General features: G+C 32.7%; 40 protein-coding genes (1 of these 40 running past the window's edge). 34 read left to right on the top strand and 6 right to left on the bottom strand.

Going from position 1 to position 44,905, the window contains the following annotated elements:
- A protein-coding gene (locus tag DES33_RS00980) for a heavy metal translocating P-type ATPase (protein ID WP_110057848.1) crosses the window boundary here: on the top strand, positions 1–141 show its end. The gene continues 1,935 nt to the left of window position 1, outside the view; only the last 141 of its 2,076 coding nucleotides appear in the window; its start codon lies beyond the left edge, outside the window; its stop codon occupies positions 139–141.
- A 164-nt stretch (positions 142–305) separates the two neighbouring features.
- Here the strand turns inward: DES33_RS00980 and tpx are convergent, their stop codons facing one another.
- Positions 306–812 (bottom strand): thiol peroxidase, encoded by a 507-nt coding sequence (gene tpx / locus DES33_RS00985; RefSeq protein ID WP_094206001.1) that lies wholly within the window; start codon positions 810–812, stop codon positions 306–308.
- An 85-nt stretch (positions 813–897) separates the two neighbouring features.
- On the opposite strand from tpx, the gene DES33_RS00990 reads away from it, so the two are divergent.
- The 21 genes from DES33_RS00990 (at position 898) to DES33_RS01090 (ending at position 23,057) form a co-directional block, all read left to right on the top strand.
- Positions 898–1,137 (top strand): pro-sigmaK processing inhibitor BofA family protein, encoded by a 240-nt coding sequence (locus DES33_RS00990; RefSeq protein ID WP_110057849.1) that lies wholly within the window; start codon positions 898–900, stop codon positions 1,135–1,137.
- Positions 1,138–1,232: 95 nt separating this feature from the next.
- Positions 1,233–1,871: a 50S ribosomal protein L25 gene (locus DES33_RS00995; RefSeq protein ID WP_110057850.1), complete on the top strand. Its 639-nt coding sequence runs from the start codon at positions 1,233–1,235 to the stop codon at positions 1,869–1,871.
- A 50-nt stretch (positions 1,872–1,921) separates the two neighbouring features.
- A complete protein-coding gene (gene tmk, locus DES33_RS01000) occupies positions 1,922–2,533 on the top strand; it encodes a dTMP kinase (protein WP_110057851.1) in 612 nt (203 codons plus the stop codon).
- Positions 2,530–2,856, top strand: coding sequence for a cyclic-di-AMP receptor (locus DES33_RS01005; protein ID WP_002837271.1), 327 nt, complete (start codon positions 2,530–2,532; stop codon positions 2,854–2,856). Before tmk ends, DES33_RS01005 begins: the two co-directional genes overlap by 4 nt.
- Positions 2,857–2,864: 8 nt before the next feature.
- Positions 2,865–3,137, top strand: coding sequence for a cyclic-di-AMP receptor (locus DES33_RS01010; protein WP_002835026.1), 273 nt, complete (start codon positions 2,865–2,867; stop codon positions 3,135–3,137).
- Entirely contained in the window at positions 3,137–3,955 is an 819-nt protein-coding gene (locus tag DES33_RS01015; RefSeq protein ID WP_110057852.1) for a DNA polymerase III subunit delta', read from the top strand. The genes DES33_RS01010 and DES33_RS01015 overlap by 1 nt, the downstream gene beginning before the upstream one ends.
- Positions 3,948–4,790 carry a PSP1 domain-containing protein gene (locus DES33_RS01020; RefSeq protein WP_094207379.1) on the top strand — a complete coding sequence of 281 codons (843 nt, stop codon included), beginning with the start codon at positions 3,948–3,950 and terminating at the stop codon, positions 4,788–4,790. Before DES33_RS01015 ends, DES33_RS01020 begins: the two co-directional genes overlap by 8 nt.
- An 88-nt stretch (positions 4,791–4,878) precedes the next feature.
- Entirely contained in the window at positions 4,879–5,049 is a 171-nt protein-coding gene (locus DES33_RS01025; protein ID WP_002835022.1) for a DUF362 domain-containing protein, read from the top strand.
- 50 nt (positions 5,050–5,099) lie between these two features.
- A complete protein-coding gene (locus tag DES33_RS01030) occupies positions 5,100–5,813 on the top strand; it encodes a tRNA1(Val) (adenine(37)-N6)-methyltransferase (RefSeq protein WP_094224938.1) in 714 nt (237 codons plus the stop codon).
- The gene (rsmI, locus tag DES33_RS01035) at positions 5,794–6,621 is read left to right on the top strand and encodes a 16S rRNA (cytidine(1402)-2'-O)-methyltransferase (RefSeq protein WP_110057853.1); all 828 of its coding nucleotides are present in this window, start codon (positions 5,794–5,796) and stop codon (positions 6,619–6,621) included. Before DES33_RS01030 ends, rsmI begins: the two co-directional genes overlap by 20 nt.
- On the top strand, positions 6,618–7,571 hold the full coding sequence (locus DES33_RS01040; protein ID WP_110057854.1) for a DNA double-strand break repair nuclease NurA: 954 nt from the start codon (positions 6,618–6,620) through the stop codon (positions 7,569–7,571). The genes rsmI and DES33_RS01040 overlap by 4 nt, the downstream gene beginning before the upstream one ends.
- Positions 7,571–9,391 carry an ATP-binding protein gene (locus DES33_RS01045; RefSeq protein WP_110057855.1) on the top strand — a complete coding sequence of 607 codons (1,821 nt, stop codon included), beginning with the start codon at positions 7,571–7,573 and terminating at the stop codon, positions 9,389–9,391. Before DES33_RS01040 ends, DES33_RS01045 begins: the two co-directional genes overlap by 1 nt.
- A gap of 1 nt (position 9,392) precedes the next feature.
- A complete protein-coding gene (locus DES33_RS01050; RefSeq protein ID WP_102163611.1) occupies positions 9,393–10,079 on the top strand; it encodes an acyl-[acyl-carrier-protein] thioesterase in 687 nt (228 codons plus the stop codon).
- Positions 10,080–10,275: 196 nt separating this feature from the next.
- On the top strand, positions 10,276–13,830 hold the full coding sequence (gene rpoB / locus DES33_RS01055) for a DNA-directed RNA polymerase subunit beta (RefSeq protein WP_110057856.1): 3,555 nt from the start codon (positions 10,276–10,278) through the stop codon (positions 13,828–13,830).
- Between the two features lie 16 nt (positions 13,831–13,846).
- The gene (gene rpoC, locus DES33_RS01060; protein WP_110057877.1) at positions 13,847–17,455 is read left to right on the top strand and encodes a DNA-directed RNA polymerase subunit beta'; all 3,609 of its coding nucleotides are present in this window, start codon (positions 13,847–13,849) and stop codon (positions 17,453–17,455) included.
- A 60-nt stretch (positions 17,456–17,515) separates the two neighbouring features.
- Entirely contained in the window at positions 17,516–18,352 is an 837-nt protein-coding gene (locus DES33_RS01065; protein WP_094224917.1) for an energy-coupling factor transporter ATPase, read from the top strand.
- 5 nt (positions 18,353–18,357) lie between these two features.
- Positions 18,358–19,209: an energy-coupling factor transporter ATPase gene (locus DES33_RS01070; protein WP_094224916.1), complete on the top strand. Its 852-nt coding sequence runs from the start codon at positions 18,358–18,360 to the stop codon at positions 19,207–19,209.
- Positions 19,206–20,003 (top strand): energy-coupling factor transporter transmembrane component T family protein, encoded by a 798-nt coding sequence (locus DES33_RS01075; protein ID WP_110057857.1) that lies wholly within the window; start codon positions 19,206–19,208, stop codon positions 20,001–20,003. Before DES33_RS01070 ends, DES33_RS01075 begins: the two co-directional genes overlap by 4 nt.
- Entirely contained in the window at positions 20,000–20,734 is a 735-nt protein-coding gene (gene truA / locus DES33_RS01080) for a tRNA pseudouridine(38-40) synthase TruA (RefSeq protein WP_094224914.1), read from the top strand. The genes DES33_RS01075 and truA overlap by 4 nt, the downstream gene beginning before the upstream one ends.
- A gap of 12 nt (positions 20,735–20,746) precedes the next feature.
- Complete coding sequence (locus DES33_RS01085) at positions 20,747–22,327, top strand: ABC transporter permease subunit (RefSeq protein WP_110057858.1); 1,581 nt, start codon at positions 20,747–20,749, stop codon at positions 22,325–22,327.
- Entirely contained in the window at positions 22,317–23,057 is a 741-nt protein-coding gene (locus tag DES33_RS01090; RefSeq protein ID WP_094224912.1) for an amino acid ABC transporter ATP-binding protein, read from the top strand. Before DES33_RS01085 ends, DES33_RS01090 begins: the two co-directional genes overlap by 11 nt.
- 40 nt (positions 23,058–23,097) lie before the next feature.
- Here the strand turns inward: DES33_RS01090 and DES33_RS01095 are convergent, their stop codons facing one another.
- On the bottom strand, positions 23,098–26,229 hold the full coding sequence (locus tag DES33_RS01095; RefSeq protein ID WP_110057859.1) for a lectin like domain-containing protein: 3,132 nt from the start codon (positions 26,227–26,229) through the stop codon (positions 23,098–23,100).
- A gap of 382 nt (positions 26,230–26,611) precedes the next feature.
- On the opposite strand from DES33_RS01095, the gene DES33_RS01100 reads away from it, so the two are divergent.
- Genes DES33_RS01100 through DES33_RS01110 form a run of 3 tightly spaced genes read left to right on the top strand, consistent with a single transcriptional unit; the run spans position 26,612 to position 31,740 of the window.
- Positions 26,612–28,978: a C1 family peptidase gene (locus DES33_RS01100; RefSeq protein WP_110057860.1), complete on the top strand. Its 2,367-nt coding sequence runs from the start codon at positions 26,612–26,614 to the stop codon at positions 28,976–28,978.
- 56 nt (positions 28,979–29,034) lie between these two features.
- Complete coding sequence (locus DES33_RS01105) at positions 29,035–30,750, top strand: CAMP factor family pore-forming toxin (RefSeq protein ID WP_110057861.1); 1,716 nt, start codon at positions 29,035–29,037, stop codon at positions 30,748–30,750.
- Between the two features lie 12 nt (positions 30,751–30,762).
- The gene (locus DES33_RS01110; protein WP_110057862.1) at positions 30,763–31,740 is read left to right on the top strand and encodes a CAMP factor family pore-forming toxin; all 978 of its coding nucleotides are present in this window, start codon (positions 30,763–30,765) and stop codon (positions 31,738–31,740) included.
- Positions 31,741–31,819: 79 nt separating this feature from the next.
- Here DES33_RS01110 and DES33_RS01115 read toward each other — a convergent pair whose 3' ends face one another.
- The gene (locus DES33_RS01115) at positions 31,820–33,367 is read right to left on the bottom strand and encodes a cell wall-binding repeat-containing protein (RefSeq protein WP_110057863.1); all 1,548 of its coding nucleotides are present in this window, start codon (positions 33,365–33,367) and stop codon (positions 31,820–31,822) included.
- Positions 33,368–33,376: 9 nt separating this feature from the next.
- Entirely contained in the window at positions 33,377–33,721 is a 345-nt protein-coding gene (locus DES33_RS01120) for a DUF5684 domain-containing protein (protein ID WP_094207361.1), read from the bottom strand.
- Positions 33,722–34,090: 369 nt separating this feature from the next.
- Between DES33_RS01120 and ileS the strand changes: the two genes are divergently transcribed.
- From ileS to DES33_RS01155, 7 genes are all read left to right on the top strand, one after another.
- Positions 34,091–37,198 (top strand): isoleucine--tRNA ligase, encoded by a 3,108-nt coding sequence (gene ileS, locus DES33_RS01125; RefSeq protein ID WP_110057864.1) that lies wholly within the window; start codon positions 34,091–34,093, stop codon positions 37,196–37,198.
- A 128-nt stretch (positions 37,199–37,326) separates the two neighbouring features.
- Positions 37,327–38,382, top strand: coding sequence for a lysylphosphatidylglycerol synthase transmembrane domain-containing protein (locus tag DES33_RS01130; protein WP_110057865.1), 1,056 nt, complete (start codon positions 37,327–37,329; stop codon positions 38,380–38,382).
- Between the two features lie 304 nt (positions 38,383–38,686).
- Positions 38,687–39,646 (top strand): RnfABCDGE type electron transport complex subunit D, encoded by a 960-nt coding sequence (locus DES33_RS01135; RefSeq protein ID WP_249033603.1) that lies wholly within the window; start codon positions 38,687–38,689, stop codon positions 39,644–39,646.
- Positions 39,639–40,244, top strand: coding sequence for an RnfABCDGE type electron transport complex subunit G (locus tag DES33_RS01140; RefSeq protein ID WP_094205974.1), 606 nt, complete (start codon positions 39,639–39,641; stop codon positions 40,242–40,244). The genes DES33_RS01135 and DES33_RS01140 overlap by 8 nt, the downstream gene beginning before the upstream one ends.
- Positions 40,244–40,858, top strand: a complete 615-nt coding sequence (nqrD, locus tag DES33_RS01145) for an NADH:ubiquinone reductase (Na(+)-transporting) subunit D (RefSeq protein ID WP_094205973.1) — start codon at positions 40,244–40,246, stop codon at positions 40,856–40,858. The genes DES33_RS01140 and nqrD overlap by 1 nt, the downstream gene beginning before the upstream one ends.
- The gene (locus tag DES33_RS01150) at positions 40,858–41,442 is read left to right on the top strand and encodes an NADH:ubiquinone reductase (Na(+)-transporting) subunit E (RefSeq protein WP_002837117.1); all 585 of its coding nucleotides are present in this window, start codon (positions 40,858–40,860) and stop codon (positions 41,440–41,442) included. The genes nqrD and DES33_RS01150 overlap by 1 nt, the downstream gene beginning before the upstream one ends.
- Positions 41,443–41,451: 9 nt before the next feature.
- A complete protein-coding gene (locus DES33_RS01155) occupies positions 41,452–42,567 on the top strand; it encodes an NADH:ubiquinone reductase (Na(+)-transporting) subunit F (RefSeq protein ID WP_094205972.1) in 1,116 nt (371 codons plus the stop codon).
- A 54-nt stretch (positions 42,568–42,621) separates the two neighbouring features.
- Here DES33_RS01155 and DES33_RS01160 read toward each other — a convergent pair whose 3' ends face one another.
- Positions 42,622–43,125, bottom strand: a complete 504-nt coding sequence (locus DES33_RS01160; protein ID WP_110057867.1) for a nitroreductase family protein — start codon at positions 43,123–43,125, stop codon at positions 42,622–42,624.
- A 44-nt stretch (positions 43,126–43,169) separates the two neighbouring features.
- On the opposite strand from DES33_RS01160, the gene DES33_RS01165 reads away from it, so the two are divergent.
- Complete coding sequence (locus DES33_RS01165; protein ID WP_094207354.1) at positions 43,170–43,964, top strand: threonine/serine exporter family protein; 795 nt, start codon at positions 43,170–43,172, stop codon at positions 43,962–43,964.
- On the top strand, positions 43,964–44,458 hold the full coding sequence (locus DES33_RS01170) for a threonine/serine exporter family protein (protein WP_110057868.1): 495 nt from the start codon (positions 43,964–43,966) through the stop codon (positions 44,456–44,458). The genes DES33_RS01165 and DES33_RS01170 overlap by 1 nt, the downstream gene beginning before the upstream one ends.
- A gap of 264 nt (positions 44,459–44,722) precedes the next feature.
- On the opposite strand, the gene DES33_RS09675 is transcribed toward DES33_RS01170, so the two are convergent.
- The coding region (locus tag DES33_RS09675; protein ID WP_211305668.1) for a hypothetical protein at positions 44,723–44,905 on the bottom strand (183 nt) is incomplete at its 5' end.

Below are 44,905 nucleotides of genomic sequence, written 5' to 3' on the forward strand. Positions count from 1 at the left end.
TATAGACAAATCGTAGGATTCAATTCAACTTTGATAATATTAGGAGTTTTGGGAATATTGACCAATACTTCATCGGCACTCCTTCACAATTTATCAACGGTTATGATTGCCGGTAGAAATATGAATAAATACAAAATATAATTTAAATAAAAAAATCTCGTAATCGACAAATGTAATGCCTCTTTAAATCCGGACACGGAAATAAGGGGGCAGTACAAAATCGGTTACGAGATTTTTGTTTATTAATCTTTAATATTTTGTATACTTTTCGAAAGTATTATCAATTTTTTGTATGATATAATTTATTAAAGTGATTTTAAGGCTTCTATAGCTTTATCGTAATCAGGGTGATTTGTATTTTCTTTTACGTATTCAACGTATTTAACTTCGTTGTTTTCATCTAAAATTACAATACCTCTGTTAAGAAGACGGAATTCTTCCATAACGAAACCATACTTCAAACCAAAATCTAAATCTTTGTGATCGCTTAGGACTAATAGGTTGTCGATTCCTTCAGCTGCACAGAATCTTGATTGTGCAAATGGCAAATCACAGCTAATTGTAAATATAATTGTGTTGTCAAATTCACTAGCTTTTTTGTTGAATTCTTTTGTTTGGAATTCGCAAACGCCAGTATCAATTGATGGTACTACAGAAATTAATTTTTTCTTTCCATCGTAATCAGATAATTTTACTGGTTTTAATTCTGCGTTTAAGCAAGTGAAATCTTGCGCTTTATCTCCTACGTTTACTTTAGTTCCTAATAATGTCACAGGGTTGTTTCCAAATGTTGTTTCTTGTCTTTTGTCCATGTTATAGACCTCCTTATAATTTCATTTTCATTCAAATGGTATATACCCAAAAAATTATTTAAATAAACAAGAGGAGTTGATTTTAATGAGCACAGCTACAATTATTATTGTATTAATTAGCGTTGCGATTTTGGCGTTATTCTTTAAAATTTCTTTTAAATTGGGGATGCATGCCCTTTCTGGTTTTGTAGGAATTTTTATTTTAAATATTTTCTTAAGTTTTTTTAATATGCATATTCCATATAATTTGATTGATATGTTGATTGTCGGTATTTTTGGAGTTCCGGGATTGATTGTTTTATTTTTATATTATTTTGTTATCTAACAAGAAATTATCAACTAAAATATTAAATTTGTTGCGAAGAAATCACTTATTTGGTATAATTAATAGAGATTTTAGATTACTTAGGAGGAAAATAAATGACTAACTATAAATTAGATATGCAAAAAAGAGACAAAGTTGGCTCTAATGCAGTTAGAAAATTAAGAGTAAAAGAAATGGTTCCAGGAGTTATTTACGGAAAAGACTTAGAACCAATTAATGTATGTGTTGATGAAAAAGAATTAAGAAAAGTTCACTTAATGGCAGGAACTTCAAGCTTAATCGATGTTAAAGTTGATGGTGAAGATCACACTGTAATCATAAGAGAAGTTCAAAAGCATCCATTTAAAAATCAATATGTTCACGTTGATTTCAAAGCAATCAAAATGGGAGAAGTTGCAAACTTTACTATTCCAGTTGTATTAGAAGGAAGAGATGAAATCAGAGTTCAACCATCTGTATTGATGCAATTCTTGGAAGAAATCGAAATCGAATGTTTACCAAAGAACTTACCAAACGAAGCTGTTGTATCAGTTGTAGATATGCAAATTGGTGATACTTTCGAAGTAAAAGACTTGGATGTATTCAAAAATGCTGATATAAAAGTTCTTGAAGATGAAACAGAAGCAGTATGTTCATTATCTGAACCAAAAGAAGAAGTAATCGAAGATAATGATGCTGAAGTATCTGCAGATGTTCCAACAGTTGGCGAAACTGAAGAAGAAGACGCAGAATAATAAATAGAAAAAACAAAGCGAGTTAACTCGCTTTTTTTATAGGATAAAATATGTTTATTACTTTCGAAGGTCCAGATGGCAGTGGGAAATCAACCATAATTAAAAAAGTTTACGATTATTTAATAGAAAATAATTACGATGTAATTAAAACTAGAGAACCTGGTGGAAGTCCCATTGCTGAAAAGATCAGAAATTTGATACTTGATACTGAAAACACCGAAATGGGTTATAGAACGGAAGCTTTGTTATATGCGGCTTCTAGGGCACAACATGTTGAAGAAACAATTCTACCTGCATTAAACGAAAATAAAATTGTTTTGTGTGATAGATTTCTTATATCTTCTCTCGCATACCAAGGTGTAGGAAGAGATTTAGGAATTGAAAATGTTAGGAAGATAAACGAATTTGCTATAAATGGAGTGTTTCCTGATTTCGTTTTGTTTTTCGATGTTGATCCTATTACTACTTTGAAGAGAAAATCTTCTTTGGATACGGCAGATAGACTTGAAAAAGAGGGTAATAATTTCCATGAAAGAGTATATAATGGATATAAAGAGATTCTAAATTCTGAAAAGAATATAGAAATTATTGATGCAACTCAATCTGTAGAAGACGTATTTAGTCAATGTATAAAAGTTTTAAAAAGGAGAAATGTTTTATGAAACTAGTTGTTGCAATTGTTCAAGATCAAGATGTATATAATTTAAATGCAGATCTTACTGAAGCTGGTTTTAGAATTACAAAGTTGGCTTCAACTGGCGGATTTTTGAAGACAGGAAACAGCACTTTGTTAATAGGTACTGAAGATGAAAATGTAGATAAATGTTTGGAAATCATTGAAAATGATTGCAAATCAAGAGAAACTACAACTTCAATGCTTTCTGTTAGTATGCCAGGAACTAACTACATATCATATCCTGTAGAGGTTATGGTAGGTGGAGCTACTGTATTTTTACTAGAAGTAGATAAGTATTTGAGATTTTAGGTGATTTTATGAAACTTATAGTTGTAATTATGGAAGATGACTTGAGTCATATTCTTTCAAAAGAATTGTTGGAGAATAAAATTTCTTCTACTAAATTATCATCAACAGGTGGTTTTTTGAAAAAAGGAAATACTACAATGTTGATAGGTACTGATGTGGAAAAAGAACAATCTATTTTAGATTTGATTAAAAAAGTATGTGACGAAAATGATATTGAGTCTGATAATGAATCAAAGGCTAATATTTTCGTTATGGATTTAGAGGATTTTAAAAAGTTTTAATGTTACCGAAAAACAAAACTTTGATAAATCAAGTCAAGAATAATAAAATTTCTAACCAATATTTACTATATGGTGAGAATTTAAGCGAAATAAATTATGATGCTGAGGCTTTGATATACAATTTACTTGTTAGTAATTCAAATTTGAAGTTGAAGTTTGACAGAGATAAGTTATCCGATCTGTTGGTTATAGAACCTGAGAAAAATTCTATAACCATAGACAAAATCAGAGATATTTCAAAATTTGTATCCACAAAGCCTTTTGAATCTAATAACAAGGTCGTGTTGATAAAACAGGCTGATTTGATGAGGACAGAGGCTTCTAACGCTCTTTTAAAAAATTTGGAAGAGCCAAAGCCTTTTGTGTATTTTATACTACTTACAGACAATAAGAATAAACTTCTAAAAACTATTATTTCAAGATGTCAAGTAATTAATTATCTAAGTGAAAGAGAAAATGAAGAATTTGATTATACCACAGCTTTGGACATTTTGGATAAATCTATGGGGCAAAATCTTCTTACAATGTTAGATTCTAAGGAATATTTGTCAGATTTTCAAAAAGACACAGATGTATTGTTTGATTTTTTGATGGAGTTTTATTCGTCGTTTTTGAAATTTGTGAAGACTAAGGACGAGTCTTCTTTGAATAAAGATTTTGTGAAATTGTACAAGAAATATCCAAAGGCTAATGAGAGAATTATCGTGGATACTTTGGACAAGATTGAGTCTGTAAGAGGATATTTTAAAGTTAATGCGAATTTTGAGCTTTCTATGGAAGAGCTTTTATTGTATATAATGGAGGAAAACTATGCTTGATGTAACTGGTGTTAGTTTTAGACAAGCTGGTAAAGTGTATTACTTCGACTCCAATAATCTTCAATATAAACTAGGAGATCACGTAATTGTAGAGACTGCTCGTGGTATTGAGTATGGAGTTGTTGTAAAAGAAAATTTTGAAATTAATGAAAAAGAATTATCGTCTGATCTTAAACCAATCATAAGATTGGCTGATAGTGCAGATGATTATATTTATATGGAAAATAAAAAGAAAGCTAAGGAATCTATCGAAGTCTGCAAAGAAAAAGTAAAAGAATTCGGTTTGGATATGAAATTAGTGGACTGTGAATATACATTTGATAACAATAAGGTTATTTTTTATTTTACTTCAGATGAAAGAGTTGATTTCAGGGAATTAGTAAAAGAATTAGCGAGAATTTTCAGAATCAGAATAGAATTGAGACAAATTGGAGTGAGGGATCAAGCGAAGATTGCAGGAGGAATTGGTCCTTGTGGTCAAAGATGCTGCTGCAACAGATATATGAGAAATTTCAATCCAGTTAGTATCAAAATGGCAAAAGACCAATCATTATCTCTCAATCCTTCAAAAATCAGTGGGCTTTGTGGAAGACTTATGTGTTGCTTGAATTATGAGCAAGAAGGTTATGAGTGCAAATTAAAGAAAATGCCACATGTTGGTCAAAAAGTTACTACTGAGATGGGAGAAGGAGTTGTGACTGAAACTAATACTCTTTTGGAATCTGTGAAAGTAAAAGTGATGACAGAGGATCAAACTGAAGAATTAGTTCAAGTGAATGTCGACGAATTAATTGATTTTAATAAATGCGGTGGATGTAATCATAAATGTCATTAAACACTTGCATTTATTCCAATAGTGTGTAATAATGATTGTAGAGCATAAATACATAATACGCTCTAAAATTACAAGGGGGTAAAGCAATATGGCTTATAAAATTTCTGACGATTGTATCGCTTGCGGACAATGTAAACCTGAATGTCCAGTAGATTGTATTTCTGAAGGGGACATTTATACAATTGATCAAGACGCATGTATCGATTGTGGTTCTTGTGCTGACGTATGTCCAGTAGATGCTCCACATCAAGACTGCTAATTTTAGGGGAGAATTAGACTACTCATTTTTGAGTGGTCTATTTTTTTAATATGAAAAGAGAACATTTTATACCAAAAACAGATTTAAAAATAATTGCTGATGATGAGAAATTTTCTTTTACGATTGATTCCATTTTACTCACAGATTTTGCAAAAATGAAAAAAGGCACCAATCTAATTGATATTGGCTGTGGGACAGGAATATTAATGTTGAGATGTAATGCAATGTATAATTTGTCAAAATGCATCGGAATTGAAATTCAAAAAGATGTTGCAGATATGTTGGCTGAAACAATCGCGATTAATAATTTGGAAAATGTCGATATTATCAATGATGATTTTAAAAATGTCTACATCAAAAATGATTCAATCGACAATATAATAGTTAACCCTCCTTATCAAAAAAATGGTCATGGTATTTCTAACAAAAATACTAATTTTCATACATCGAGATACGATAATGAGATGAAATTGGAAGATTTATTTGAATTTGCAAAGTTGAAGCTCAAATCTAATAGGTCTTTATTTATGATAAATAGATGTGAGAGATTGGTCGATTTATTAAGTATTGCAAGAAAATATAATATGGAAGCAAAGAGAATTAGGTTTGTGCAATCAAGAATTGATGATAAGCCCAATCTAGTTATGATACAATTTGTAAAAAATCAGAAACCTTTCTTGACTTTTGAGAAAAATCTAATTATTTACAATGGTGAAGACTACACGGAAGAAGTGATGAATATATATGGAATTACAAAAGTCTAAAATTTACGTCGTGCCAACGCCTATTGGGAACTTGGCTGATATGACTTTGAGGTCGTTAGATGTTTTGAAAAATGTGGATGTGATTTATTGTGAAGATACCAGAAACACATCGAAACTACTGAATTATTATGACATTAAAACTCCTCTTGTAAGTTATCATAAACACAACGAGCAAAGTAGATCAGAGGAAATTATCGATAAAATTTTATTGGAAAATATAAATTGTGCGGTAGTAAGTGATGCGGGGATGCCTTCTATCAGTGATCCGGGACAAATTTTACTGGAAAAAGCTATAGATCGTGATATCGATATTGAAGTGCTGCCAGGTGCGAGTGCTGCGATAACTGCTTTAGTGAGGAGCGGATTTGATAGTTTACAATTTGCGTTCTTGGGATTCGTACCTAGGAAAAATGCTGACAAAAACAAGTTTTACGAACAAATCAAAAACGCGACTATGACTACAATAATATACGAATCGGTTCACAGAGTTGAAGCGACAGTCGAAGAACTCAGTGAGTTTTTGGGAGATAGAAAAATTTGTGTTTTAAGAGAGCTTACTAAAATTCACGAGTCCGTTATGAAAGGGACTTGTGCTGAAGTTATCGAAATGTTGAAGAACGAAACTGTAAAAGGTGAATTCGTAATTGTAATCGACAAACTCATCGAAGAAAATGAAGAGATAGATGTAAAAGAAAAACTTACAGAACTTATAAACGATGGAATATCGAAGAAGCAAGCAGTGAAGATTGTTAGCGATATGTACGGATTGAAAAAGAACGATGTCTACAAAGAGAGCTTAGAATTATGATTTCAAAAGATTTGATGGATGAAGTATCCTATTTGAATAAAAGACTTAAAAATAGGAAAAATATCTCTAAATTAAGCAGAGAAAATATCAGAAATTTAATTACAGATGAGATTGGGGACATCAAAGTTTATGATAGATTTGATGTTAATAAGTTAAGAGAAATTAAAAAATCAGGTAGTATTTGCGTTGTAGACGGCTCAGTTAATAGAATCGGTGCAAATTATCCTAATTATGTGGAGTTTTTTCAGTCTATGGCCCTTCTAAGTTCTGACCAAGAGCCGTTGGTTAAGGCGGATATTTTGTGTCCATTGGTGGATGAGTTTTCAGAACATGACCAGTTTCAAATCTCCAAACAAACATTGTGTGCTACAGAACTTGAGGTAGCGATTGAAGCTGTAAAAAATCATGGTATAAAAATACTTATGATGGATGGAACTCTAATGAGATATGCACTTGAAGCGGAAGATTTATATGAAGATTTGGTCGATCTTTGTTATGAGGAACATGTTTTACTAGTTGGAGTTGTCGAAGAAATAAGTACGAAGATTATAATGAACACGTTTAACGAAAGTGATAATAATGTGGGGATGCTTTTCGACAGAGAAGCTTTGTTCAATGTATTAGATATGAATGAAGGGTTTGTCGTAAAAAACCATAAATCCAGAAAAGAAGAGTACAATATAGAACAAGCTTTCATCAGAACTTCCAAGGATCCTTGTGTAATAGCTGTCGACATTCCTTCACAAAATATGAATGATTTTGATGAAATAATTTCTTTTGTACTTACAATGTCCGATGAAAATACAAGAGGAGTGCCGTTTTTGTTGGATTTGGTCGACAAGAAAACAAGGATTGACAACAAACAAGCCGAAATATTGGCTAAGAAATACTTGGATACTGAAATGTACCAATCGATATTTAGATCTCAAAGGAGTAAAAGAGTTATATAATGAATGATTTAGATTTTAGAGTAGTCGGAATGACCGATCAAATCGAATGTTTTGTAGCTAGTAAATACGATAGACTTAGAATCAATGAGTATATGATTGTGGAAGATATCAAACAAGGGGATATTTTGTGTCAAGTCACAGAAACTCATAGTGTTAATGAATTTATGGAGTCAAACACCGCAGATTCTTATATAACCAAAGAACAAATTCTAAAACTTCAAGCAGTAGGATACAACATTTCTGAAGGAATCAAATACATTTACAAATTCAGAGTGATGGACGATCCGGCATTTGCGATTGAAGCAGGATCTACAGTTAGAAAACCAAAGTTCGATGAGATTAAACACTTGTTCTACTCTGGCTCAATTGACAAATCACTTGAAATAGGAATTATAAAAAACACAGAAGAGATTTATAAAACATGTCCTGTTGAATACAAAAATTTGCTTAAAATCATGGATTCTAACCAAAAAATCTACGACCAAGAAGAATTGGTGTATTTATTTAATTATTACAATATGATTGAATATCCGCATATTGGTATTTTTGGAGGATCGGGTTCTGGTAAATCCTATGGGTTAAGGGTAGTAATTGAAGAATTAATGAAAAAATCTGTTCCTACGATAGTGTTTGATCCACATAATCAAATGGTTTTTAAAGATAGAACTGTGGAAAATTACGGGATAGATTTTTCTGATAAATTTGAAGTTTTAAAGGTTGGAGAAGATTTGGGGATTAATTTTCCCGATTTGAACAGATATGAGCTTATCAGTTTGATAGAAACACAAGGAGAACTCACGGAATCCATGAAATCTGCATATGAAGCTATCCTTGACAAAGACTCAATAACACAATCGAGTGCAAATGCTTTTTTGGATTATTTGACAACCATATCCACAGCCTTGTCTGATAAGGAAGATGACACGACGGGATACTATGAAAGATTTTCACAACTTGTAAACGTGGATTCACTACAAGCTGTTATCAGAAGATTTAATAGATTACTGAACACAGATATATTTTTGAACACTTCACAAAAGCTTTTCGAAGCATTAAAAGATGGCAAAACAGTTATAATTCAGGGTACGCAAAAGATGCTAAATTTGTACGCATCGTACGCAGTGAATTCTTGTTACAGAAAAAGAAGAAGATATGTTGATGCTATGACAAACGAATATTTTCCGATTATATGCATGGTTTTTGATGAAGCTCACAACTTCTGCGGTAGTGACCAGATATCTGTAACACGAAGAATTATCAAGGAGATCGCCCAAGAAGGTAGAAAATACGGAGTTTTTCTCATACTAGCTTCCCAAAGAATGGCTGCAATCGAACAGACTACAATTGCACAGTTGTCTACAAAATTTATTTTTAGAATTTCAACTGAAAAGGACCTTGAAGTTATCAGAAAAGAAACTGATTTGTCATCTGAAGAAATACGAAGACTTCCATATCTATCTAACGGTGATGTATTCATTTCTCAAGCTCAAATTGGAAAAACATTGTTTGCAAGAATTAGACTTGCATACACTACACAACCGAAATTCAAAAATCCTTTTGATGAAATGTATCGAATGCTGGAAATAAATGTTCAAAAGGAAAATGAATCGGATATGGAATTATTTAAAATGTTGAAAGAAGATAACGTATTTCCAATAACTCTTGATTTATTTAGGATTTGTAAGATAGTCGAAGAAAGACACGATATAAAACTGAGTGTTAGTGAATTGGAAGACAAATTAAATAAGCTTAGCAATGATGGATATATTACCAAGAAAAAATCTATCATGGGAGAAAGTTACTATTTAAAAGAGGAGTAATATGAAAGTTAGTTTAAATACGAAAGTTATGAACGTTTTTTGTGGGACAAATTCAAAAATAAGATTGAACAAGTTATTCGATTATATGCTTGAATGTTCCATTAAACAGGAAGAAATTCTTAAAGAAGAGCTTAAAGATTTGAAGGGGAGTTGGATTATATATCAATGGGATGTTGATATAAATGACATGCCTGAAAGATTTGACGATTTGACAATTCAAACTTACCACACTTATACCAGAAAATTCTACGCTTTTCGTAACTACGATGTTTTTAGAAATGGCGAACTAATTGTAAGAGCTAAAACAAAATGGCTGCTTGTCAATCCGGAAAAGAAGCTTCCTATAAGAATAGGTGACGATCTTGGAATGATTTACGGAAGAGAAGATGGTTATGCAATAATAGAAAAAGATGTGGAGTTACTAGATGGCGACTATGAAAAGTGTGGTGAGTATACTGTAAGAAAAACAGATATAGATTACAATTATCACGCAAACAATGCTAGATATATAGAATGGATTGAAAATTATCTTGACTATGACACAATTAAAAAGGTGGAAGTTGTATATAAGAAAGAACTTAAACTAGATGAAACTGTTGAAATTTATAAATTGGTAGAAGATTCCATCGTTTATTTCAAATTAATTTCTGATGGAGTTTTGAAAACAATTATAAAAATTACGAAATAAATTTAGCTCACAAAATGAATTTTTTGTTTTGTGAGTTTTTTTATTTTGAATTTTAGGAAATAGCTAAAATTTCGCAAAAAAATAATTGACAAAATAAAACTGTTGTTATATAATTCTAAGATACAGTATAAAAATGGATAATTATGCTATAAAGTAGATTATTTAGGAGTTTAAGATAGTATAAGGGGTGAAGTATATGCATACTGAAAAGTATGGAGTAACGGACAGAGTTAGCTTTTCTAGGAACGAAAATGTTTTGGGACTTCCAAATCTTATTGGTATTCAAACTGATAGTTTTGATTGGTTTGTAAAAAAAGGAATTAAGGAAGTTTTTGAAGATATTAGTCCTATAAAAGATTATGCGGGTAGTCTTGTTTTGGAATTTGTGGATTATTATTTTGAGGAAAATCCAAAATATACAATCCAAGAGGCAAAAGACAGAGATACTAACTATTCTTGCCCGTTAAAAGTGAAAGTAAGATTAATTAACACCGACACAGAAGAAGTAAAAGAACAAGAAGTTTTTATGGGTGATTTCCCTTTGATGACAGACAGCGGTACATTTATCATCAATGGTGCTGAAAGGGTAATTGTAAGCCAACTTGTAAGAAGTCCTGGTGTTTACTTCGCCGAAGAAATTGATAAATCAGGTAACAGCAACTTCGCATCTACAGTTATTCCAAACAGAGGTGCTTGGCTTGAAATGGATACTGATGCAAGTGGTGTAGTGAATATTAGAATCGACAGAACTAGAAAATTACCTGTTACTACATTACTTAGAGCTTTATTATTTGACACTGATGATGAAATAATTGAAGCTATGGGAGATTCTGAAATTTTAAGAAAAACTCTCGAAAAAGAAATTTCAAAAGACAGAGAAAGTGCTTTAATTGAAATTTATAAGAAATTAAAACCAGGAGATCCTGCATCTTTAGAAAGTGCAGAACCTTTGATTAACAACATGTTCTTTGACAGTAGAAGATACGACTTAGCAAAGGTAGGACGTTACAAATTTAATAAAAAATTATCTTTGAGAGACAGAATTACTAATCAAAAAGCAAAAGAAGATGTTGTGGATACATCAACAGGAGAAATATTAGCTACTGCAGGAGATTTGATTACTGAAGAAATGGCAATCGAAATCGAAAACGCAGGTATAAATGTTGTTGATGTTATCGGACACGAAGGTCAAAGTGTTCGTGTTATTGGTAACCACTTTGTTGATTTGGATAGTTTTGGTTTGGATATGGATTTATCTGATTTGAATTTGTCAGAAAAAGTTTATTATCCTATTATGGAAAAAATCTTGGAAGAAAATGATGACGAAAAATCAATCAGAAGAGCAATTGAAGAAAATGTTCATCAATTATCTCCAATTCATATAATCCATTCAGATATTTTGGCATCCATTAACTACGAATTTAATTTATTCTTTGGAATTGGTTCAACTGATGATATCGACCATTTAGGTAACAGACGTGTAAGAACTATTGGTGAATTGTTACAAAATCAATTTAGAATTGGTCTATCAAGAATGGAAAGAGTTGTAAGAGAAAGAATGAGCACACAAGACCCAGACTTGGCAACTCCACAATCATTAATCAATGTTCGTCCAGTTACTGCAGCAATCAAAGAATTCTTTGGTTCAAGTCAGTTGTCACAATTCATGGAACAAACAAACCCATTGGCAGAACTTACTCACAAGAGAAGATTGTCAGCTTTAGGACCAGGTGGTTTGTCAAGAGACAGAGCAGGCGTTGAAGTTCGTGACGTTCACGACTCTCACTATGGTAGAATCTGTCCGATAGAAACACCAGAAGGACCAAATATCGGTCTTATAACTTCCATGACAACTTATTCTACAACTAATGAATATGGTTTCTTAGAAACTCCATACAGACGTGTTGACAAGGAAACTGGAGAAGTTACTGAAGATATTGTTTATTTGACTGCTGATGAAGAAGATAAATATATAATTGCACAAGCGAACGAACCATTGGATGAAAATTCTAGATTTATAAATGAAAGAGTTTCTGGTCGTGGTATCAACGGCGAAAATGATATTTATCCAAGAGAACTTATCGACTACATGGACGTTAGTCCGCAACAAATCGTATCTGTAGGTACAGCTATGATTCCTTTCTTGGAAAACGACGATGCTACTCGTGCGTTGATGGGCTCAAACATGCAAAGACAAGCAGTTCCATTGTTGGCAACTCAAGCACCAATTATCGGTACTGGAATTGAACACAAGGCTGCTAAGGACTCTGGTGTAGTAGTTAAAGCAAAACACAAAGGTACAGTTACTAAGGTATCTTCTGATTTGATTGAAATCACTCGTGATGAAGATAGAAAAGTTGACAAGTACACTATTCGTAAATTTAAAAAGGCAAACCAAGGTACAACTTTCAACCAAAGACCTATCGTGAATAAAGGGGACAAGGTTGATGTTGATGATATAATCGCAGACGGTCCAAGTACAAACATGGGAGAAATGGCTTTAGGTAAGAACATTCTTATTGCATTCATGACTTGGGAAGGATACAACTACGAAGATGCGATGTTATTAAACGAAAAATTAGTTGTTGATGATGTATTGACATCAGTTCATATAGAAGAACACGAATCAGAAGCTCGTGAAACAAAATTAGGCGCTGAAGAAATCACTAAAGATATTCCAAATGTCGGAGAAGATATGAGAAAGAATCTTGATGATGAAGGAATTATTAGAATTGGTGCTGAAGTTAAATCAGGAGATATTTTAGTTGGTAAAGTTACTCCAAAAGGAGAAACAGAATTATCTGCTGAAGAAAGATTATTGAGAGCTATATTTGGCGAAAAAGCTAGAGAAGTAAGAGATACTTCATTGAGAGTTCCTCATGGCGAATCTGGTGTTGTTGTTGATGTTAAAACTTATTCAAGAGCAAACGGCGATGAATTATCACCAGGTGTAAATAAGGTAGTTAGAGTATTCGTAGCTACTAAGAGAAAAATCATGGTTGGGGATAAAATGTGTGGTCGTCACGGTAACAAGGGTGTCGTTTCTAGAATTATGCCAGAAGAAGACATGCCATATTTACCAGACGGTACACCAGTACAAGTAGTTCTTAACCCATTAGGGGTACCAAGTCGTATGAACATCGGACAAGTACTTGAAGTTCACTTGGGACTTGCTGCTAGTAAATTGGGTTGGAAAGTTGCTACACCAGTATTTGATGGTGCAAGCGACCTTGAAATAGAAGATGCTTTGGAAGAAGCAGGATATCCAAAGACAGGAAAGATTTGGTTAAGAGATGGTAGAAGTGGAGAATACTTCGACAACCCAGTAACTGTAGGATACATGTATATGTTGAAACTACATCACATGGTTGCAGAAAAAATCCACGCTAGATCAACTGGACCATACTCTCTTGTAACTCAACAACCATTGGGTGGTAAAGCTCAATTTGGTGGTCAAAGATTTGGAGAAATGGAAGTTTGGGCATTAGAAGCATATGGTGCAGCTCATACTCTTCAAGAAATTTTAACAGTAAAATCAGATGATGTTGTAGGTCGTGTTAAAACTTACGAAGCTATTATTAAGGGCGAAAACATTCCTGAACCAGGAATTCCAGAATCATTCAAAGTTTTAATTAAAGAACTTCAATCATTATCTTTGGATGTTAAATTACTTGATGAAAATAATGAAGAAGTCGAATTGATAGAAGAAGACGATGATTCTAGCGAATTCGACAGCGATGATAGACTATAAGAAAGGAGAGGGCTCCTTGGTACAAAAAAATACTTTTGAAGCTATGAAAATTGGTTTGGCTTCACCAGACAAAATCAGACAATGGTCTAGGGGCGAAGTCAAAAAACCAGAAACTATAAATTATAGAACGCTAAAACCTGAAAAAGAAGGTTTATTCTGTGAGAAAATATTTGGACCTCAAAAAGATTACGAATGTAATTGTGGTAAATACAAAAGAATAAGATACAAGGGTATTGTATGCGAAAAATGTGGCGTAGAAGTTACTAAATCAAAAGTTAGACGTGAAAGAATGGGCCACATTGAACTTGCAACTCCTGTAAGTCATATATGGTATTTCAAAGGAATTCCATCACGTATGGGATTGTTATTGGATATGAGTCCTAGAGCACTTGAAAAAGTTCTTTATTTTGCATCATTTGTAGTAATAGATCCAGGTAAAACTGATTTATACGAAAAACAACTATTAACTGAACAAGAATACGAAGAATACTGTGACAAGTACGAAGAGGATGTTGATTTCAGAGCTAAAATGGGAGCTGAAGCAATCAAAGAACTTCTTCAAAAAATAGACTTACAAGAAGAATACAAAAATTTAACTGAAACATTCGAAGGGGCAACTGGACAAAAGAAAGTTAGAATTTTAAGAAGACTCGAAGTTGTAGAAGCATTCATTGAATCAAAAAATGATCCTTCATGGATGATTATGGATGTAATTCCAGTAATTCCACCAGATATCAGACCAATGGTACAACTTGAAGGTGGAAGATTTGCTACAAGTGATTTGAATGATTTGTATAGAAGAGTTATCAATAGAAACAATCGTCTACAAAGATTATTGGACATTGGATCTCCTGAAATCATTGTAAGAAACGAAAAGAGAATGCTTCAAGAAGCAGTAGATGCTCTTATCGACAATGGTAGACGTGGTAAACCTGTAACAGGACCTGGTAACAGACCATTAAAGAGTTTGTCAGATATGCTTAAAGGTAAATCTGGTCGTTTCAGACAAAACTTGTTAGGTAAGAGAGTTGACTATTCTGGTCGTTCAGTAATAGTTATCGGACCAAACTTGAAATTCTATCAATGCGGTCTTCCTAAGAAAATGGCTCTTGAATTATTCAAACCATTTGTAATTAGAGAATTAGTTAAAAGAGAAATTTCACATAACGTTAAAAATGCTAAGAAATTAGTTGAAAGAGAAAACGACAGAGTGTGGGATGTCTTAGAAGATATTATAGTCGATCATCCAGTATTATTAAACCGTGCACCTACATTGCACAGACTTGGTATTCAAGCATTTGAACCAATATTAGTTGAAGGAAAAGCTATCAAACTTCACCCATTAGTATGTACAGCATATAATGCGGACTTTGACGGTGACCAAATGGCAGTCCATTTACCACTTTCACCAGAAGCTCAAGCAGAAGCTAGACTTTTGATGCTAAGTACGAATAACATTCTTGCACCAAAAGATGGTAAGCCAATTACAACTCCTTCACAAGATATGGTATTGGGTTCATTCTACATGACTACTAAAAAAGAAGGTCAAAAAGGAGAAGGCTTAATCTTCAAAGATATAGATGAAATGATGCAAGCTTATGCAATGCATTATGTAACATTACAAACAATAGTAAATGTTAGACGAAACAGTGTGAATAACGATGGAACAAGCAAAATCGTAAAAAGCACTGTTGGTAGATTTATCTTCAACGAAGGAATCCCTCAAGACTTGGGTATGGTAAACAGAGAAGAAGATCCATATTCACTTGAAGTTGATTTGCAAGTTGACAAGAAAATGCTATCTAAAATCATCGATTTAACTTTCAGAAAATACGGAAACATCAGAACTGCTGAATTGTTAGACTACATCAAATCTATGGGATACAAGTATTCTACAATTGGTGCTTTGACAATATCAATGGGAGATATTACAATTCCTGATTCTAAAAAAGGTATCATCGAACAAGCTGAACAAAGAATTGATATGGTTCAAGATATCTACCTTCAGGGGGATATTACAAACGAAGAAAGATACAAGAAAGTTATCGAAATTTGGGAACAATGTATTAAAGATGTAACTAGAGCGTTGATGACAAACCTTCCTGCTGACAACAACTTGAATATCATGGCCGTTTCTGGAGCCCGTGGTAGTGAAAACCAAATCAGACAATTAGGTGGTATGCGTGGTCTTATGTCCGATACTGCTGGTAACACTATCGAAATTCCTATCACATCAAACTTCCGTGAAGGTCTTTCAGTACAAGAATTCTTTATTTCAACACACGGTTCAAGAAAAGGTCTATCAGATACCGCTCTTAGAACTGCAGACTCAGGATATTTGACAAGAAGGCTTGTAGATGTATCACAAGATGTAATAATAACTGAAGATGATTGTGGTACAGATGAATATATAGTTGCAAAAGAAATCAAAGACGGTAACAGACAAGTTGAAGATTTGAAATCTAGAATTATTGGTAGATACGCATTCGAAGATATTCTCGATTTGGATACTGGAGAAATCATAGTTCATAAAAATGATATGATCAATGAAGCTATTGCGGAAAGAATAGAATCAAAAGGTATCAAAGAAGTTAAGGTAAGAAGTGTTCTTGGATGTAAGATGAAGCACGGTGTTTGTGCTAAATGTTACGGTAGAAACTTAGCTACTGGTAAGCCTGTAAACATTGGTGAAGCAGTTGGTATAATTGCCGCACAATCAATAGGTGAACCGGGTACACAATTGACAATGAGAACTTTCCACTCAGGTGGTATCGCTGGAGTAGGAATCACATCAGGTCTTCCTAGAGTTGAAGAATTATTTGAAGCTCGTAAACCAAAAGGACTTGCTTACATTACTGAAATAGAAGGTACTGTAAAAATCCAAGAAAACAAAAAGAGAAATGATGTTATCGTAACTGCTGAAGACGGCGAAGAAAAAGTTTATCAAATTCCATACGGCGCTCACATTAGAGTTAACGACGGAGATCATGTTGAAAAGGGAGAACCATTAACAGAAGGTTCAATCAATCCACAAGATATTCTTAGAGTTAACGGGGCTGAAGGCGTTCGTGATTATATAATTAGAGAAGTTCAAAAAGTTTACAGATTACAAGGTGTAGACATTGACGATAAGCACATTGAAATAATAATCAGACAAATGATGAGCAAAATTAAAATCGAAGAAAGCGGAGATTCAGGGTTCTTATCAGGTAGTGTAGTAGATGCGAGAGATTTCAAGATGACTAATGAACAACTTGTCAAAGAAGGAAAAACTCCTGCAACAGGAACTCATTCATTAATGGGTATCACAAAAGCATCACTTGCAACTGAAAGTTTCTTATCTGCAGCATCATTCCAAGAAACTACAAGAGTATTAACAGAAACATCTATTAAAGGAAAAGTTGATCACTTAATAGGCTTAAAAGAAAATGTAATAATTGGTAAACTAATACCTGCCGGTACAGGAATAGCAAAATATGACAGAATTGAAGTAGATTATGACGGTAAAGCTGAAGAAGATATGATTGAAGCTGAAAAAGCACAAGAAATAAATGATTCTGAAGTAGAGGAAGAATCTACAGTAAAATCTGGAAATTACGAATCATTACAAGATGAAGATAAATAATATTTAAGAATTAAGGGATGTGTATTAGCATCCCTTTTTTTATAAAATTGAGGAGTTTTGATGAAAAAGGATACAAACATCATAGAAATAAAAAACTTAAGTTTTCAATATGAAGGTTCATCAAAAAAAGTATTAAAAAACTTAAACATAGATATTAAAGAGGGAGAATTCATCTGCGTATTAGGCCACAACGGATCTGGGAAGTCTACATTAGCAAAACTCATTAATGCTCAATATATTCCAACAGAAGGGGATATTTTAGTTGGGAATATGAATACAAAAGATGATGATAGCTTGTGGGATATTCGTGAAATGTGTGGGATGGTATTCCAAAATCCTGACAACCAATTGGTAGCGACAATCGTCGAAGAGGACGTGGCATTTGGGCCTGAAAATTTGGGAGTTCCAAGAGAAGAACTTCGCAAGAGAGTAGATGAATGTCTTGAACTTGTGGGAATGAGTGAGTACAAGCGACATTCACCAGCACTATTATCTGGAGGTCAAAAACAAAGAATTGCTATTGCAGGCATATTAGCAATGAATCCAAAGTGTTTGCTAATGGATGAGCCGACAGCAATGCTCGATCCACAAGGACGAAAAGACATCTTAAATACTGTTTTGAAACTAAGAGAAATGGGCAAAACTATAATCCACATTACCCATTACATGGAAGAATGTGTAAATGCCGACAGAATAATCGTGATTAATGAGGGTGATGTAGTGCTTGAAGGAACTCCAAGGGAAGTTTTCTCAAATGTCGAACAAATGAAAGAAATTGGTCTTGATGTTCCAGAGCCTACTGAAATCAGCTACCTTTTAAATAAATCAAATATAAATGTGAGAGCTGATGTCCTTACTGTAGACGAACTCGTTGAAGCTTTGGAGAGTGTTAGGTGATAGATATGAAAATAGAATGCAAAAATTTAGAACATATTTATAACAAATCAAATCCATTTGAAAAAGTAGCCCTCAAAGATATCAATTTAGAGATAAATCTTGGAGAATTTATTGGAATTATAGGACACACTGGAAGCGGCAAATCAACACTAGCACAACATTTGAATGGATTATTGGAACCAACAGGTGGCGATGTTTTGGTTGACGGGATATCAACAAAGACAAAAGTAAAAACAGATATAAGAAAAAATGTTGGATTAGTGTTTCAATATCCAGAGTATCAACTATTTGAAGAAACTTGCTACAAAGACATTGAATTTGGACCGAAGAATTTGGGACTTACAGATAAAGAAATCAAAGAACGTGTAGAGTGGGCTTGTGATGCTGTTGGTTTGGATGTAGAACACATGAAAGAAAAATCACCATTCGAATTATCCGGAGGACAAAAAAGAAGAGTTGCAATTGCAGGTGTTTTGGCGATGAAGCCAAAGTTTTTGGTATTAGATGAGCCAACTGCAGGTCTTGATCCATTGGGAAGAGATATGATTTTAAATCAAATAAAACAACTTTTTGAAAGAGAAGATATGACAGTCATTTTAGTCAGCCATAGCATGGAAGATATCGCAAAACTTTGTAACAGAGTAATTGTTATCGATAAAAGTCAGATTTTTATGGACGATAAACCAGAAGTTGTGTTTAGTAAAGAAAAAGAGCTACAAGAAATTGGACTTAGTATTCCACAATCTACACAAGTTGTGAGAAGATTGAAAGAAAGAGGAATAGATTTAAAAACGGATTGCTTAAATGTTGAGCAAGCTTATGAAAGCATCAAAAAAGCTATGGAGGCAAAATCATGATTAAAGACATAACAATTGGTCAATATTTTGCATCTGATAGTATAATTCACAAGCTTGATCCAAGGGTTAAAGTCACTTTTGTGTTTTTGTATATTATTGCCATATTTCTTATAAGTAAACTTTGGGTATATGCACCAGTACTGTTATTCTTAATAACTATAATACAAATTTCGAAAATAAAACCGAAATTTGTATTCAAAGGAGTTAAACCACTTCTCCCAATTATTTTATTGACATTTATACTTAACGTATTGATGACACCGGGAGAAGTTGTGTGGAAATGGAAAATATTTACTGTCACAAAATCAGGATTGAACTTGGGATTTTTTATGGCATTTAGATTGATATTCTTGGTTTTAGGTACGAGTTTATTGACCTTGACAACATCACCAATCGAATTGACAGATGCTATGGAAAAAATGCTTCATCCCTTTGCTAAAATAGGCTTTCCTGCTCATCAATTTGCAATGATGATGACAATAGCACTTAGGTTTATCCCCACACTATTTGAAGAAACAGATAAAATAATGAAAGCTCAAATGGCTAGAGGCGCAGATTTTGAATCGGGAAATATAATCAAGAGAGCTAAAAACCTCGTACCACTTCTAGTTCCACTGTTTATAAATGCTTTAAAAATAGCAGGAGAACTTGCAGTAGCCATGGAAGCTAGATGTTATCGTGGAGGAGAAGGAAGGACAAGGCTGAATGAATTATCCTATCAAAAGCGAGATTTCATAGCTTATGCTGTTATTATTTTATTATTCATTTTAATTATTGTGAGTAGAATAATATGAAAAATATAAAACTGACAGTTCAATATGATGGTTCAAAATTTTACGGATGGCAGAAGTTGAATGATTTGCCATCCGTACAATTAGAAATAGAAAAAGCAGTGACAAAAATGGTTAATCAACCAGTTAAAATAAATGGAGCTGGAAGAACTGACAAAGGAGTTCATGCAAAAGGTCAAGTATGTAACTTCATTGTTGACACAGATATTTCGGCAAACCAATTTCTAATGGGAGTCAACCACTTCACGAGTGATTCAATTGTCATAGTAAAATCAGAAGAAGTGGATTTGGATTTTCATGCGAGATTTAGTGCAAAATCAAAGACATATAAATACATTTTATGCAACAAATACTATATGGAGCCTTGGTTTAATGACTATAAGGGTCATAGAAAATACTACTTAGATTTTGATTTGTTGCTAAAATGCAGAGATATGCTCATTGGAAAACATGATTTTACATCATTCGTTAATGATTTGGAAGAAGATACCAATCCAATTAGAACTATTGATGAAATTACAATCGAAAGAATAGACGACGATATTGTATTTACATTTAAGGCGGAAAGTTTTCTTAGGAATATGGTTAGAATTTTGGTTGGAAGCATGGTTGATGTAGCCAGAGGAAGAAAAAGCATAGAATGGCTTAAAAATGCTTTGGAAAATAAAGACAGACAGTCTGCAGGAATTACGATTGAACCTTGTGGATTGTATTTAATGGATATCGAATATTAAAAGGGGGAGTAAATGAAAAACTTTACCAGAAAACTCATCAGCGTACTTATGATACTAATGATGATGTTTGTTTTCATTGACACCGAATCTTTTGCAGAAAAAGATACATTTGTAATAGGAATGGAGGCGAACTACGCACCGTTTAACTGGTCACAATCGACAGATGAAAATGGAGCCTATCCTATTGAAAACAGCAAAGGTGAATATGCAAACGGATACGACTTGCAAATAGCTAAAAAAATCGCCGACAGTTTGGGCAAGAAATTAGTTGTAGTAAAAATGGAATGGGACGGACTTGCACCGGCAGTTATGAGCGGAAAAGTTGATGCGATAATTGCAGGAATGAGTCCAACAGAAGAAAGAAAAGAACAAATTGATTTTTCAGATACTTATTACAGTTCTGATTTGGTAATTGTAACAAAAAAAGACGGTAAATATATCAAAGCAAAATCATTAAATGATTTAAAAGACTTTAAAATTACTGGCCAATTGAACACATTCCACTATACAGTAATTGATCAAATCAAAGATTGCGACAAACTACCAGCAATGGAAAGTTTTCCATCAATGCTGTCTGCAGTTTTGGCAGAGAAGATAGACGGATATGTCGCAGAAAAACCACAAGCATTAAGTGCAGAAGCATCTAATGCTGAGCTTTCATACATTGAATTTGAAAAAGGTTCGGGATTTGAAACATCAGCTGAAGATACATCAATTGCAATCGGTGTGAAGAAAAATTCTGATTTGACAGAAAAAATCAACGAAGCTTTGAAGAAAATAAGTCCAGAAGAAAGAGATAAGTTGATGCAGGAAATGGTAAGATTGAACGTAGAAAAAGACCAACCACAAGGATTCTTATCAAAAGTAAAAAGCATTTTTAATGAATACGGATCACTTTTCTTAAAGGGCGCATTGATGACATTGTTTATAGCCAGTGTATCGACAATTATTGGATTTCTAATCGGAATACTGGTTGCAGTTATTAGAAATATGAAACTAGATAAAGATAAAAATAAATTCACTTATTATCTTCACAAAGTTATCAATTTTATTCTAGCTTGCTATGTTGAAATATTCAGAGGAACACCAATGATGGTACAATCAATGCTGATTTATTTTGGAGCCAAATTATATCTTGGAATTGATATGGCACCAATTAGTGCAGCTTTGTTCATTGTTAGTGTTAACACTGGAGCTTATTTGTCTGAAGTTGTACGTGGTGGAATTAACTCTGTGGATGTCGGACAAATGGAGGCTTGTAAAGCTTTGGGAATGACACACGGACAATCCATGATTAATGTAATTTTGCCACAAGCAATCAAAAACATTTTGCCTTCTATAGGAAATGAGTTTGTAATCAACATTAAGGATACATCGGTATTGAACGTAATCAGTGTTACAGAATTATTCTTCGTATCAAAATCAATTGCAGGCTCAACTTATAATATCTTTGAAACTTATGCAGTTACTTGCATTATATATTTCGTGTTGACATTCTCTTTGACTAGACTTTTATTATTTATTGAAAAGAAATCAAATAACAGAGAATACGTAATGGAAGCTACTACTGGAGGAATGTTCAATGGAAAATAAAATAATAGAATTACAACATTTGAAAAAAAGTTACGATGGAGTAGAAGTTCTAAAAGATATCAACTTTACGATATCAAAAGGAGAAGTTCTATCTATAATCGGATCATCAGGTTCTGGTAAGTCTACTATGTTAAGATGCATCAATTTACTTGAAAAACCAACAGGTGGAGATATTTTATATCATGGAGAATCCATACTTTCTTCCAAATTTAATCAAAATAAATTCAGATCGAAAGTAGGTATGGTATTTCAACAATTTTATTTGTTTGAAAACATGAGTGTAATGGATAATTGCACTGTCGCTCAGATCAAAGTTTTGAATAGAGACAAGGAATCGGCTGTTAAAGAAGCTAAAAAATATTTGGAACTTGTAGGAATGATTGACCATGTACACAAAAAACCAAGCATGTTATCAGGTGGACAAAAACAAAGAGTTGCTATTGCAAGAGCACTGTGTATGAATCCAGAAGTTTTATTGTTCGACGAACCAACATCTGCACTAGATCCTGAAATGGTTAACGACGTATTGCAAGTAATGTCAAAACTTGCAGAATCTGGAATGACAATGGTTGTGGTAACACATGAAATGCAATTCGCAAGAGATGTGTCTACAAGAGTTTGTTTCATGAATGAAGGCTACATCATTGAAGATACAGATCCAAAGACAATGTTCACAAATCCAAAACATGAAAGAGTAAAAGAATTCTTGAAGAATTATTTGAATAACTAAAATAGACGCCCTTTATCACACAGGATAAAGGGCGTTAATTTTATCTAATATTTCTAATGTAATTGTGAATTACATAATTGTTGTTATATTTGCTATACAAATTATACGGACTGTAGATTGAATTGATTTGAAGTTTGTCTGAACTACCAAATGAAACCTTCAAATCAAACGAAGTGTTAGGATTTGATTCACACCAAGCTTTTACTGTGAAATCTGTTGGTGATGTTGCAGTTTGTTGTTTTATAAACATGGTTGCAACACCATTTGAATCAGTTGTTTTAGTAATTGTTTGGTCGAATCCTTTTTGATTTCTAATTCTAATATTTAATTTTAAATTTGCGATTTTCTTGTCGTTTTCATCTGTTGCAAATATTTTAATGTTCGCTGTATCAGTAAGATTATAAGATTTTTTATCTGTTTCGAACTTCAACTTTACAGTTTGTTTTGTTTCAGGTTTGTTTTCAGTATCTTTTACAATAAGTGTTGTGTTTGCTGAAGAATTTTTGTAGCCTGTTTTTGAAACTGAGGCTTCAATATAATATCTTCCTGGTTTTTCTGGTCTGAATGTGTAGTAACAATTACCGTAGCTATCAGTTCTAAATCTTTTTTCTTGTTTATTATCATTTTCATCAGTGATGCTTAATACTACATCTGCACCTGAAATTCTTCTTGTATTAGTCTTAGAAGTTACAGTTATCATAGAATTTTGGTTCAATTTGATTTCTGTATTGTCCAAATCAACTTTAGTTTCAAAAGTTATTCTGTTATCTTTTACTTCAAAACTTACATTATTTTCGTTAGTATTGCCTTTTGAATCTGTCGCTGTGATATTTACATCGTAAGTTCCAGCTTCATTTAATTCGTCGGCTTTTAAATATAGTATAGATTGTCCACGGTAGTTTGTAGTCAATTCTTTTTCTATTAATTTCTTGGATGGTTTAGTAATTGTGAATTTGACTTTTGCACCTTTTATATGTCGTTTGTTTGAATCTGTTACTACAGCGGAAATATTATTAGTATTACCAATAGAAATTGAATTTCTGTAGGCATTGGACTTAATATTTACTGCCATATTGCTTTCAGGGCTGTCACCCTCTACATAAATTACAGCAAAGTTTGAAACATTCGAACCATCTTTTGCTTTAGCAAATATTTTTACCTTACCTGGATTGTTGCATACAACCATAGCGTTATCTACTGATGCGATGTTTTCGTCCGAACTTTCCCAAGTTATATCGCGGTTTTTGGCATTTGCAGGTAATATTCTAGTATCAATTCTGAATTTGTCGCCTACTTTTGTTTTCTTATAGGAAGGATACATAATAATACTTTGGACTTTAACATCTTTGTCAACACTATCATCAATATTTGGCTTTTCATTTTCTAGTACGTTAACTCTGATGTATTGCAAAATTCTAGGATTGTCTGCAGACTTAACAGTTACATAGCATTGTCCGGGACTTATAGCTCTTATTAATCCAGAATTATCTACAGCACATACATTCGTATTAGAGGATGACCACATCAATTCCTTGTTTGTCGCATTTTCTGGATAAACTTTTGTATTGATTTGAGAATCTTCTCCTTCTCTTAAAGTAATATTGTCTTCTGACACTGTGATTTTATTTACTCTGATTTCTTGATCAGGTTCGGGAACATCTGGTTGGGGAGTAGGATCCACTGGATCAGGGTCTGGTGTTGGATCGACATTGTTTCCTGAATAAGGTTTTGTAAAAGCTTTCAAGCATACATTTGCGTTTGCTCTGTTTCTCGCCAAATCAGACCAATTATATCCATCGTTAGAAATAAATGATTGATTATATCCAGCTCTTGCTCTTGATGAATATCCGTAAATCATAGATTCAATAGGAATAGGGTAGCTGTAACCTGGGGTTGTTAGTTTTACAATTGGTGCAAAATAAGCTCCCGCATTTATTTTTTGTGGATTGAATTTGACAGTTGTATATCCTGCATTTTCAACAGTTCCACGTGCAACCAAAACTTTATCGTTGAAACCACTATTTCCGCCGATATTTGTATTTACATAAATTTCGTATTGCGCACCGTTTGATGGAACGAAGAAGCCTACCTCGTCGATTTGGCTTGTTCTACTTACAGGACCAAAAATATTTGAAAACCAACCAGTTTGATTGTAACCAATACTATCAGTCATTCCTAAATCATCATAATACCAGATAGATTTATTTCTATCTTTATTTTTCAAAACAAAAATGCAATTTCCTTTTGCAACGTGTGCATCATAATACGATACATGATAATATCCGCCTTGATTTCCCCAACGATCACCCCAACTATTTTTTACAAGCCACGCTCCATCACCAGGAGGAGTTATGCCAAAATTGTATCGTGAATAATCATCATCCCATCCAACTATAGTTACGGCGTGGTTTTGCCAACCGTAACCAGGATTATAGTGGCTCATAGAATAAAAATTGGTATAATTTGTGTCTCCATTTATAGTTGTGTAAGATGCACCATATCTCATAATCGCTCTTTTTAATCTGTCACGATCCTGATTATTGTTTACATCTGGAATGTACAAAGCTTCCTTCAATTCTTTTTGTGGAAGTAAATTATAAGGTGAGCTGAAATCATAAGCAGAATAAGGATCGTCTTTTTCCCAAACAGGGCCAGACCATCTTGCTAAGTAAGCTGCGGCCACTGCTCTTGTACCACCTTGATCAGGAGCCCAGTCAAAACCATGAGTGTTTCTCAAATGTTTTTCAGAAAAATCTGTGAATTGACCATTCGTGAGCATATTAGATTCTGCAGAACCATAAGTAGCAAACGCCCAACATGATCCGTTTGGTCCCTGAGCTTTTACGGGAGTAACTCTGTTATGTTGGCGTAAATCATAGTTTGCAGGAATACCATACGCTTTTTGTCTAGGTATGTCTTCTTTTTGATTAAACAAATCGTAGTTTGTATTAACCAAGAAAGGATCTTCGTTTGAACCGTAGTTTTTAGTAGTTTTAGGACTACTCTTTTGCCTGTTAAATGCTGGATTACGTGGTGCTTCAGAAAAATCGATTTCTTTTACAGTTAAATCATCGTTTAATTTAAATTTGTTTTGACTTTCTGCAAAACTTTTAGAAAACAGTGATTGCAACGTAAAAACCGCAATTAATAGCAATAAATTTCTTTTTTTCATATTCAACTCCTTGCAATGATTTTAAATATTAATTCATGATTAAAATAGTATACATAACACTATTAAGAATTAACAATTATATTATACTACTTTTGGAAGAATAAATATATATCTTGAACAAATTCATAAAAATGTAGAATATTGTGATTTTTAATCATTTAATGCTGTAGTATGTTAAAATCCATTTTAAAAAATGTAAATTTTTAAATAATTAATGTAAAATTTCCTTAATAATATAGATTTTTTGAAATTATGTGATATAATTAAGTCAACAAATACCAAATACTAAATTAATAAATATCTGGATTTAAAATAACTTTCAGAATTAGAGTATATTTATTAAGGCTATTAATTTAGTAGCATATTTCAATAGGAGGGCGTTATGAAAATTAAAAAATTTTTGAGTCTACTACTAGGAACAGTTCTAGTTTCATCGATGATGGTAACTGCTCCAACGTTTGCAGATGAAAACAAAAATTCCAAACTAGAATTAAGTCCTGTTGAAAATAGTTTTAAAGAAAATTCCAAGAATGACGAATTGTTAATCTCTCCATTGAAGACATCTTACGATTCAGTTCGTTCAGCTTCTAGAGCAGCATTGCCAGCAAAATATGATTTGAGAAAAACTAACAGAGTTTCCTCAGTCAAAAATCAAGGACAAAATGGTTCTTGCTGGACATTTGCCACATATGGTTCCATGGAGTCTTATTTAAAATTATTTGGAAAAGAATTTGATTTTAGTGAAAAACACATGAGAAACATGCATGGATTCGATTGGGGTCCAAATGATGGAGGTAATAGAGATATTGCAACATCATATCTTGCAAGAGGAACTGGTCCGATTTTAGAAAAAGACGATCCTTACGATGCTTACATTAATGTTTCACCTACAAATGTGAAACGAGCATTTGATTTGGATAAAGTTATTTATCTACCTGATGTTCACAATGCAAATGAAACTAATGTTATCAAACAAGCTATTATGGAATACGGTGGAGTGTATACAACTTTAAGTTCTCAAAAATATTACGAAAAGAAAGAAACTAAAAGTTACTACAATCCTGGAAGTGGAAAAGCAGATCACGCAGGAACAATTGTAGGATGGGATGATAATTTTTCAAAAAATTTATTCCAAGCAAAGGCTCCTGGAGATGGAGCATGGATTGTAAAAAATAGTTGGGGAACAAGCTTCATGGATGGCGGTTACTATTACGTATCGTATTACGATGGTTTCTGTGGCAAATCCAATGCAGTGTTTATTCCTCAAAGAAAAGATCCTAATGCGGTAATCTCACAATACGACGATTTCGGAGCAACAAGAAGTGTTGGATACAATATGCAAGGATACATTGCGAATGTATTTACTTCTGATGAAGATCAAACAATTTACCAAGCGGGTTTATTCACAGTTGCTATGAATACACAATACAAATTGTACATTGTAAGAGATTTACAATCTACAGATGATTTGGCAGCTAAAAGAGAAGAAATCGGCAGCGGTGTGATTGAATATCCTGGATACTACACATTGGATACAGACCAAATCAAAGTAAAAAAAGGCGAAAGATTTGCAATAGTAGCATACATGGATTCGTCAGCTGCTAATTACAAATATCCAATGCCTATTGAAATGCCGATTGCAGATTATGCTTCCAAAGCAAAAGCACAAGAAGGTCAATCTTATGTTTCATCACAAGGCGACAAATGGACTGATTTGACTAAGGAAGTCAAAAACGCAAATGCTTGTATCAAAGCTATTGGAACTACTGGAGAAGTACTTCCAAGAGATACAGTTCCAGAAGTTGATCCGGATGAAGTAATCGAAGAGCCAACTTCAATCACTGTAAAAGAAGGTAGCCAAGGATTCATTAGCGTTAAGAAAAAAGGAAAACTTCACGCGACAGTTCAACCAGAAAAATTCAACAACGATCCGGTTGTTTTCGAATCATTGGACAAAAATGTTGCAGTTGTAAAAAACGACGGAACAGTTTATCCAGTGAATGTTGGAAATGCAAATATCTTGATAAAAACAGTCGATGGGAAAATTACACAAAGATTTAATCTATTGGTAGCTCCAGAAGGAATTAGAGTTCCTGATAGAAAAATGATTGAGGTAATCGGGGATAATGATTATGATCCAAAAACAGATCCAGATAATACAGAAATACCAGTTATTCCACCTAAACCACCGATAGATAATCAAGAACTAGATCCTAAAGTTGTTAGAAGTTTGGGAGTATCAGTTCCATCAGTAACTATTAAACAAGGTGATAAGTTTAATTTGGATCCAAAAATTTTAACTTATCCACAAACTGCTATAAGAAATTTTGATTTCAATATAAGTAACACTGACATAATTGACATCGATTCAAAATCAGTGTTTACTGCTAAAAAAATCGGAAGAACAAAGTTAGATATCAAAACAAAAGAAGGATTACAAACAAGCATTACAATAATTGTAATACCAAAAGAAAAAGGCGAAATTACTGTAGAAAAATTCGCACCATCTAAAAGACGTGCAGGAATATTTACTGTATTTATAGATGCAAAAGAAGGAGACAGAGGATATTCTGGTCCAGCAAAACTAACAGTAAAAAGTGGCAATAGAAAATTAACTAGAACAATATATTTCAACTCAGGTCATGCACAATCTAAATTCCACGGAGGGCAATTTGGAGTGTGGAGAAAAGATTTCGAAGCGACTATAACTATTAGAGATCATGAAGAGACAGTAAAATTTGGGTTTTAATCAATAACGGGTAGTGCCGATTGTTAAACAAAATATTTAGTTCATAGGAGGGAAATATGAAACATTTAAAGAAATCATTAGCAATGATTTTAGTGTTCGCTATGACTTTTATAGCTGTTGCACCTTTGAGTGAAGTTTTCGCAGATTCTTTGGGAGTACAACAAGAAGAACCTAAACTTGAAATCTCAGAATTAAAAGAAGGTTTGACACAAGCTGTAAAATCAGTTGAAGACATAGAACCAGCTGATGAAAAGTACAAGGAAGTTATGGATCAGTTTTATGAAGCACATGATTTCTTAGACAAAGAAATCAAAGTAGCTGAAATGAAACAACGCCAAGCAGTAGGAAGTGCAGAAGCTGTAGGAGCATTAGAAAACACAATCTATGATTTATCTACAATTCCAGTAAGAGTACAATTGATGATTAGAATTGGTAGAGCAATCAGATTTGCAACTACTGAATTATCTAACAAAGTTGTAGCAGCTCACACTAAAATCACAGAATATATAATAACTGGTTTATTATATGCTGTTAATCCTTTTGCTAGTGAAGCTCAAATTATGGATTACATCCAAAAATTTGACCAATTGGAACAAGAATTGTTAGCTTATCCTGATTTAGGGCCAAATGACATAGCCACTATCTACAAAAAAGCTGCAGTTTGGAGAGAAATCAGAGAAGCTAAAAAAGTACGTGCTTCAAGAACAAGATTTGGTAATTCATTTATCGTAAGAGAATTAAGTGAAGAAATTTCAAAAACAGTAGGTTTGCAATTCAGAATCACAGTAAAATGTGGTGAATTAGATGAACAAGTTAAGAAACTTCACGAAGCAATGGAAAAAATTACTGGACCAAAAATCAAAGCTGAAAAAATTGAATTTAAAGAAGGCAATATGGGAGCCATCTCAATCAACAAAACAACAACAATCAGCCCAGTAGTAAGACCAAACGAAGTTAAAGACAAAGAAGTATTCATCTACTCATCAAATGCATTTATGGCAAGAGTAGTTGGAAAAACAATAATTCCACTAAGAACTGGAACTGTTATGATTACAGTAGTTTCAAAAGATGGATGTGCAAAATCAAACTTTGAACTTCACATCGTAGAACCTGGTCACAGCGTAGAAGGAATTCCATTCTTACAAGCTACAGGAGAAAATTCAGAATATCTTAACACTAATACAAATGGTGGTGGAGTAGTTGGAGATAACTCTTCAGTTGGAAAAGATATTTATGAAGTTAAAAATATTGGTTTCTCAGTAAAATCTACTACATTAAAAATTGGAGATACATTTGATTTAAAATCAAAGACATTTGTATTCCCTGAAAATGCATTAGAAAAAGAAGTTTCTTATAAGTCAGATAACGAAGCTATCGCAACAGTTAATGAAAAAGGAACAATCGAAGCAGTTGCAGAAGGATCAACTACAATAACTGCAACTACAAAAAACGGAGTAACTAATAAATTTAAACTAAACGTAATCAAGAAAGTTGACAAAGACGAATATCAAATAACAGAAATCAACCCTTCAGAAAGAAAAGCTGGAATATTCTCAATCGAATTCAAAGCAACTAAAAATGGTAAAAAGTACAACGGACCAGCAAAAGTAACAGTGTCAAACACTAAAAAAGCAATTGAAAGAGAAGTTTACTTCAACAACGGAGTTGCATCAGTTAAATACAACGGATTTGAATTTGGAACATGGGTTAAAGATTTCAACGTGAAAATCGAATTAAAAGACCAAGTAAAAACATTTGAACTAAATTATTAGGAGATGAAAAATATGTTAAAAAAAGCATTATCAGTAGTATTACTATCTAGTATGTTATTGGGAACAGTAGCACCGGCAGTATCTTATGCACAAGAAGATAAACTTGAAATCGTTCAAGGAGCAGAAGAAACTGAAAAATTAGGAATTGATGAAGCAGAAGTTTACAAAAGACAAATCAAATCAATTCAAAACGAAGTTAACTCAATCCAAGTTAAAAGAGAAGACGAACAAGAAATGGTTGACAAATTCAACGAAACTTCTCTTGAAATCAGCGACAAAATCGACCAAACAGCAGTAGGAATGGGAGTAGCAGATATTTATGATTTATCATCTATTCCACAAAGATTATTGTTACTAGGAAGAATGGGAAGAGCAATCAGATTTGCTACAACTCAATTAAGATACAAAGTAGATGCAGCACATGCAGAAATCGCTGAATACATCTTCGGAGGATTCGTAATCGCAGCATCTCCATTCCACACAGTTGAAGATATGAAAGTTTACATGGCACAATTCGAAGCATTATCACAAAAATTACTTAGCTATCCAGATGCTGGATTAAATGATACTGCTAACATCTATGTAAGATCTGATTTGGATCACAAATTAGCAAAAGCTAGATCATTAAAATTCCATGAATTAAAGAATATGTCTGGTGCAGTAATCGATAAATTAACTGCAGAAATTAGAGAAATAACTGCTTTAAGATTAAGACCACAAGCAACTGTAGCTGAAATTTATCAATTAAGTGACAGATTAGACCAAGCAGTATTTGAAGCATTGAACAGCGAAGATTACAGAGCAAGTAAAACTGAAATCCAAACTTTGAGAGAAGCTATGAACAAAGCTATAAGAGCTAGAAGACATGGCGATAAGAGAGTTGAAGTTGGTAAAGCAATTGATCGTGCAAAACAAGAATTAGCTAAAATTAGACCATCAAGTGTAATTGCAGCTCAATTAGTACAACAATTCCAAACTTACTACGAATAAAATTTATTAAGATTAGAAAAATAGTAGGTTAATAGTAAAAAGCCACCATATGGTGGCTTTTGTTTTATATATTATAAAATTATCTCACAACAACTGCATATTTTTTGATGTTGTATCTTTTATCAAAAAGTGAGCGGGATATCCAATATCCATTTGGTTTATCCTCTGCTGGATCTACGATGTGCATTCTGTTTTTATCGTAACCATCAACTACCATTACGTGTGCGTTGTAGAGGGCATTTTTTCCCCAGAAATAATCTTTAAATGTTGGATTTCTGAATTTGTATGTCGCAAAGAATATTACTGGGTTTCCTTTTGAGATTTCTTCTCTTATATATTCTGAAGATTTGCCAGAAATATTTTCTGCGTTTGCGTATTTTTTAGCCCATTTTGTTAATGGATCTGGGAATATTGATTGGTAAATTCTTTCATCAATATTAAAAGGTGAACCTGCGAATCCATGATTTGGGTTGTTGTCTTTTGCAAGTGGCATTTCTTTTATAAATTGATGGATATTTGTATCAGTTTTGATGTTTTTATAGTGTAGACATTGAAGTAGTGATGCTGCTTCGCATCCCATTGGTAAACCTGCTTTGTTTTGGTTGATTTGAGCTACATTTAATAATACGTAGTCTTTTTTAGGTAGAGTTTTTCCGATTATTTCGTCAAATTTTGGATGAAGCCCACCACCGATTAATGTTATTTTGTTTGGATTTAATTTATCGAAGAAATTTTTCTCTGATTTTGTTAGATTGTTTTTTGTTGATGCAAATATTATCGGACTTTTTTCATTTGCTGCAAGTGGTGCTACGGTAACGCAGTCTATAAGTTCAGAAAATCTTTGATCCCCGTTTTTTGCTATGAAAATAGATTTTGAATTTTTGAAGAATGTGTCAGCTATTTTCATACTTGTATCGTTTCTATTTTCCCCATAAATAATTATTGGATTTTGGAAATTTTTGGATAATTTTGCTGTAGCTCCGCCTATTAGATACGTGTTGTTGAATATATAGTTTGCATATTTTTCTTCAAATGATGTTGCGTCATTTCCGACAAATAAGATAGGACTATTCATACGACATGCAGCTGCACTGACACTTGCTGAATCTACGATTGATTTGGTAGAGTGAACTAAAAATGCATTGTCGAACTGTTTTGTTTGGTTGAGATCAGAAAGTTCTTTTGCTATTTCAAATGATGTATCAATTCTGTCTTTTCCAGATATTCTTCTTACATTATAACCTTGTTTTATTAGATTTGTTTCTTGTGATTTGGAAATACTTTGAGCGCCACCTACAAGTATAATATTTGTAGATTTAAGTCTTTGAATTTCTTTTAATGTAGATTGGTTAATTTTAGCAAAATCTGTTAAAAGTATCGGGCTATTTATTTTATGTGCCAACACTCCTACTGACAACGAATCAGCAATTTTTTCTGAATTTACTATTATTGCTGTGCTGGATGTTTTAGGATGCGAAATCTTTGATATTTTTATGGCTGTTTCGTATCTATTTTTTCCTTCGATTGAAGCTTTTTCGATTTGCTTTATAGCTGATGTTGGTTGTGATGTGAAAATCGCTAATACAAAGGTTAATGCAATGATTTTAAAATTTTTAAAGTTTTTCATTTTTAACTCCTAACCTAAAGATCTAAGGGGTCCGATATATTCAAGCTCACTCCATCCAATATATACTCTTGTAAGATGAGGAAAGAATACTGAAATTATTTTGAAAAGCAAATCCTCTTGTCCGTAGACTCTTACTTGTGAGTAGTTTAGATGCAAAATTACAAAGAAATTTATTATTGGAATTAGTAGTGCCAGGGATGCGATTCCTGTTCCATAAACTATTTTGAACAATAGCCAGATATTTAATAATGGTACAAAACTCCACAATCCAAATATTCCAGCTTTTTCAAACATTTTCCACAATCCTATTGCATTTATTACATATAAAAATAATACAATTGTTGTTGTAATCACTTTAATCACTCCTTTATATTATTATAGCATTTTTAAAACAATTTATTGGCATTAGCGTGAGAAATTTTGTATAATTTTCATAAATATTTGACAAATTATTAAAAATATAATATTATAATTCTATTAAAAGCTGTGATCAGAACGGAATATTTTGATTGATTTTACAGAGAATCCTGTTTGGTGAGAGGGATAAATTAAGAAATATTCGAATCATCTGAAAGAAGCTCACAGATCTAATAGGTTTGTGCGTATTACTTGACGTTACAAGAAATGAGAGGTTTACACAATTAGGGTGGTACCGCGGTTTATTCGTCCCTTGGAATTAATTTTCCAAGGGATTTTTTAATTATTTTATAAGGAGATTTGTTTATGAAAAAGTTTAAGGAGCTTTCTAAGAAACCTGTTAAAGAACGTGAACAGGCTACTAGTAAGTATTGGAAAGAGATAGATCTTTTGAATGAAACTTACAACAGTAGAGATGAAGAAAATAGATATGTATTTTACGATGGCCCTCCAACTGCAAATGGAAAACCAGGAATTCATCACGTTATTAGTAGAACTTTAAAAGATATGACTTGCAGATACAAAACTATGCAAGGATACAAAGTTTATAAAAAAGCTGGTTGGGATACTCATGGTCTTCCAGTTGAGATCGAAGTTGAAAAGAAACTTGGTCTTCACGATAAAAAAGAAATCGAAAATTACGGAGTAGAAAAGTTCAACGAAGAATGTAAGAAATCTGTATTTTCTTACAGAGAAAAATGGCAAGAAATGTCAGATAGAATGGCATACAATGTGGATATGGATGATCCATATATTACTTTGGACAATAATTACATTGAATCAGTATGGGCATTGCTTGACAAAATGTACAAGGACGGATTGATTTATGAAGGAGCGAAAATTCTTCCATATTGTCCAAGATGTGGTACTGGTCTTGCATCACATGAAGTTGCACAAGGATATGAAAATATCAAAACTACAACAGCGTATGTTAAATTCAAAAGAAAAGATGAAGATGAATACTTCTTGGCATGGACTACAACTCCTTGGACATTGCCATCAAATGTTTGTTTGACAGTACATCCAGATATTGACTATATTTTGGCAGAAAAAGACGGAGAAAAAATATATCTTGCAAAAAACAAAGCACACGATTTGTTGGGTCACGAAGGCGAAGACTACACTTTAATCAAAGAATTAAAAGGTAAAGACATGGAGTATATGGAATACGAACAACTTTTACCCATTTATGATGTTAACAAAAAAGCATTTTATGTGACTTTGGCAGATTATGTAACTGTTGAAGATGGTACAGGAATTGTTCACACAGCGCCAGCTTTTGGGGAAGACGACTATCAAACAGGAAGAAGATACGATTTGCCATTAATCAATCCTGTTGATGAAGAAGGAAAATTCGTTGGCGGTCCATGGGATGGTCAACAAGTTATGGATACAGATCCAGAAGTTTTACAAAGATTAAAAGAAGAAAACAAATTATTTAGGAAACAAAAAATTGAACACAATTATCCTCACTGCTGGAGATGCCACACACCACTTATCTATTATTCAAAACCATCATGGTACATTGAAGTTAGCAAATTAAAAGATAAATTAGTTGAAAACAATAACGGTGTGAACTGGTATCCAGATCATGTTGGAGAAGGAAGATTTGGAAATTGGCTAGAAAATATTAAAGACTGGGCAATTTCTAGAAACAGATACTGGGGAACTCCATTAAATATTTGGAAATGTGATAAATGTAATCATACACTTTCTGTTGGTTCAAGAAAAGAATTAAAAGAGTTAGCTATCGAAGATATAGATGAAAATATCGAACTTCACAGACCATACGTTGACGATGTTCACATTAGATGTCCAGAATGTGGCGAAATAATGACTAGAGAAAAAGACGTCATTGACGTTTGGTTTGACTCTGGAGCTATGCCTTTTGCACAACAACACTGGCCATTTGAACATACAGATGATTTTGATAAAGTGTTCCCTGCAGATTTTATCAACGAAGGAATTGACCAAACACGTGGATGGTTCTATTCATTGTTAGCTATTTCTACAATGATTACAGGAAAAGCACCATACAAAAATGTTTTGGTAAATGATTTAATCTTGGATAAAGATGGAAAGAAGATGAGTAAATCGAGAGGAAACACAATTGATCCGATTGAACTATTCGACAAATACGGAGCAGACGTTGTTAGATTCTACTCACTTTATGTATCTCCACCATGGATTCCAACAAAATTTGATGTAAGTGGTTTACAAGAAGTTGAAAGTAAATTCTTCAGATCATTCAGAAACACTTATAACTTCTTCCAAATGTATGCAACAACTGATGAAACAGACCCTACAGAATATTTTGTAGAATACGAAGACAGAGCTGTAATTGACAAATGGATTTTGTCTAAGTTTACAAATCTACAAAAATTCTACTTTGAAAATATGGATCAATTTGAATATACAAAAGTTGCAAGAGAAATTTCTAACTTTGTAATAGAAGATTTATCAAACTGGTACATCAGACGTAACAGAAGAAGATTCTGGAAAACAGAAATGGATGATGACAAAAAAGCTGTTTACAACACAACTTACGAAATATTAGTTGGACTTACAAAATTAATTGCTCCATTTACTCCATTTATAGCAGAAGAAATGTATCACGATTTAACAGGCGAAAAATCAGTTCACTTAGCTTATTTCGATAAGGTAAATGAAGATTTAATCGACAATAAATTAGAAGAAAAGATGGAAATGGTAAGAACTTTTGTAACTCTTGCAAGAGCTTCTCGTGAAGAAGTGAATATTAAAGTTCGTCAACCATTGAAGAAAATCGTCCTAGATGAAAGATTTAAGGATAAGATTGAAGAGTTCAAGGATTTAATCAAAGAAGAAATCAACTTAAAAGATATCGAATACAAGAAGGATTTGTCTGAATTTATGAATTACGAACTAAAACCTAACTTCAAAGTTGCAGGTAGTATTCTTGGTAAACACATCAAATCTTTTGGAAATTATTTGAAAGATATAAACGCCAAGGATTTCGTATCAAAACTAGACAAATCAGATTTGAATATTAAATTAGACGATGAAGACATTGATATCAAGAGAGATTACGTTGATGTAAGAATTAATTCCAAAGAAGGATTCGATGTGACAATGCAAGGAGATTATTTTGTAATCTTGGACACAGAAATCACTGATGAATTATTGATGGAAGGATATGCGCGTGAACTTGTAAGTAAAGTTCAACAAATGAGAAAATCAAATGACTTTGATGTTTTAGATAATATCATCATCAAAATCAATCCTACAGATGATATTAAAAAAGCAATTGAACAATATGAAGACTTCATAAAAGATGAAACATTGACTGTCGATATAATTATTGATGAAAATGTAGATGGTGAAGATGTTGATTTGAATGGAGAAAATGTTAGAATTGAAGTTATAAGAAAATAACGAATTAGCCTACTGATTAATTTCGGTAGGCTTTTTACTTTCAAAAGTATACAAAAAGTCAACAATGAAAAAAACTAATTGCAAACTGTACTACACTAATGGTATACTTATATCATATGAGGTGGAAGATGAAAAACAAAAACACAATTTTAAGAGCAATTTTAGTATTTGCATTTAGTGTAGGAGTAATTTTTTTCATAAAAAATAAAATTGGAGCAGATGATGCTTTTGACGTAATAAAAAAGATAGGACCAGTTTTCATAGCAGAATGTGTTTTGACTATGTTTATGTTTTTTCTACTGGAAGCTATATCATACAAATATCTTCTAAGTATACAAGGTTATGATGTATCGTTTAAAAGGTGCTTCGGATATACATTTACGGATTATTTTTTTAGTATGATATCTCCAGGTGGTAGCCTTGGACAACCGTTGCAATATCACACAATGAGAACGGATAACATTGATTCATTGACTACAATTAATTCACTACTTTCTTTTAATTGGATTTATCATTTGTCTATGGTAATTATTTTCTTTGTAGCAATGATTTTTGGATTAGTAGGTAAAATTGCGGCGATTTCTGAATTTAAATACTTGGTTATTTATGGAATAGTGTGTCAATTGGTCTTGGTAATCGGAATAGGATTTTTGATGTTTGATAGTGAATTGGCGGCTAGAGTAATTAGATTTTTTAATACGGTATTTTCTAAATTTAAACTTTTGAAACGTTTCAGTAAATCAGAAGAAGATATTACAAAAACAATTGAAGAACACAAAAATTTCGGAAAATTTTTGATAAATAACAAAAAAGTTTTTGCAAAATTATTGTGCATTTCGATTCCGATGCTTTTGTTTTCATTTGCAATTCCTGCAATCTTATACAAATCATTTGGACTAAATTCATATAATTTTATGACTCTGGTTCTAATCCAAGCTGTGGTTACAATTTCATTCGAAAGTGTTCATATTCCTGGAGGTGTAGGAGTTATTGAAGGTAGCATGATGCTTGTGTATTCTTCATTTATGCCAAAATCATTGGCATTTAGTATTATGGCAATCAATAGATTTGTTACATTTTACTTAGCTGTACCTTTTGCAGGGCTATACTTTTTATTAGTGAAGACTAATCGTAAAAATTATCAGAAAAACAACAGTCTTATAAAACTGAATCAAGAACAGTAGATCGATCTATTAATTTAGATCGATTTTTTTATTAAAAAATGATACGTGTTAAATATTTTTTTAATCAAATGGGTATATTATATATGGTCAATATATTTGGTGCATGATATTGTACTTATTAAAAATAACAAATTTTATCATTGATTTTGAGAGGGCTTATGATATGATAAATAAAAGAAATTTTTTTTTAAGTACATAATGAAAAGCTTTTATTTATGAAAACAAATCCGTATTTTATGGATTTTATATATAAAAAATTTTATAAGGGGTGAAAGGTTTGAAAGAGTTTTATAATAAGTATTTTATGAAACAAAAAATGATGCATCCTGTTATGTTTGCTCTTTTGCCGATTGCTGTAGTGGCGATATATTTTTATGGGCTAAGAGTGTTAGCTTTGTTTTTGCTAAACATAATTGTTGCATGCCTTGTTGAATATTTATCTAACGCGAAGATATTCAAAAGAAACAAAATATCTGAAGCAGCTATTGTCACATCCTGTTTGTATACAATGACATTACCGCCATCTATTCCTTTTTGGATTTCAGCGGTTGGTATAGCGTTTGGTATATTTTTCGGGAAGATGGTTTTTGGAGGATTCGCAAAAAATGTTTTCAATCCAGCCTTAGTGGCTCGTGTATTTATTTATGTTAATTTTCCTCAACAAATGACTATTTATTGGAACAAAGCTGTAGGTGGTTTTCCTGGAGGATTTGGAACTTACTTAACTCAATCATTGGATTCTATGACACAACCAACTCCAATGACAGCATTTAAGGTTAACTCAGCATTTGAAACAATTCCAACTATGATTTTAGGACAAATTCCTGGCGTTATCGGTGAAACTTGTAAAGTTTTAATTATAATTGGGGCAATTTACTTGATTTATAAAAAAGTTGCAAGTTGGCAAATTATGGCAGGAAGTGTACTAGGTTTTTGCGCATTAAGTTTAGTATTTAATGCTATGGGAGTAACTTCTGTTCCTAATCCTATTTATGGAATGCTAATGGGAGGATTTTTATTCGGTACTGTGTTCATGGCAACAGATCCAGTATCTGCAGCTAAGACTCCAATTGGTAAGTGGATTTATGGTTTTATTATAGGAATTGTGACCGTAATTATCAGAGGATTTGCACTATTTGCAGGTGGCGTTATGTTCGCAGTTCTTATTGGCAATACTTTTGCACCAATAATTGATTATTGTGTAAATAAAGTTCAAGCTAATAAAAAAGCAAAAGCAAATAAGGAGGTCAAGGTTAATGGCTAAGAAAAAATCAGTCGTATATCCAGTAATTTTTATGTTGGGATTGACACTAGTTTTGACATTAGCATTGGCTTTGTTAAATCAAGTTACAACTCCTACAGTAAAATTTAATCAAGATATCGAATTAAAACATAAGATTTTGAATGTATTTAATATCTTACCTGAAGATACTTCTGCATCAAATATCGACAAAACTTTTAAAGATAATGTCGCAGAAGAAGACTATAAAGGAAATAAACTTTATATTTTAAAACAAGATGGCGAAGAAAAAGCTTATGCAGTTCCAATAAACGGGCCAGGTCTTTGGGGTTCTATTAGTGGATATGTAGGAATAACTAAAGATATGAAAAAACTTGTTGGAATTGAATTTATTAAACAAGATGAAACTCCTGGTTTGGGTGGACGTATTACAGAAGATGAATACAAAAACCAATACAGAGATTTGGATATTTCAAAACCAGTTGACGGTAAAATTGTAATCAATAAACCTGCAAATGGCGGTAACATTGATGCTATAAGCGGCGCTACTCAAACATCTACATTTGTTGTTAATATGATTAATGAAGATGTGAATGAGTTTATTAAGAATGGAGGTAAATAATGGCTAATTCAAATAAATATACTAAATTATTGAAAAATGGATTGCTTGATGACAACCCTGTTCTTATTCAAGTTATTGGAATTTGTTCCACATTAGCAGTAACAAACTTGTGTATGAACTCCTTGGTTATGGGACTCGCCCTAGCGTTTGTTACAGGATGTTCATCGTTTTTGATTAGTTTACTTAGAAAAGTAACTCCAAAACACATTCGTATGATGGTTCAAGTATTTATTATTTCGTTCTTCGTAATAATAGTTGATATTTTCTTAAAGGCTTACATGCCAGAAATGAGTAAAACATTAGGACCTTATGTTGGATTGATTATTACCAACTGTATAATAATGGGACGTGCAGAAGCGTTTGCTATTAGTAACGATCCTGTAAGTAGTTTTGTAGATGGTGTGGCATCAGGTTTGGGTTATACTGTAGTACTTGTGCTTATAGCTTTAATCAGAGAATTATTGGGATTCGGTAGTGTATTTGGATTCAGAATAATGCCTGAAAGTTTTGTGCCTTGGACAATGATGGTTATGCCACCAGCAGCATTCTTCATTTTACCTATTGTTATGTGGATTGCTAATGCTCATCTAAAAAAGGAAGGAGATGCTAAGTAATGACAATTAGTCCTTTAGTTATATTTTTTGCATCAATCTTTACTTCAAACATGATTTTCTCAAACTTTTTGGGAATGTGTTCATTCATAGCAGTAAGTAAAGAAATTGAAACTGCAACAGGATTAGGAATAGCTGTAACATTCGTATTGACAATCACAACTATAATCAACTTTTTCTTATACAAATTAGTTGTTAGATTTAATATAGAATATTTGAGATATATAATATTTATTATATCGATAGCAGCATTTGTTCAATTATTGGAAATGATTTTGGAAAAATACATTCCGAACTTGTATTACGCATTGGGAATATTCTTGCCACTTATCACAGTAAACTGTGCGATTTTAGGTGTAAGTTTGTTCATGGTAATCAGAAACTACAACTTCTTGCAAACAGTTGGATTTGCAATAGGAAGTGGACTTGGTTGGATGCTAGCAATTGTATCAATGGCAGGGATTAGATCCAAAATCAAAGATTCATCTGTACCAAAAGGTCTCCAAGGATCTCCTCTAACTTTAATTATAACTGGAATCATGGCGATGGCATTCATCGGATTCTCTGGTATAGTTCAAATATCATAAGGAGGAATCATGGGACAAATAATTATAACAACAATTGTAGTGTCTGTGTTATGTGCATTATTTGCATTGCTACTTTCATTTGCAGATAAATACATTGCAGATTATGGTGAAGTAAAACTAACTATTAATAACGATAAAGAATTTACGGTAGATGGTGGAGATAGTTTATTATCTACACTTAGAAACCAAAAAGTATTCATTCCATCAGCTTGTGGTGGAAAGGGATCATGCGGTTACTGTAAAGTAAAAGTTTTGGATGGAGCAGGTCCTGTACTTGCTACAGAAAAACCAATGTTAACAGAAGATGAACTTAACGATAGCGTTAGATTATCTTGTCAAGTAAAAGTTAAAAAAGATATTTCGATTCAAATTCCAGAAGAATTATTTAATGTAAAAGAATACGAAACAACTCTTGTTGAAAAGTTACCTTTGACTGATAGAATAACTAAGTTTAGATTTGAACTTCCAGAAGGAGAAACAATCAAATTTAAACCAGGTCAATATGTACAATTAAAAGCAGAAGAATATCCAAAAGGCGATGGATATGAAGGATCAGATGAAGAAGTATTCAGAGCATATTCTATTGCATCTAGTATTAGAGATGAAAAACATATAGAATTGTTAATTGGTTATACCAAGGGTATCTGTACAACTTATTGCCACAAAGTTCTTAAAGAAGGCGATAAGGTTACTATTAATGGTCCTTATGGTGATTTCTACTATCATGATGAAGATACTGAAATTATATTGGGAGCAGCTGGAACTGGCTTCGCACCAATAAGATCTATCCTTAACCATATGAGAGATCATGATGTTAAGAGAAAAGCAAGATTCTACTTTGGGGCCAAAACTCCAGATGATTTATTCTTGTTAGATGAATTGAAAGAATTTGAAGAAGATTTGTACGATTTCAAATTTATCCCAGTATTGTCAAGAACAACTCCTGAAATGAATTGGGAAGGAGAAACTGGACATGCTGACGATGCAATCAAGAAATATTGCAAAGAAACTGGTAAGAACAGCTCAGCTTACCTATGCGGTTCACCAAGAATGATAGAGTCTTTGACAAAAGCATTGAACGAAGTTGGAGTAACTGACGACAGAATTTATTACGATAACTTCTAAAATACAAAGATCGATTGAAAACTGATTGTGAGTCAGAATTCAATCGATCTTTTTTTAGATAAATTTAGTTCTAAATTTGTTTGGCTTGATTTTTGGGGTTTCTTCGCTGTGACCTAAAGCAAGTGCACAAGTTATTTCATAATCTTCATCGATGTCTATAGATTGTAAGAATTTTCTAATGTGTTCGCTATCATAAGAATCATAAAATTGATTAATCCAAACATTTGCTACATTTAATTCACAAGCTTTTAACATCATATTTTGCATTATACATCCACAGTCGAATTTTCTATTTCTGTTATCGTGCGGACTCAAAATCAAAATCATATTTTTGCAATTATAAAATCCGTTGTAGTTTTCATTGTTTAAGTGCTTTCTGATGGAATTTAATAAATTTTCCATTGCACTATCATCAGAAATAGCGACGATTATGTTGTCTTGTTTATTCATACCGGTTGGAGTATAGGTTCCAGCTTCTACGATTTTTTTCATATCTTCTATTGATACTTTTTTAGATGTAAATTTTCTTCTCGATCTTCTGTTTTTGATAATATCCATAATTGCCTCCTATATGTTATAATTTTAATACTGGAGGAGATATTTTGCAATTTGTTAAAACAAAAGAAGATTGCCAAAATCTAATGGATGTCGTTGCTGACACTGCAAGAATTTTGCTCGAGAGTGGTGCAGAAACATATCGTGTAGAAGATACAGCTTTTAGAATGAGTAAAAGTATTCAAAAAGTTAATAAAATAAATGTATTTGTATCTTATACATGTATAATTATATGTTTGAGTTTTGATTTTGGAGATCTTGTTACTATGAGAAGAACAATTCCAAAGGCGACAAATTTGTGGAAAATTCATCAAATCAATAATTTTTCCAGAAATTTTGTAAAAGATGTGTACACTTTGGATGAATCAATAGAAATAATAAACAAAATAGATAATAGAGCTGTAGATAAAAAATTGTACATCCTAGGGGCATCCGCAGCTTCAGGATTATTTGCACATTTATTAGTAGGTGGCATTATTGAACCTGTCGTAGCTTTCTTTATATCTATATTAGAAATGCTAGTTTTTAGATTTTTTCAACGAAAAGAAAACCCACAATTTGTTAATACATATATTACAGTTGCGTTTATGACATTTTTAACTTTAGTTACATTGAAAATTTTTGGAATGTTTAGTGTGGCTTTGGATATGAACAGTATTATCGTTGGTTGTATCATGCCATTTGTTCCTGGTGTTTCCATTACAAACTCTGTAAGAGATGTACTTAGTGGAGACTTATTATCTGGGATAAGTTCTATGATTAACGCTGTGATTACAGCGTTGAGTATAGCTCTAGGTGTTGGTAGTATATTGTATTTTGCGGTTATGATGGAGGCGATTTAATGATATATATAATTATAGAATCAATCATTTCATCATTTGCCACATTAGGATTTTCGCTATTTTACGATTCACCAAAAAGGTCTTATAAAATAGTTATGGTATCTGGATTTGTAGCGTGGTTTGTTTACAAATATTTAACAATGATTTTAAACAATAAATTTATCGCAGCTCTGTTTGCATCAATTGCCGTAGGAATAATAGGAGAGATAGCTTCAAGAAAAGTTCACATGCCAGTTACAGTTTTTGTAATACCAGGAATAATTTCTTTGGTTCCAGGGGCAGATATGTATTACACAATGTATTACACAATTCAGCAAAATTCTAAACTAGCTTTTTCACATGCGAGAAATGCAATGTTATTTGCCGCCAGTATAGCTCTTGGAATACTTGTAGCATCCTTATCATCTAAGTCGATAAAGCATAATACAATAGAGCATTTACAAACAAATTCGATTTTTAAAATAAAAAACAAAAAAACACTTGACAAAAAATAAAAACCTTGATATTATAAAAAAGCACTTTGAGTTAAGTGCTTTTTAAATTACTTAAAAGAAAGTAATGCATGTAAAACGAAAATAAAAAAAGTTTTACAAAACACTTGACAAAATGAAATGATGATAGTAAACTATAATAGTTCACTAAAGTAACATTTCAAGAAAACACATTTTGAAAGGAAAATATTTCGAAAAAGTGTTGACAAAGAAAAGTTGGTATGATATACTAACAAAGTCGTTACGAAAGTGCGAAGAAAGTTGTCATTAAGACAACAAACTATAGAACCTTAATAAATTAAATAAAGTAAATACTTTGAGAGAAGTACAAACCAAACAATAATTCGGTGAGAATAAAAAAGCAAAAGTCAGCTGAAAAGCTAGCTTCAAACAAACATTAAATTGAGAGTTTGATCCTGGCTCAGGACGAACGCTGGCGGCGTGCTTAAC

Origin of the sequence: Finegoldia magna, assembly GCF_003182075.1 — a bacterium.
GTDB classification, from domain to species: Bacteria; Bacillota; Clostridia; order Tissierellales; family Peptoniphilaceae; genus Finegoldia; species Finegoldia magna.

Excerpts from the sequence above, each read along its gene's own strand:
- DES33_RS01010 (WP_002835026.1), top strand. The coding sequence starts at position 2,865 with ATGAAACTTATAGTTGTAATTATGGAAGATGACTTGAGTCATATTCTT.
- DES33_RS01160 (WP_110057867.1), bottom strand. The coding sequence starts at position 43,125 with ATGGATATTATCAAAAACAGAAGATCGAGAAGAAAATTTACATCTAAA.
- DES33_RS01085 (WP_110057858.1), top strand. The coding sequence starts at position 20,747 with ATGAAAAACTTTACCAGAAAACTCATCAGCGTACTTATGATACTAATG.
- DES33_RS01005 (WP_002837271.1), top strand. The coding sequence starts at position 2,530 with ATGAAACTAGTTGTTGCAATTGTTCAAGATCAAGATGTATATAATTTA.
- DES33_RS01025 (WP_002835022.1), top strand. The coding sequence starts at position 4,879 with ATGGCTTATAAAATTTCTGACGATTGTATCGCTTGCGGACAATGTAAA.
- DES33_RS01130 (WP_110057865.1), top strand. The coding sequence starts at position 37,327 with ATGAAAAACAAAAACACAATTTTAAGAGCAATTTTAGTATTTGCATTT.
- DES33_RS01045 (WP_110057855.1), top strand. The coding sequence starts at position 7,571 with ATGAATGATTTAGATTTTAGAGTAGTCGGAATGACCGATCAAATCGAA.
- DES33_RS01065 (WP_094224917.1), top strand. The coding sequence starts at position 17,516 with ATGAAAAAGGATACAAACATCATAGAAATAAAAAACTTAAGTTTTCAA.
- DES33_RS01040 (WP_110057854.1), top strand. The coding sequence starts at position 6,618 with ATGATTTCAAAAGATTTGATGGATGAAGTATCCTATTTGAATAAAAGA.
- DES33_RS01030 (WP_094224938.1), top strand. The coding sequence starts at position 5,100 with ATGAAAAGAGAACATTTTATACCAAAAACAGATTTAAAAATAATTGCT.
- nqrD (WP_094205973.1), top strand. The coding sequence starts at position 40,244 with ATGGCTAATTCAAATAAATATACTAAATTATTGAAAAATGGATTGCTT.
- DES33_RS01140 (WP_094205974.1), top strand. The coding sequence starts at position 39,639 with ATGGCTAAGAAAAAATCAGTCGTATATCCAGTAATTTTTATGTTGGGA.
- DES33_RS01155 (WP_094205972.1), top strand. The coding sequence starts at position 41,452 with ATGGGACAAATAATTATAACAACAATTGTAGTGTCTGTGTTATGTGCA.
- tmk (WP_110057851.1), top strand. The coding sequence starts at position 1,922 with ATGTTTATTACTTTCGAAGGTCCAGATGGCAGTGGGAAATCAACCATA.
- rsmI (WP_110057853.1), top strand. The coding sequence starts at position 5,794 with ATGGAATTACAAAAGTCTAAAATTTACGTCGTGCCAACGCCTATTGGG.
- tpx (WP_094206001.1), bottom strand. The coding sequence starts at position 812 with ATGGACAAAAGACAAGAAACAACATTTGGAAACAACCCTGTGACATTA.
- DES33_RS01015 (WP_110057852.1), top strand. The coding sequence starts at position 3,137 with ATGTTACCGAAAAACAAAACTTTGATAAATCAAGTCAAGAATAATAAA.
- DES33_RS01110 (WP_110057862.1), top strand. The coding sequence starts at position 30,763 with ATGTTAAAAAAAGCATTATCAGTAGTATTACTATCTAGTATGTTATTG.
- DES33_RS01150 (WP_002837117.1), top strand. The coding sequence starts at position 40,858 with ATGACAATTAGTCCTTTAGTTATATTTTTTGCATCAATCTTTACTTCA.
- ileS (WP_110057864.1), top strand. The coding sequence starts at position 34,091 with ATGAAAAAGTTTAAGGAGCTTTCTAAGAAACCTGTTAAAGAACGTGAA.
- DES33_RS00990 (WP_110057849.1), top strand. The coding sequence starts at position 898 with ATGAGCACAGCTACAATTATTATTGTATTAATTAGCGTTGCGATTTTG.
- DES33_RS00995 (WP_110057850.1), top strand. The coding sequence starts at position 1,233 with ATGACTAACTATAAATTAGATATGCAAAAAAGAGACAAAGTTGGCTCT.
- DES33_RS01105 (WP_110057861.1), top strand. The coding sequence starts at position 29,035 with ATGAAACATTTAAAGAAATCATTAGCAATGATTTTAGTGTTCGCTATG.
- DES33_RS01070 (WP_094224916.1), top strand. The coding sequence starts at position 18,358 with ATGAAAATAGAATGCAAAAATTTAGAACATATTTATAACAAATCAAAT.
- DES33_RS01115 (WP_110057863.1), bottom strand. The coding sequence starts at position 33,367 with ATGAAAAACTTTAAAAATTTTAAAATCATTGCATTAACCTTTGTATTA.
- DES33_RS01100 (WP_110057860.1), top strand. The coding sequence starts at position 26,612 with ATGAAAATTAAAAAATTTTTGAGTCTACTACTAGGAACAGTTCTAGTT.
- DES33_RS01020 (WP_094207379.1), top strand. The coding sequence starts at position 3,948 with ATGCTTGATGTAACTGGTGTTAGTTTTAGACAAGCTGGTAAAGTGTAT.
- DES33_RS01050 (WP_102163611.1), top strand. The coding sequence starts at position 9,393 with ATGAAAGTTAGTTTAAATACGAAAGTTATGAACGTTTTTTGTGGGACA.
- DES33_RS01135 (WP_249033603.1), top strand. The coding sequence starts at position 38,687 with ATGAAACAAAAAATGATGCATCCTGTTATGTTTGCTCTTTTGCCGATT.
- DES33_RS01095 (WP_110057859.1), bottom strand. The coding sequence starts at position 26,229 with ATGAAAAAAAGAAATTTATTGCTATTAATTGCGGTTTTTACGTTGCAA.
- DES33_RS01090 (WP_094224912.1), top strand. The coding sequence starts at position 22,317 with ATGGAAAATAAAATAATAGAATTACAACATTTGAAAAAAAGTTACGAT.
- rpoB (WP_110057856.1), top strand. The coding sequence starts at position 10,276 with ATGCATACTGAAAAGTATGGAGTAACGGACAGAGTTAGCTTTTCTAGG.
- DES33_RS01075 (WP_110057857.1), top strand. The coding sequence starts at position 19,206 with ATGATTAAAGACATAACAATTGGTCAATATTTTGCATCTGATAGTATA.
- DES33_RS01170 (WP_110057868.1), top strand. The coding sequence starts at position 43,964 with ATGATATATATAATTATAGAATCAATCATTTCATCATTTGCCACATTA.
- truA (WP_094224914.1), top strand. The coding sequence starts at position 20,000 with ATGAAAAATATAAAACTGACAGTTCAATATGATGGTTCAAAATTTTAC.